Source organism: Hymenobacter endophyticus (genome assembly GCF_032464715.1).
Classification (GTDB): Bacteria; Bacteroidota; Bacteroidia; order Cytophagales; family Hymenobacteraceae; genus Hymenobacter; species Hymenobacter endophyticus.
This window is the reverse complement of the sequence record NZ_JAWDJT010000008.1, coordinates 115,344-171,980: the sequence shown is the minus strand read 5'-3', so window position 1 is coordinate 171,980 and position 56,637 is coordinate 115,344. Positions and strand designations below refer to the sequence as shown.

General features: G+C 58.3%; 53 protein-coding genes and 1 tRNA gene (2 of these 54 running past the window's edge). 19 read left to right on the top strand and 35 right to left on the bottom strand.

The features are described from left to right. From ROI90_RS13180 to mraZ, 3 genes are all read right to left on the bottom strand, one after another. Window positions 1–261, bottom strand: partial view of an FtsL-like putative cell division protein gene (locus tag ROI90_RS13180; RefSeq protein WP_315998815.1) — the 5' end (the start) only. 468 nt of this gene lie to the left of the window's left edge; only the first 261 of its 729 coding nucleotides appear in the window; the start codon lies at window positions 259–261; the stop codon falls past the left edge of the window. Window positions 262–386: 125 nt separating this feature from the next. Then, complete coding sequence (gene rsmH, locus ROI90_RS13175; RefSeq protein ID WP_315998814.1) at window positions 387–1,316, bottom strand: 16S rRNA (cytosine(1402)-N(4))-methyltransferase RsmH; 930 nt, start codon at window positions 1,314–1,316, stop codon at window positions 387–389. A gap of 9 nt (window positions 1,317–1,325) precedes the next feature. After that, a complete protein-coding gene (gene mraZ / locus ROI90_RS13170) occupies window positions 1,326–1,802 on the bottom strand; it encodes a division/cell wall cluster transcriptional repressor MraZ (RefSeq protein ID WP_315998813.1) in 477 nt (158 codons plus the stop codon). 309 nt (window positions 1,803–2,111) lie between these two features. Between mraZ and ROI90_RS13165 the strand changes: the two genes are divergently transcribed. The 3 genes from ROI90_RS13165 (at window position 2,112) to ROI90_RS13155 (ending at window position 5,372) form a co-directional block, all read left to right on the top strand. Then, window positions 2,112–2,561 carry a hypothetical protein gene (locus ROI90_RS13165; protein WP_315998812.1) on the top strand — a complete coding sequence of 150 codons (450 nt, stop codon included), beginning with the start codon at window positions 2,112–2,114 and terminating at the stop codon, window positions 2,559–2,561. A gap of 88 nt (window positions 2,562–2,649) precedes the next feature. Continuing rightward, complete coding sequence (locus ROI90_RS13160; RefSeq protein WP_315998811.1) at window positions 2,650–4,944, top strand: TonB-dependent receptor; 2,295 nt, start codon at window positions 2,650–2,652, stop codon at window positions 4,942–4,944. Between the two features lie 59 nt (window positions 4,945–5,003). After that, on the top strand, window positions 5,004–5,372 hold the full coding sequence (locus ROI90_RS13155) for a heavy-metal-associated domain-containing protein (RefSeq protein ID WP_315998810.1): 369 nt from the start codon (window positions 5,004–5,006) through the stop codon (window positions 5,370–5,372). A 52-nt stretch (window positions 5,373–5,424) separates the two neighbouring features. On the opposite strand, the gene ROI90_RS13150 is transcribed toward ROI90_RS13155, so the two are convergent. Then, a complete protein-coding gene (locus tag ROI90_RS13150; protein WP_315998809.1) occupies window positions 5,425–6,000 on the bottom strand; it encodes a hypothetical protein in 576 nt (191 codons plus the stop codon). A 262-nt stretch (window positions 6,001–6,262) separates the two neighbouring features. Between ROI90_RS13150 and ROI90_RS13145 the strand changes: the two genes are divergently transcribed. Further along, window positions 6,263–7,000: a LytR/AlgR family response regulator transcription factor gene (locus tag ROI90_RS13145; RefSeq protein WP_315998808.1), complete on the top strand. Its 738-nt coding sequence runs from the start codon at window positions 6,263–6,265 to the stop codon at window positions 6,998–7,000. A gap of 46 nt (window positions 7,001–7,046) precedes the next feature. Here ROI90_RS13145 and ROI90_RS13140 read toward each other — a convergent pair whose 3' ends face one another. The 13 genes from ROI90_RS13140 to ROI90_RS13080 all read right to left on the bottom strand — a co-directional run bounded on the left by ROI90_RS13140 (window position 7,047) and on the right by ROI90_RS13080 (window position 20,855). Next, complete coding sequence (locus ROI90_RS13140; protein WP_315998807.1) at window positions 7,047–7,796, bottom strand: fatty acid desaturase; 750 nt, start codon at window positions 7,794–7,796, stop codon at window positions 7,047–7,049. Window positions 7,797–7,812: 16 nt separating this feature from the next. Then, window positions 7,813–8,661, bottom strand: coding sequence for a 4-hydroxy-3-methylbut-2-enyl diphosphate reductase (locus ROI90_RS13135; RefSeq protein ID WP_315998806.1), 849 nt, complete (start codon window positions 8,659–8,661; stop codon window positions 7,813–7,815). Between the two features lie 103 nt (window positions 8,662–8,764). Next, window positions 8,765–9,961, bottom strand: coding sequence for a carboxypeptidase-like regulatory domain-containing protein (locus ROI90_RS13130; RefSeq protein ID WP_315998805.1), 1,197 nt, complete (start codon window positions 9,959–9,961; stop codon window positions 8,765–8,767). Window positions 9,962–10,108: 147 nt separating this feature from the next. Next, window positions 10,109–10,636, bottom strand: coding sequence for a hypothetical protein (locus ROI90_RS13125; protein WP_315998804.1), 528 nt, complete (start codon window positions 10,634–10,636; stop codon window positions 10,109–10,111). A 102-nt stretch (window positions 10,637–10,738) separates the two neighbouring features. Next, the gene (locus ROI90_RS13120) at window positions 10,739–11,581 is read right to left on the bottom strand and encodes a phytoene/squalene synthase family protein (protein ID WP_315998803.1); all 843 of its coding nucleotides are present in this window, start codon (window positions 11,579–11,581) and stop codon (window positions 10,739–10,741) included. Window positions 11,582–11,590: 9 nt separating this feature from the next. After that, complete coding sequence (locus tag ROI90_RS13115) at window positions 11,591–13,075, bottom strand: phytoene desaturase family protein (RefSeq protein WP_315998802.1); 1,485 nt, start codon at window positions 13,073–13,075, stop codon at window positions 11,591–11,593. 190 nt (window positions 13,076–13,265) lie between these two features. Then, on the bottom strand, window positions 13,266–13,781 hold the full coding sequence (locus ROI90_RS13110) for a sigma-70 family RNA polymerase sigma factor (protein ID WP_125422645.1): 516 nt from the start codon (window positions 13,779–13,781) through the stop codon (window positions 13,266–13,268). A gap of 245 nt (window positions 13,782–14,026) precedes the next feature. Next, entirely contained in the window at window positions 14,027–14,956 is a 930-nt protein-coding gene (locus ROI90_RS13105; RefSeq protein ID WP_315998801.1) for a MerR family transcriptional regulator, read from the bottom strand. 4 nt (window positions 14,957–14,960) lie between these two features. Continuing rightward, on the bottom strand, window positions 14,961–15,482 hold the full coding sequence (locus tag ROI90_RS13100) for a sterol desaturase family protein (RefSeq protein WP_315998800.1): 522 nt from the start codon (window positions 15,480–15,482) through the stop codon (window positions 14,961–14,963). A gap of 223 nt (window positions 15,483–15,705) precedes the next feature. Further along, on the bottom strand, window positions 15,706–16,518 hold the full coding sequence (locus tag ROI90_RS13095) for an enoyl-CoA hydratase/isomerase family protein (RefSeq protein ID WP_315998799.1): 813 nt from the start codon (window positions 16,516–16,518) through the stop codon (window positions 15,706–15,708). Between the two features lie 192 nt (window positions 16,519–16,710). Next, complete coding sequence (locus ROI90_RS13090; protein WP_315998798.1) at window positions 16,711–18,948, bottom strand: ComEC/Rec2 family competence protein; 2,238 nt, start codon at window positions 18,946–18,948, stop codon at window positions 16,711–16,713. A gap of 159 nt (window positions 18,949–19,107) precedes the next feature. Continuing rightward, window positions 19,108–19,548, bottom strand: coding sequence for a GNAT family N-acetyltransferase (locus tag ROI90_RS13085; RefSeq protein WP_315998797.1), 441 nt, complete (start codon window positions 19,546–19,548; stop codon window positions 19,108–19,110). Window positions 19,549–19,748: 200 nt separating this feature from the next. Next, a complete protein-coding gene (locus tag ROI90_RS13080) occupies window positions 19,749–20,855 on the bottom strand; it encodes a PhoH family protein (protein WP_315998796.1) in 1,107 nt (368 codons plus the stop codon). Between the two features lie 183 nt (window positions 20,856–21,038). Here ROI90_RS13080 and ROI90_RS13075 point away from each other — a divergent pair, with 183 nt between their 5' ends. The 4 genes from ROI90_RS13075 (at window position 21,039) to ROI90_RS13060 (ending at window position 22,933) form a co-directional block, all read left to right on the top strand. Further along, complete coding sequence (locus ROI90_RS13075; RefSeq protein WP_315998795.1) at window positions 21,039–21,809, top strand: SAM hydrolase/SAM-dependent halogenase family protein; 771 nt, start codon at window positions 21,039–21,041, stop codon at window positions 21,807–21,809. Window positions 21,810–21,932: 123 nt separating this feature from the next. Continuing rightward, the gene (locus ROI90_RS13070) at window positions 21,933–22,247 is read left to right on the top strand and encodes a putative quinol monooxygenase (RefSeq protein ID WP_315998794.1); all 315 of its coding nucleotides are present in this window, start codon (window positions 21,933–21,935) and stop codon (window positions 22,245–22,247) included. 40 nt (window positions 22,248–22,287) lie between these two features. Continuing rightward, a complete protein-coding gene (locus ROI90_RS13065) occupies window positions 22,288–22,827 on the top strand; it encodes an iron-sulfur cluster co-chaperone HscB C-terminal domain-containing protein (RefSeq protein WP_315998793.1) in 540 nt (179 codons plus the stop codon). Window positions 22,828–22,851: 24 nt separating this feature from the next. Continuing rightward, window positions 22,852–22,933 (top strand) — tRNA-Leu (locus ROI90_RS13060). Window positions 22,934–22,990: 57 nt separating this feature from the next. Here the strand turns inward: ROI90_RS13060 and aspA are convergent. Then, window positions 22,991–24,397 (bottom strand): aspartate ammonia-lyase, encoded by a 1,407-nt coding sequence (aspA, locus tag ROI90_RS13055; RefSeq protein WP_315998792.1) that lies wholly within the window; start codon window positions 24,395–24,397, stop codon window positions 22,991–22,993. 572 nt (window positions 24,398–24,969) lie between these two features. Here aspA and ROI90_RS13050 point away from each other — a divergent pair. Then, window positions 24,970–26,211, top strand: a complete 1,242-nt coding sequence (locus tag ROI90_RS13050; protein ID WP_315998791.1) for a carboxypeptidase-like regulatory domain-containing protein — start codon at window positions 24,970–24,972, stop codon at window positions 26,209–26,211. A gap of 288 nt (window positions 26,212–26,499) precedes the next feature. Here ROI90_RS13050 and ROI90_RS13045 read toward each other — a convergent pair whose 3' ends face one another. From ROI90_RS13045 to ROI90_RS13015, 7 genes are all read right to left on the bottom strand, one after another. After that, on the bottom strand, window positions 26,500–26,778 hold the full coding sequence (locus ROI90_RS13045; RefSeq protein ID WP_315998790.1) for a hypothetical protein: 279 nt from the start codon (window positions 26,776–26,778) through the stop codon (window positions 26,500–26,502). 104 nt (window positions 26,779–26,882) lie between these two features. Next, a complete protein-coding gene (locus ROI90_RS13040; RefSeq protein WP_315998789.1) occupies window positions 26,883–27,800 on the bottom strand; it encodes a DUF6929 family protein in 918 nt (305 codons plus the stop codon). Window positions 27,801–27,914: 114 nt separating this feature from the next. Further along, window positions 27,915–29,909: an RICIN domain-containing protein gene (locus tag ROI90_RS13035; RefSeq protein ID WP_315998915.1), complete on the bottom strand. Its 1,995-nt coding sequence runs from the start codon at window positions 29,907–29,909 to the stop codon at window positions 27,915–27,917. Window positions 29,910–30,161: 252 nt separating this feature from the next. Next, entirely contained in the window at window positions 30,162–30,512 is a 351-nt protein-coding gene (locus ROI90_RS13030) for a hypothetical protein (RefSeq protein ID WP_315998788.1), read from the bottom strand. A 287-nt stretch (window positions 30,513–30,799) separates the two neighbouring features. Beyond that, window positions 30,800–31,465: a response regulator transcription factor gene (locus tag ROI90_RS13025; RefSeq protein ID WP_315998787.1), complete on the bottom strand. Its 666-nt coding sequence runs from the start codon at window positions 31,463–31,465 to the stop codon at window positions 30,800–30,802. Between the two features lie 159 nt (window positions 31,466–31,624). Then, window positions 31,625–33,463: a histidine kinase gene (locus ROI90_RS13020; protein WP_315998786.1), complete on the bottom strand. Its 1,839-nt coding sequence runs from the start codon at window positions 33,461–33,463 to the stop codon at window positions 31,625–31,627. Window positions 33,464–33,592: 129 nt separating this feature from the next. Next, the gene (locus ROI90_RS13015) at window positions 33,593–35,170 is read right to left on the bottom strand and encodes an amino acid permease (protein ID WP_315998785.1); all 1,578 of its coding nucleotides are present in this window, start codon (window positions 35,168–35,170) and stop codon (window positions 33,593–33,595) included. A 524-nt stretch (window positions 35,171–35,694) separates the two neighbouring features. On the opposite strand from ROI90_RS13015, the gene ROI90_RS13010 reads away from it, so the two are divergent. From ROI90_RS13010 to sbcD, 3 genes are all read left to right on the top strand, one after another. Next, entirely contained in the window at window positions 35,695–37,077 is a 1,383-nt protein-coding gene (locus tag ROI90_RS13010) for an MBL fold metallo-hydrolase (protein WP_315998784.1), read from the top strand. Window positions 37,078–37,184: 107 nt separating this feature from the next. Then, complete coding sequence (locus ROI90_RS13005; RefSeq protein ID WP_315998783.1) at window positions 37,185–37,550, top strand: DUF6970 domain-containing protein; 366 nt, start codon at window positions 37,185–37,187, stop codon at window positions 37,548–37,550. Window positions 37,551–37,649: 99 nt separating this feature from the next. Continuing rightward, on the top strand, window positions 37,650–38,882 hold the full coding sequence (sbcD, locus tag ROI90_RS13000; RefSeq protein WP_315998782.1) for an exonuclease subunit SbcD: 1,233 nt from the start codon (window positions 37,650–37,652) through the stop codon (window positions 38,880–38,882). 137 nt (window positions 38,883–39,019) lie between these two features. Here sbcD and ROI90_RS12995 read toward each other — a convergent pair whose 3' ends face one another. Then, entirely contained in the window at window positions 39,020–40,294 is a 1,275-nt protein-coding gene (locus tag ROI90_RS12995) for a glycoside hydrolase family 2 TIM barrel-domain containing protein (RefSeq protein WP_315998781.1), read from the bottom strand. A gap of 105 nt (window positions 40,295–40,399) precedes the next feature. Here ROI90_RS12995 and ROI90_RS12990 point away from each other — a divergent pair, with 105 nt between their 5' ends. Then, window positions 40,400–40,636, top strand: coding sequence for a hypothetical protein (locus ROI90_RS12990; protein ID WP_315998780.1), 237 nt, complete (start codon window positions 40,400–40,402; stop codon window positions 40,634–40,636). Between the two features lie 209 nt (window positions 40,637–40,845). On the opposite strand, the gene ROI90_RS12985 is transcribed toward ROI90_RS12990, so the two are convergent. From ROI90_RS12985 to ROI90_RS12960, 6 genes are all read right to left on the bottom strand, one after another. Beyond that, window positions 40,846–41,049: a hypothetical protein gene (locus tag ROI90_RS12985; RefSeq protein WP_315998779.1), complete on the bottom strand. Its 204-nt coding sequence runs from the start codon at window positions 41,047–41,049 to the stop codon at window positions 40,846–40,848. A 33-nt stretch (window positions 41,050–41,082) separates the two neighbouring features. After that, window positions 41,083–41,586, bottom strand: coding sequence for a hypothetical protein (locus ROI90_RS12980; protein WP_315998778.1), 504 nt, complete (start codon window positions 41,584–41,586; stop codon window positions 41,083–41,085). Between the two features lie 55 nt (window positions 41,587–41,641). Further along, complete coding sequence (locus ROI90_RS12975) at window positions 41,642–43,939, bottom strand: GH92 family glycosyl hydrolase (RefSeq protein ID WP_315998777.1); 2,298 nt, start codon at window positions 43,937–43,939, stop codon at window positions 41,642–41,644. Window positions 43,940–44,131: 192 nt separating this feature from the next. Continuing rightward, window positions 44,132–44,506 carry a hypothetical protein gene (locus tag ROI90_RS12970; RefSeq protein ID WP_315998776.1) on the bottom strand — a complete coding sequence of 125 codons (375 nt, stop codon included), beginning with the start codon at window positions 44,504–44,506 and terminating at the stop codon, window positions 44,132–44,134. Between the two features lie 119 nt (window positions 44,507–44,625). Further along, window positions 44,626–45,117: a nuclear transport factor 2 family protein gene (locus ROI90_RS12965; protein ID WP_315998775.1), complete on the bottom strand. Its 492-nt coding sequence runs from the start codon at window positions 45,115–45,117 to the stop codon at window positions 44,626–44,628. A 51-nt stretch (window positions 45,118–45,168) separates the two neighbouring features. Further along, complete coding sequence (locus ROI90_RS12960; RefSeq protein WP_315998774.1) at window positions 45,169–45,531, bottom strand: hypothetical protein; 363 nt, start codon at window positions 45,529–45,531, stop codon at window positions 45,169–45,171. 178 nt (window positions 45,532–45,709) lie between these two features. Here ROI90_RS12960 and ROI90_RS12955 point away from each other — a divergent pair, with 178 nt between their 5' ends. Both ROI90_RS12955 and ROI90_RS12950 read left to right on the top strand, forming a co-directional pair. Next, the gene (locus ROI90_RS12955; protein ID WP_315998773.1) at window positions 45,710–46,294 is read left to right on the top strand and encodes a hypothetical protein; all 585 of its coding nucleotides are present in this window, start codon (window positions 45,710–45,712) and stop codon (window positions 46,292–46,294) included. A gap of 144 nt (window positions 46,295–46,438) precedes the next feature. After that, the gene (locus tag ROI90_RS12950; protein WP_315998772.1) at window positions 46,439–49,873 is read left to right on the top strand and encodes an AAA family ATPase; all 3,435 of its coding nucleotides are present in this window, start codon (window positions 46,439–46,441) and stop codon (window positions 49,871–49,873) included. Window positions 49,874–49,983: 110 nt separating this feature from the next. Here the strand turns inward: ROI90_RS12950 and ROI90_RS12945 are convergent, their stop codons facing one another. Both ROI90_RS12945 and ROI90_RS12940 read right to left on the bottom strand, forming a co-directional pair. Further along, on the bottom strand, window positions 49,984–51,048 hold the full coding sequence (locus ROI90_RS12945) for a DUF6687 family protein (protein ID WP_315998771.1): 1,065 nt from the start codon (window positions 51,046–51,048) through the stop codon (window positions 49,984–49,986). A gap of 57 nt (window positions 51,049–51,105) precedes the next feature. Next, window positions 51,106–51,426: an HNH endonuclease gene (locus ROI90_RS12940; RefSeq protein ID WP_315998770.1), complete on the bottom strand. Its 321-nt coding sequence runs from the start codon at window positions 51,424–51,426 to the stop codon at window positions 51,106–51,108. A 223-nt stretch (window positions 51,427–51,649) separates the two neighbouring features. Between ROI90_RS12940 and ROI90_RS12935 the strand changes: the two genes are divergently transcribed. The 4 genes from ROI90_RS12935 to ROI90_RS12920 all read left to right on the top strand — a co-directional run bounded on the left by ROI90_RS12935 (window position 51,650) and on the right by ROI90_RS12920 (window position 55,881). After that, window positions 51,650–52,090, top strand: a complete 441-nt coding sequence (locus ROI90_RS12935) for a hypothetical protein (RefSeq protein WP_315998769.1) — start codon at window positions 51,650–51,652, stop codon at window positions 52,088–52,090. 162 nt (window positions 52,091–52,252) lie between these two features. After that, entirely contained in the window at window positions 52,253–52,561 is a 309-nt protein-coding gene (gene trxA, locus ROI90_RS12930) for a thioredoxin (protein ID WP_315998768.1), read from the top strand. Between the two features lie 145 nt (window positions 52,562–52,706). Beyond that, window positions 52,707–55,010, top strand: a complete 2,304-nt coding sequence (locus ROI90_RS12925) for a TonB-dependent receptor (RefSeq protein ID WP_315998767.1) — start codon at window positions 52,707–52,709, stop codon at window positions 55,008–55,010. A 10-nt stretch (window positions 55,011–55,020) separates the two neighbouring features. Next, on the top strand, window positions 55,021–55,881 hold the full coding sequence (locus ROI90_RS12920; RefSeq protein WP_315998766.1) for a DUF4249 domain-containing protein: 861 nt from the start codon (window positions 55,021–55,023) through the stop codon (window positions 55,879–55,881). A 191-nt stretch (window positions 55,882–56,072) separates the two neighbouring features. On the opposite strand, the gene ROI90_RS12915 is transcribed toward ROI90_RS12920, so the two are convergent. Then, window positions 56,073–56,637, bottom strand: partial view of a purine-nucleoside phosphorylase gene (locus ROI90_RS12915; RefSeq protein WP_315998765.1) — the 3' portion only. 254 nt of this gene lie beyond the right edge of the window; the window shows 565 of its 819 coding nt (coding positions 255–819); its start codon lies beyond the right edge, outside the window; its stop codon occupies window positions 56,073–56,075.

The following is a 56,637-nucleotide window of genomic DNA, read 5'->3' as shown; positions in this document are numbered from 1 at the left end:
AAACAGCAGCTTGGGCAGGTAGCGCACCGGCAGCCCTTCCCGGAACAGGCCATCCACCCGCGTAACGCGCTCCAGCAGGGTAAATACGCTCCAGGAACTGCCTTTTTCGGCGGCGGGGCGCGGCGGGCGCGGGGGCTTGGGGGCCCGGGGCGCCGGGGCGGGCGCGGGCTGGGGCTCGGCCACTACCACCGGCTCAGGAGCCAGCACGCGGGGCCGGTTGGCGCGGGGCTGTTCAGCAGGACGGATGGTATTGGTGGCCATTTCAGGAATTAAAAATTGAGAATTACGAATTAAAAATTGACCGTTTCAATCGGACTTACCGCCTTGCTTCCCTTCCGGAAAAGCCAAAACACACCTCGTTTCTTTACCGAAAGCCACGCCATTTCTTAATTCTTAATTGCGACGCGCAGCTTTGCACTCCGGGCACGGCTGTTTAGGGCGGTTTCCTCGGGGGAGGCTTCCACGGGCTTGCGGGTGAGCACCTCGAAGGGCAGGTTGGTGCGCCCAAACAAATCCTTCTCCACTTCGCCGTAAAATTTGCCTTTGGCCAAAAAGTTCTTCACCAGCCGGTCTTCCAGGGAGTGGTAGCTCATGACCACCAGCCGGCCGCCGGGGCGCAGTACCTGGGCGGTTTGCTCCAGCATTTCGCGCAGGGCAGCCATTTCGTCGTTGGCCTCAATGCGCAACGCCTGGAACACCTGGGCCAGGTACTTATTTTCCTTGCCCCGGGGCATCACGGGGGCAATGGCCTTTTTCAGGGCCCCGATGGTGGTGAGGCTCTGCCCCCGCCGGGCGGCGGCCACCGTGGCGGCCAGCGTGCGGGCGTTGGTTACCTCCCCATACATCCCGAAAATACGGTGCAGCTCGGCTTCGGAATAGTCGTTGATGATGTCGGCGGCTGAGGTTTCCTCGCCCTCAGAATTCATGCGCATATCCAAAGGCCCTTCGAAACGGGTGCTGAAGCCCCGCTCCGGCGTATCAAACTGGTGCGACGACACGCCCAGATCGGCCAGCAGCCCATCCACGGGCAGGGCCCCGGCCCGTTGCAGCTCCTGGTGCAGGTGGCGGAAGTTGCTGCGGATGAAGGTAAACTCCGGGCGGGCCAGCTTGGCGGCTTCCTGCTCGGCATCCGCATCCTGGTCGAAGCTGTACAGGTGCCCGGTCTTGTCAAGGCGCTCCAGAATCCGGGCCGAGTGCCCGCCGCCCCCGAACGTGACGTCTACGTAACGGCCGCCGGGCTGCAAATCCAGCGCCTCCAGGCACTGTTGCAGCATTACCGGGCGGTGGTAGTCGGTATCGTTCTGGTAGTGGTCCAAGGCAATAGGTTAAGCCGCCAGCGGGTTGGCGGCGGTGGGGTCAAGGGTCAGGAATTTCTGGGCCAGCTTGGAGAAAGTCGGCTGGTCTTTAATGAGGAAGTCGTCGTAGCGCGTGGGGTCCCAGATTTCGCAGCGGTTACCCAGGCCTACTATAATGGCCTCCTTCTCGATACCGGCGTAGCGGCGCATGGTGCCCGGCAGCATAAACCGGCCAATGCTATCCAGCTCTACCTCCGTCATGCCCCGGAAGAAGTTGCGCTGAAACTGCCGGTACTCCTCGTTAAACTCATCCAGCGCCATCACCTTCTCGTGAATTATACGCCAGGCGGCCCGGGGGTACAACACCAGGCAGGGCTCAAACCCGCGCACCAGCACCAGCTGGTTACCCGAGGCCTCGGGCAGGTTGCCCTTCACCTTGGCCGGCAGCACCAGCCGACCTTTGGGGTCGAGCTTGCACTCGTATTCGCCGGAGAGCAGCTGGGTCATGGGGAGGGAAGTGAGCGGGCATAGAAACGGGGTATAGCAAAAGTACGCAACCCATCGGAAAAGCCCACCACTATTTACCATTTTCTACCACCACCAAAAACCCCGCCTACTCGCTTCAAAAGCATTTTTCAACCACTCCCGTAGCCTGCCGCCAACCAACAGTGCCAAGATGACAGCTACCACCAGCACGTCGTATTAGAGTACTAACCAGCCGGCAACGCTTGGGCAAAGGTCCGCAATTTCATACACTGCGTACTCAAATTTAGCAGGCTATACTCTAGGGCTTAGCTTGTATCTTTGCCTTCGAATATGAAACGCCCTTTGCTACACAGGCTCTTTAGCTGCTGGCTGGCTCTGCTGGTCCTCACCTCTTCGGTGGGGCTCACGGTGCAGCAGCATACGTGTAGGCAAAGCGGCCACCGCTCAGCGGCGGTAGTATTCAGCCCGGCGCGCCACGGCTGCCCGCCGGTGCAGGCCCGGCAGCACAACCTGGAGCAGGCAGGCCCGACAAAGCTCACGGCGTCCTGCTGCGAGTTTGGGGCCCATTTTCACAAGCTGGATGCACCTTCAGCGGAGTTAGCCTGGCTGAAAGTACCCGCCCCGGCAATTGTACCGGAGTGGCCCGCCCCGGCTATGTGGGCGGCGGTACCGGCTTTTATCTGGATAGCTGGCCCCCAGGGCTGGCACGCCGCCGACTCCTCGCCCCCACCCCGAGCCGGGCGGCAGCTGCTCACGTTCGTGGGCGTGCTGGTAGTCTAGCGTTTTCTGCGCTTCTCCTCACCGGGAGAGAACAAAGGCCCGTGCCGGTGAGGCATCGGTCATCAGAAACGCTAACTACGTAATTATCATGAGTTTTCTTTCAAGACCCGGCCGGCTGGCTGCCGCTACGGGCTTGGTGCTGGGCAGCACCCTGCCGGTTATAGCCCAAACGCCCGACGCCTCGGTGGCACCCGTGCGCGGGCAGGTGCTGGATGGCACCACCAATACGCCGGTGCCCGGCGCGGTAGTGCGCTGGCTGAGCGCCCCAACTGAGGCGGCCACCACCGATACCCAGGGTTCTTTCTCGCTAGTGCGGCCCGCCAGCCCCGATACTCGCCTGATCATCAACTTTTTGGGGTACCAGGCCGATACCGTACAGGCCAGCGGCGGCTACCTGCGCGTGAGCCTGCGCCGCTCTCAGGAGCTGGGCGAGGTAAAAGTAGAAGGCCGCGCCCCTTCTTACTCGGGCCTCACGCCCACCAACACCCAGGTTATCACCAGCCGCGACCTGACCAAATCGGCCTGCTGTAATCTGGCCGAGAGCTTCGAAACCAACGCCTCGGTGGAAGTTTCGACCACTGATGCCGTGTCGGGGGCTAAGCAGATTCAGCTGCTGGGGCTGGATGGAGCCTATTCCCTGCTCACCATTGATAACCTACCGGCGCTGCGGGGCCTCTCTACTCCTTACCGGCTGGGCTACCTGGCGGGGCCCTGGATTGAGAGCATCGACATCATCAAGGGTATGGGCTCGGTGGTGAATGGCTACGAAAGCATTGCCGGCCAGGTAAACGTGCGCCTCAAAGAACCCGACAAAACCGACCGGCTGCTGTTCAACGCTTATGGCAACGACCTGGGCAAGTTCGACGTGAACCTGAACCTGGCCACCCGCGTGAGCAAGAAGGTAAGTACGGCCCTGCTGCTGCACACCGACCACCTGGGCCGCCGCGTCGACCGTAACAACGACACCTTCCTGGATTTACCGCTGGCCACGCAGTTCAACCTCTTTAACAAGTGGAAGTACATGTCGGGCAAGGGGCTGGTGACGGAAGTGGGCCTGGGGGCTTTGCGCGAAACCCGCCAGGGCGGGCAGCTGGGCTACCGGGAAGGCCAGGCACAGCCGGGCGCGTTCTACGGCACCACCCAGGAAACCGACCGATACACCGGCTACGCCAAAACCAGCTACACCTGGCCCGGCCGGCCCTACCAGAGCCTAGGCCTGCTGCTGAGCGGCACCAGCCACGACTTTACCTCCCGCTACGGCCCGCGCACCTACGACGGCACCCAGACCACGGGCCTGGCCACGCTGCTGTTCCAGAGCATCATTGGTACCACGGCCCACACCTACCGGGCCGGCCTGAGTTTTTTGCACGATGATTTCCGGGAAGTATTCCGCACCGGCTTCACTTACGCCACCGAGACGCCGGCGGAGCGCTATGCCCGGGAGCACCGCAACCGCCTGGAGCAGGTGCCCGGCGCCTTTGCCGAGTACACCTACCAGAACGCCCGCAACCTGACGGTGGTAACTGGCCTGCGCCTGGATTACCACAACCTCTACGGCTGGTTTCTGACGCCCCGCCTCAACGTGAAGTACGACCCGGCCAAGAACACGGTGCTGCGCCTGGCTGCCGGCCGGGGTCAGCGCACGGCCAACCCCATTGCCGAAAACGCCGGCATGCTGGTCAGCTCCCGCGACTTCGTCATCAGCCCCAACCTGCGGCCCGAAACGGCTTGGAACGTGGGCGGCTCGTTCACCCAATACTTCAACGCCTTCGGCCGGCCCGGCACCTTCATCACCGACTACTACCACACCGAGTTCCAGAACCAAGTGGTGGCTGACCCCTACTCCGTAGCCTCTTACCTGCTTATTGGTAACCTAGAGGCCGGAGGACGCAGCTTTTCCCGCAGCTTCCAGACGGAGGTGCAGGTGGAGCCGGTGAAGGGCTTGCAAGCCAAAGCGGCCTACAAATACCTGGATGTGCAGACCACTTACATCGGCGAGCTACTGCCCCGGGTGCTCACGCCCCGGCACCGGTTATTTCTGAATCTGGGGTACGCTACGGCTTTTGATAAATGGCGGGCAGACGTTACGGTACAGGGCTTCGGGCGCCGCCCCCTGGCCCACGCGCCCGGCAGCGGCCACCAGCACGGCGCCGAATCCGGCCTGATGTATGCCCCGCGCTACGCCCTGCTTAATACCCAGCTCACTCGCGCCTTCAAGCGGTTTGAGGTATACGCCGGCGTCGAGAACCTGACCAACTACCGCCAGCCTAACCCCATTGAAGGTGCCTATGCGCCTTTCGGCCCGAATTTTGACGCGGCCATGATCTGGGGGCCGGTATATGGCCGCATGACGTACGCCGGCCTGCGCTTTACGCTTCAATAACTACCTGGGTGCAATTATTTTGCCCGCATTTTCATTACTGAATAACCCTTTTGCTCAACATGAAACTCTTCTCGTCTTTCCTGCTCGCCTGCACGCTCCTGTTTTCTTCCGCCTCCTTTGCCCAGCAAACAACTCCGAAGGCGAAGGGCAACGGCACCGAAACGCTACAGCTAAAAACGTCCGCCGTATGCGACATGTGCAAAGCCCGCCTCGAAAAGTCGTTGGCCTACGAAAAAGGGGTGCAGGCCGCTACCTTGGATGTACCCAGCAAAATTCTCACGGTAACCTACCGCCCCGACAAAACCACCCCGGCCGCCCTACGCACCGCCGTGCAGAAAACCGGCTATGATGCCGGCGACCAAACGGCTGAAGCCCGGGCGTACGACCGGCTACCCGACTGCTGCAAAAAGACCAATAGCACCCACTAACATCACAAAAAAGCCTCCCAACCAGTGGGAGGCTTTTTTGTTGGAAGGTGAGTTAAGCAGCCATGCTACCCAGCATCCGCACCTCAAACTGCAAGTTGGCGGCAAAAGCCAGCGGCCGGTTTAGGCGGCGGCGGTTGGTGCCCGATATTTCCAGCGTAAACCATTCAGAGCGCAAAAACTCCAGCAGGTTAGGCTGGCCTAGCAGTTCCATTTCAATGTGAGTAGGCTGAATGTTGCGTTGACAAAATGTGGCAATCGGGATTTTGCGGCTGTTGGCTGTTAAAAAGCAGCTGCCACTTTCCAGTGCCCCCAGTGTGGGCGTGCCCCGTCCAATACCATGCTCCGGATCAGGAGTCCAGTCTAGGGTGGCGGCCCGTAGTGTAACGGCCGTTACGCCCGGATGCGTGAGTGAAGCCAGGCAGGGCAACGAGCTTGGCAACGTTGTTTCACAGAGAAAAATCAAGTCCATTCCGGGGTCGATGCGCAGGTTTATAGCCCGGGTGCTTAGTCCAAACGCGGAACGCAAGGAGCGCCGAAGGCCCTCATGCGTGGAAATGGTAAGTGAAACGCCCAGAATTACGGGTGCAGTACCCGGAGGGGCACCGATGGTAGGAGAAGCAGGTGTCATAATATAAATAGGTGCGTAAGGTTGAGTAGGCATCAGAACAGGGGCCAGCAACAAGAAACTGCAGCAAGCACAGACAGGGTATCTACGGCAGAAACTACTAGGAACGCTTTGATTATCAGCGGTAAAGTATAGCAAGCAGGCTCAAAAGTAGACCAGAGTCCCATTCTGACCTGTTGAAAATTGTTTTCTTTCAATAATAAATAAGACGATTCGATTTTATATATCTATATTCACCACACACCTACCCAATTAGTGCTTCTACATGAAGATTTCGTGCCTGCTTCTCGATGATGATCCGCTCGTGTTGGACCTACTACAGGCGTACGTGGCCATGACGGATATCCTGGATGTTAAGGCCGCTTTTACTGATCCGCTTAGCGCGCACCGCTACCTACTGGAAAACCCGGTACAAGTGCTTTTTTCGGATGTTACCATGCCCCATCTGAGCGGCATTGACTTGGTTCGGTCTCTACACCAGCCCCCGCTGGTAATCCTGATGACGGCCTATCCGCAGTACGCTATGGAGGGGTTCAACCTGGATGTTATCGACTTCCTGCTAAAGCCCATTTCCCTGGACCGCTTTCTGAAGGCAGTAAACAAAGTAGCTGGTATTCTGCGCGTAAGTACTTCCGCCGCCGATGCTCAGAATGATACGCTCACGGGTTGGGGTTCCTTTTTTATCCGCACTGACGCCCAGTTTGTGCGCCTGCACTACCGGGAGGTGCTCTACATTGAGGCACTGAAGGACTTCACCAAAATCAACACCTCCGACGGCCGTACCCACCTGACGTTGGTAAACCTGAAAAACCTGGAGGAGCAGCTGCCGCCCGGTATGTTCGTGCGCACGCACCGCTCCTACTTAGTCAATGCGGCCCGCATCGATTCAGTAAGCAACTTAGAAGTGAAAGTGAGCGGCCATGCCCTGCCCCTGGGCCAGACGTATCGGGAACGGGTAACGGAGCGCATCGTGAACCGTTCCCTCATTCGGCGCCAACATTAAATTGGTGGCTGTTGGGAGCCAAAACATGAGTTCCGATTTTTCCTACTTAGGCAGCTTCTTTAGCCCGCCAGAGTCGCCACCACGGCAGGTAGGGCTGGTCGTGGTGCTCGTAGTGGTACCCAAAAAAGTAGCAGCTGATGAATGCCCAAACGTGGTGGCGCAGCTGGCTCCGCGACTTGTGCGGGTTTTCGGGGGCGTGCTCACCCCGATGCGGCAGGTAGGTACCGAAATAGAACAGCTGCAGAGTAGCCAGCACGGCCGGTACCATCCAGAAGGCAATGACGTTGGCCGCCGGAAAGAAGTACTTGAGCACGTTGTAGGTCACAGCCATTAGCACTACCTGCACAACGGTTACGTAGTTCCAAGCGAAGCGCGCAAACCAGAACAGAAAGCTGGCATGCTGACCATCATGAAAGTCGGGGTCGTCTTCGGTAGCCACATGGCGGTGGTGCGCGTGGTGCTTGGGCAGCATCCGGGGAAACCAGTTGAAGGCAAACAGCCCGGCCGTAAGCGTACCGATGAGGTTGTTGAGGCGCTTGCGGGAACTTACCACCCCGTGCATGGCATCGTGGGCGGTGATGAACAGCCCCGTGTACAAGTGAGTTTGCACCAGAGCCAGCAGATACGGCCAGGGGCTTCGCCAGTTGGGCTCATAATACCCCAGCAGAAATACCAGCAGCCCAGCCCAGGTAGCTATAATAAGACCAGCGGCTACCACCCCACGCCACCCCAGCGGCCTAGGCTGCACCCGCGTAGGCCGGCTAGCAGTAGCAGTGGTAGGAGCAGCAACTGACATATGACTCGGAATTGGGCTAAAAGGCAAGTAGCATATCGCGCACCTGCTCCATTTGCCACATGGGCGTACTAGTGGCCCCACAAATACCCACCGACTGCCCCGGCTGAAACCACGACGGGCACAGCTCTTCGGCTTTGGAAATAAAGTGCGTGGCGGGGTTCGTATCCCGGCACACCTGGTACAGTACCTTGCCGTTGGAGCTTTTCGTACCCGACACAAATACAACCTGATCAAACTGCGCCGCAAAACGCCGCAGGTCCTTGTCACGGTTGCTTACCTGCCGGCAGATGGTGTCGTTGGCATTTACCTGGTAACCCCGCTCCTCCAGGTTTTCTTTCACCCGATAAAAAGAATCGGTGCTTTTGGTAGTTTGGCTGTAGAGGGTGATGTTTTGGGGCAGCTCGTGTTGTAGCAGCTCCTCCAAGTTCTCAAACACCACGGCTTGCCCACTGGTCTGGCCCAGCAACCCGCGCACTTCGGCGTGCCCATGTTTGCCGTAGATAAATATCTTCTCGCTCCGGTCAAAGCTGCTCTTGATGCGGTTCTGCAGCTTGAGTACTACCGGGCACGAGGCATCTATCAGGGTGAGGTTGTTTTCCAGGGCCATCTGGTAGGTGCTGGGTGGCTCCCCGTGCGCCCGAATCAGGACGGCCTCTTCCCGTAGCTTGGCCAACTGGTCATAATCAATAATGCGAAGTCCTCGCCGCTGCAGGCGCTCCACTTCCTCATCATTATGCACAATGTCGCCGAGGCAATACAAATACCCCTGCTCATCCAGCAGGTCTTCGGCCATTTGAATGGCATAGATAACGCCGAAGCAAAAGCCGGAATTGGGGTCGATACGGACGCTCAGGTGGTACGGCATAGCTAGCGGACTAACAGCGGCGGACCGCATAATGTTGCGCTCATTGGGTGGAAGATAGAACACAAACCGCGAAACTCCGCAGTGGTTTAGTTTTCGCTCCGCCTTAAAACGCCCCGAAGGCTTTCCGCTTTTCCAAGTCCCGGATTACCCGCTCCTCGGCCGGTGATGCCCGCAACACTTCCTGGTTGCGCCAAAAGGCCGGATCATAGGCTTTTTTGCTGGCCTGCTTGAGGTCGTTGTAGCCAACTCCGGTGGTTTTGTAGCCTTTGCCGGCGGGCTGGGCAGTGTAGCGGTAAAAGAACAGGTTCCCGTTGATGGTGGTGGTATCGGTCTGCCCCCGGTAGCGCAATACTACCTGCTGCTCGGCCCTGATGGACTGCAGACGGCTTAGCGAGTCGCGGTGCGGAGCGAAATCCACGGTCAGCTGCATGGTTTGTCCATCCAGGGTAGTGCCTTGCCGCAGCTGCATAGCCATTAGGTGCTCAATCGGAATCTGGGCATCTACCCGGCGGAGCGCGGCCGTATTGAAATCAATGTACAGGGTTCCTTCCGGCACAAACCGGTCTACCCCGGGGCGTTTGCTAAACTCGATGACGGCAGTTTCCTGGCCTTTGTTTTCCAGTACCTCCCGTAGCTGAAACGTAAAAAACTCGGTGCTACCCGGGCTCAACGGCACCGATACCGTACGCCGGCTGGGCTTGGGGTCGAACACGGGAATCAGCCGCAGGGCGGCGGAAAAGTTGCTCATGTCCACGCCCGTATCCTCAGCGGCGGAACCGTAGCGGGCCTGTTGCAGCTGCCAGCCATTGATGCCCTGCCCATCGAACCGAACATCATAAAAGGCATCCAGAAACTCGGTGTAGCGGCCGTTGTGGCGCTGCTTCTGCCGGTAAAAAGCCTGGCCGAACTCCTCTTCTTTCTGGTGCCGGGCCAGTTTGGCGTAGGCCCGCTTCACTAGCTCGGCGGCCAGCTGATCGGGGTTGCGCACTTTCACCTCGGGCAAAGCCACAGTGCTGGCTTTGAGCGTAATCGTAACCGGCGCCCCGGAGGTCACGCTCAGCACTGTGGGGGCATACCCTAAGCTTACTACTGCCAGCTTCTGCGGCAATTTCGTTACGCGCAAACTAAATTCCCCAGCCTCATTGGTAGCGGTGCCAGGCTCGGCGCCCGGTACACCCACGTTGGCGTAGGGGACGGGCTGCCCTTGCTCATCCAGCACTTTGCCTTTCAACTGCGTTTGTTGCGCGGCGGCGGCAAGTGAGCTGGCAAGGGCGGCGGTCAGGAGCAGTAGTTTCTTCATAGAACAGCAAATATGAGAGCGGGCCGGAATACCAATCAGCACACGAATGGCCCGGCCCTACAACGAACAACTACCTGGCCAGGATATACCGAGGCCCCGCTTTTCCGGCTGAAAAGCGGGGCCTTTTACGTGCAGAGCTGGTAAAAATCAGAGGGCCGCCAGCTTTTGGGCCTCTTCCTCCGACACATGGCCCCGTTCTACCATGAAGTTGCGCACCAGCCCGAAGGATTCCGCATCGAGGCCGGATTTGGGGTGTTTCAGCAGGGTGCTCACTAAAAACTGCCGGTCTTCTTCTACGTGCGGGCTCATCCCTAAAAAGGATGGCAGGTTACTTTCCACGCTCAGCCGCAGAAACCGGATTTCGGCATTGTCGTTGTCCAGCTTCACGGCTTGGTCGAATAGCTTGCCGGCTTGCTGCACGTAGGTGAGCTTGTTGAACATGGAAGCATCACGGGCCCGAATGGCCTCGGCCGCGGCTTTGTAGGCTAGTACCACAGCGTCCTGCTTATCGTAGGCAGCCATGAGCTTATGAAATTTCTCGCCGGCCTCTTTACTGGTGGCGGCCTGCTGGTAGTGGCGGCGCAGCTGGTGCACGGCGTAAGGATTTGCTTCGGTTGACACGAGGGTGGTAAACGTCAGGGACAGGAAAAGAAACAGAAATCGGGTCAGCTTCACGCGCAACGGGGTTGGTAGAAGAGCACAAAGTAACGGGGCTATTTGGTAGCACGCCTGATTTCTTCTTCCTACGGCAATTTACTTGCCAATGGCTGATACCAGCTACACCCGCGCCAGCCGGTAGCGGAAGTAAGACCCCAGCAGCAGCAGCAGCTTGGTATTGTTGGGCACGCGCACCCGCTCCCCCAGAATGGTAGCGGCCGGCAGCTGGCGGATTTTATGAAAAAGCTTGAGGTAGTATACGTAAGCCAGGTACACGCCCAACCGGGCCGCTTTGGGTAGCTGCACAATACCAGCATAGCCCGCCTCAAAATCGGCCCGGATATCGGCCTCAATGCTGCGCTTTACCTCATCCGTGAACCGCTCATACTGCACCCCAGGAAAATATACCCGGCCCCGCTCCTCAAAATCAGAACGGACGTCGCGCAGGAAGTTCACCTTCTGAAACGCCGAGCCCAGCCGCCGGGCCGGCTCCCGCAGGTGGTCGAATAAGGCAGTGTCGCCCTCGCAGAAAATCCGCAGGCACATGAGCCCTACCACCTCGGCTGAGCCGTAGATGTACTGCTCGTATAACGACTGGTTGTAGCTTCGGTCGTCCAGGTCCATTTCCATGCTGAACAGGAAGGCGTCGATAAATTCCCGGTCGATGCCGTAGCGGCGCACTACGTCCTGAAACGCGTGCAGCACGGGGTTCAGGCTCAGGCCGATTTCCAGGGCCTCGTAGGTCTGCCGTTTAAAATCAGCAAACAGAGCGGCTTTGTCGTGGTCGTGGAAGGTGTCAACAATTTCGTCGGCCCAGCGCACAAACCCATACACGGAGTACACCGGCAAGTGAAAACGCTGATCCAGCGTGCGGATACCCAGCGTGAAAGACGTGCTGTAGCGCTTGGTTATCAGCTTGGCACAGGCCCGGCTGGTATCAGTAAATAAGGCAACGTGGTCCATTCTGCTGAGTTACTGATTCTCCTTTTCCACTTCGGCCGCCACTACCTGACCCGAAATGAGCGAGGGCGGCACGCCGGGTCCTGGCACGGTAAGCTGGCCCGTAAAATACAGATTCCGCACCTTTTTGCTTTTGAGCGAGGGTTTCAGGATGGCGGTTTGGCGCAGGGTGTTAGCCAGACCGTAGGCATTACCCTTGTAGCTGTGGTAGTCCTGCATGAAATCCTGGTGGGCGTAGCTGCGCTTGTACACCACCGCGTCGCGGATGCTGGTACCGCAGTGCTTTTCCAGCCGGTCCATGAGCAGGTTATAGTAATACTCCCGGGTTTCCTCGGGGTCGGGTAGGTTGGGGGCCACCGGAATCAGCAGGAAAATATTCTCGCAGCCTTCCGGGGCCACACTGGCGTCCGTCTGGCTGGGGGCCGAAACGTAGAACAGCGGCCGGCTGGGCCACCTCGGGTCCTCATAGATTTCCTGAGCGTGCAGGCTGAAATCTTCGTCGAAGAACAGGTTATGGTGGCGCAGGTTGGGCAGGCGCTTGTTCACGCCCAGGTAAAACAGCAACGACGACGGAGCCATCGTGCGTGAGTCCCAGTAATTCTCGTCGTACGTGCGCCACTCGGGGGCCAACAGGTGCTGCTCAGCGTGGTGGTAGTCGGCGCCGGCTACTACTATATCGGCGGGGCGGAAGCCCTGGGCAGTTTGCACGCCGGTGGCGCGGCCGTTTTCCACCACAATTTGCTGCACCTCTTGGTTATACTCCAGCCGTACGCCCTGCTCCTCAGCCAGGCGCACCATGCCTTCCACAATCTTGTGCATGCCCCCCATGGGGTACCAGGTGCCCAGCGCCAGGTCGGCGTAGTTCATGAGCGAGTACAGGGCCGGCGTGTTTTCAGAAGTAGCTCCGAGGAACAGAATCGGGAATTCCACCAGTTCCAGCAGGCGCGAGTCCCGGAAAAACTTGCGCACGTGCTTGTGCATGCTCTGCAACAGATCCAGGCGCACGGCGTCCAGGGCCAGCCGGGGGTCCATGAACTCCAGCAAAGAGCGGCCGGGCATGTGCACGAATTTGCCGATGCCCACCTTGTATTTGTAAGCCGCCTGCCGCAGAAACTCATCCAGCCGGGCACCGCTGCCGGGCTCGTACCGCTCAAACAGCTGGCGCAACTCGCTCATGGCCGCCGGAATATCCACGGCCTCGGGCCCTTTGAAGATTACCTGGTAAGAAGGATCCAGCCGCACCAGCTCGTAGTAGTCAGCCACTTTTTTACCGAAGCGGGCGAAATACTGCTCGAAAATATCGGGCATCCAGTACCAGCTGGGGCCCATATCGAAGGTGAAACCCTGCTCCCGGAACACGCGGGCCCGGCCGCCGGGTCCTTCGTTTTTCTCCAGAACGGTAACGCGGTAGCCCTTCTGGGCCAGGGAGGTAGCGGCCGACAGGCCGGCAAAACCGGACCCGATAACCAGAACGTGTGTAGAGGAAGCAGCAGCCAAGTGGTAAAGGTCAGATGAGGTGGGGTGCAAGCTACAATCCGGCAGGCACATCCAATTGTTTAGCTTCTTAAATGCCCGGGCCTGGCCTGTAGCACAAACAGACGGGCCGCAAACCACGTCACCTGGGATGGTAAACGTCGTCTGCGGCCCGCGATACGCCCGGGGCGGGTCTGTACTCTCTCCCTATTCCCTACACGCCGGGGGCGTATGTCTTCAACGCCTGCTTGAGCTCTTTGCGGGCGATGTGAATACGGTTCTTCACGGTTCCAATTGGAATTTGCAGCTTCTCAGCAATTTCCAGGTACTTGTACCCGATGTAGTACATCATAAACGGAGTCCGGTAATCGGCCGACAGGCCGGCAATGGCTTCGTTGATATCCGTTACTACGAAATCAGAGGTAGCTCCGTTGTGCGTAATGTAGTTTTCGTTGGTGTTGAAGTACTGGAAGTACTCCGTGCTGTCAATATTGCTATTGCGCTTGGTGATTTTGTTGTAATTGTTGATGAAGGTGTTGCGCATGATGGTGTACAACCACGCCTTCAAGTTGGTGCCCGCCTTGAACTTGTCTTTGTTCAGCATGGCTTTGAGCAAGGTTTCCTGCACCAGGTCCTTGGCATCGTCTGCGTCGCGCGTCAGGTTCATTGCCACGGGCTTCAGGGAGTAAGAAATCTTCTGTACTTGGTCGGTGAATTCCAGAGAGGTCATGCTGTTTAGCTTTTCGTGGCAAAAAGTTAAACAAATATACTCGGGTATTTTATAGTTGTACGTACCTACACGGATTTATTTTCTTTAATGCCCGTATTTCGCACGCCCCCTGCTCAGTTTGTAGCTCAACTGCCTGAGGGCAAACTTATTGGCAGCCAGTTACTGCAGCAGGCATACGCACTCAGCCCCGGCCAACTACTTGCTAGCAGTACGGCCGGGGCTGGGCAGAGTTTAGTAGTAACTGGTTACGCTATTGTTAACTCCGGTTGGGCCACGCAGGCTTCGGAGGTCGGCAGACTAGTAGCCAGCAGAATAAAATCGGTGATGAGAGCTAACCGGGAGGCATTGGCTGGCAAATCGAACTCCAGTTGGGCCAGCGGGCCATACAGAAACAGGCGAATATCCGGGCACAACTGGCTCAGCTGCTGCACATAATCCTGCACTTCGTGGCGCTCCGGCACGGCCGTCAGTACGGTTACTGCTGCATACGGTTGATACGTACTGCACACCTTTTCTATTTCTGCTATTGGCAGGTTTTGGCCCAGGTAGAGCACGTGGTGGCCCCGGCTGCGGAGCACGTAGTTCATGAACAACAGGGCCAGCTCGTGCATCTCACGCTCCGGCAGGAACAGTACCCAGCGGCGGGATGAGGCCGGCTGCACGGGCGGCAGCGCATCGGTGGCGGCCATGAGTTTCTGCCGGATCAGGTGCGTTACCAAGTGCTCCTGGGCCGGATTTACGGTACCGGCCTGCCACATCACTCCTATGCGCTGCAGAAACGGATACACCACGCGCAGTACGGCCTGCTCAAAACCATAGTGCTCTACCACCTGGTTCATGATGGCAGTAAGGTGGCACTCGTTCATTTCCAGCATGGCTGCCAGCAAGCCATTCACCTGGTGGCAGTACCGGTCGGCGTGAGCCGCGTCGTCGCAGGAAATAACGGCGCTGCACAACTCCTGCTCCGAGAGTTTAGCTACCTGCGAAATGCGGTAGCCCCGCCCGCACAGAGTAGCCACGTTCAGCAGACGGCGCAGGTCGTCGTCGCAGTAGGTACGGATGTTGGTGGCGGTGCGCACGGGCCGTAGAATACCGTAGCGCTGCTCCCATACTCGAATAGTGTGCGCCTTGATGCCCGAAAGCTGTTCCAAGTCGCTGATAGAAAAGTGTCCCACAATGCTAACCCTGCTTATCCTGCTGATACTCTGGCTGCGTGCTCTTCCCTCGCAGCACCCGCGTAGGAGCCGGCCGCCGCAGCGCCAATTGGTAATACTTCGGCGACACCCACAGCAGGCCAAACTCTTCGCTGCCATCACGGCCAGTGGTTTTATGATGAATTTTGTGAGCCATGTTCAAAGCCCGCAAATACGCATTGCGCGACTTGCGCCAGAACCGCAGCCGGCCATGAATCAGCACATCGTGCACAAAAAAGTACAGGGTACCGTAGCTGGCAATGCCCACTCCCATCCAAAACCGGAAGTCCTTTGCTGCCGAGCCATACATGATCAGCAGCATAGAAAGGGACCCGTAAAACAGGAAGAAGAAGTCGTTGCGCTCAAACGCGTGCGGGTGGCGCACGTGGTGGGAGCGGTGCAGAAACCACAGGGGGCCATGCAGCACAAACCGGTGCATAAACCAGGCTACAAACTCCATTCCCAGAAAAGTAGCCGTGGTTACGGCTACGGCTGCCAGTGTCGTCATAAGAGGCAAACCAGCGCGAAAGTGAGAAGTTTAAAAAACGTGCGTAAGGGAGAAAGGTACGATAATTCACTGCATGCCTGCAACTCACTCCCGTGGAAAGCGAAACAGCGAAACGGCTGCTACTCGCGGCAGAGCATGGAATTCGGGAGCAGTAGTGCTAGCCCCCTGAACTCTACGCCCTGCCGCGAGTAGCAGCCGGAAGCGCCGCGCTAATGACGCAGCGTTAATTTTCCCAGGTTATCTTTTCCTTATTGAGAAAAGCTGTGATACCGCGGCGGCAGTCATCGGAGCCCCTGGCCTCGGCATTCATGCGGGCGGCATAGCGCAGACTGTCCTCCAGAGGCATTTCCGGAATGCGGGCCAGCATTTCCTTGGTAGTTTCCATGCTTTGCCCCGAATTCTCGACACACAGGCGGCGGGCAAAGGCGTACACGTTGGCGGCTAGCTCCGAGCGAGGCACCAGGAAATTTACCAGACCAAAATCCAGGGCTGCCTGGGCCGAAATGGCGTCGCCGGTGAGCAGCAGCTGCTTGGTGCGGGCCTCCCCTATTTTACGCAGCAAAAACACGCTCACAATAGCCGGTAGAAACCCGATTTTCACTTCGGTATACCCGAATTTCGCTTCGGGCACCGCAAAAGCAAAGTCGCAGATGGTAGCTAAGCCGCATCCCCCAGCCAGGGCATGGCCCTGTACCTCCCCGATTACTACCTTTTTGAGGGTATAAATCTGATGGAAGAGCTGCATGAGATGGGTGGAGTCAGCTAAGTTATCAGTGTAGCCAAAACTTTGCAGCTCCTGAATATAGCCCAGGTCGGCGCCGGCGCAAAACACGGCGCCCTCGGCCCGAAGTACAATTACTTTGCAGGCTTCGTCGTCTTCGGCGAATTCAAAAGCCTGCTTCAATTCCGTGACCATTTCAGCGCTTAGGGCATTACGCTTGTCGGGACGGTTGAGGGTGATATAGCCGATAGAGTCTTGGGCTTCATAACGAATGAAACGCAGGTCTTCCAGTTCCTGAGTGGGCATGTCTTCCATGATCAGGGAGTTGCAGTACGGTGGATGAAAACCAGCGGACACCCGGCGCTTATCACCGAAGCATGGATGTGTGCTGATACAGATGGAACGCGCGAAAGCCAAACGTAGCAAAATTGATGCTACGCTGCTAGTCGCAGGATATACTAGTGAAAGGGGGGCTTCGGTTTCGGCTAATTCTGGAAACGGCCTTCCCTACCGCCCCCAGGACACAACGAATGCCCCTTGCAACGTTACATCGTGGGTTCGGAAGCCGGCGGAGCGCAACAAGGAATCCTGGCGCAGCACGTACCAGCTTTTACAGGAAGAATCGAAGACTACGGGCGCGGAGGTACCAAATACGGCAGCCAGCTGCCCGGGCTGCACGCGGGCGTTGCGGCGCAGCACTACCGCCGTGAGGCCGGGCACCGGCGCGGTGGCTGCGCTCAACGGCCCACTCACAAAAGCCAGTTTCCGGTTCTGCCAAGCGGCCAGCGTCAGGCCGGGCTCGGCCACCACGGCTGGTACCGGGCAGGCCTGCCAGCCGGGTCGGTAGCTTACCCGCCGCGCGTCCCGCCGGATGCTGCCGGGCACAATGCGGTAGGTCCGTTCAGTTTCGGTGAGCGGCAAAGAGTCTACCGTTACAATTTCGGCAGCTGCACCCTGCCAGAACCCCACCACTGAGCGGCGCGGAATACTGTAGATAATTAGCTCCTGGGTAGGAGCCAGCTGGTAGGCGGCCCACACCCGGCTACCGGCAAATACCCCCACCAGCGTGCAGGCCAGCGCCAGCCAGGTTAGCTGTTTGCGGGCGAAGAACACCAGCAACAGCAGCAGTACAGTCCCAATCAGCCAGACCTGCAGCGTGGTAACGTGGATGCCGGAAATCAGCGCCCCCGGCATTACGCGGCCAATCCAGAAGATGTACTGGTTAAACCACCGGATTAACATTTCAAACACGTAGGCCACACTCTGGGGGCCGTAATCCAGCACCCGCGCCACGCCCGGCAGAACCACGCCTACCAACGTCACCACGCCTTTCAGCGTCAGCAACCCCAGGCCTACGTACACTGCTATGCTGGAAATAGGCACGGCAATGAGGTTGGAGGCCAGAAAGCTGAGCGGAAACTGGTGAAAATAGTACAGTCCGAGCGGAAACGTGGCTACCTGCGCGGCCAGGGAAAGCGCCGTGGCCGACCACACGTACTGCAGAAATACCCCCAGCCACTGCCAGGATTTCTGCACGGGCTTGGACTGCCAGGGCCGCTGCTTGTTCAGGAACTGGGCTTTCGGATTCCACCAGCTTACAATGCGCGGCTGCAGATACACAATGCTGAGCACCGCCAGGAATGACAGCTGAAAGCCCACGTCGCAAAGCAGGTACGGGTCGTAGCAGAGCAGGCAGAAGGCGGCTACGGCCAGCAGGTTGTACATGGATATTTGCCGACTGGTAGCGCGCCCCACAATGAGGAACGAGAACATCACGGCGGCCCGCAGTACCGAAGCCGACAGCCCCGTCAGGAAGGCGTAGCTCCAGATAACGCCCAGCCCCAGTAAAGCCGTTACCAACCGAAACCAGGGTCCGCGCCGGCCGGGCACCCGCCCCAGCAGCCACGTTACCGCCCCAAACAGCAGCCCCACCTGCAGCCCCGATACGGCCATGATGTGCGTGGTACCCGTGTTGGCATAGGCCTGCTTGGTTTCCTGATCTACTTCATCTTTGATGCCCAACACCAGCGCCGAGGCCAGGGCATATTCCCGCTTAGCGTGCACGTACTGCCGGAAAACGCCATCCAGCACCCGCGCCGCCCGCATGGCCGCCGCCCGCAGCAAACTCGGCGGCCGGGTAGCTACTTGCAGGTATTGGTCAGGGTGAATGAACTGCTGATGATAGACCTGGTGATACTGCAAATAGCGGCGGTAGTCAAACTCGCCGGGATTCAGGGGCGCTTTGCTGGGAGCGGGGGTACCCCGCACTATCCATACGTCGCCGTAGTGCGGGGCCGTCAGCCCTTCCTCACGCGGAATAGACACCCGAATACCGCCCAGCGCCGGCCGCCAGCGCCCCGCCACCCGCACCGCCGACACGCGCACGGTGGTAGCGTAGGTAGCGGGCCGTACCACCGTATAGTCGTCTACCACGGCGCGGTAGTATTCCACGCGGTTGCCAAACTGGTATAAATGATTGGCATTGCGACTCTCAGTGGCCTGCTGGGTGAGTGCAGCGCCGGCTACGCCTAGTGTCAATACAGCCAATAGGCCCGCAGCATCGGTAGCGCCCGGCGTGGGTTGGCGGGCCGCCCACAGCTGCCCTATCAGGTACAAGGCGGCCAGACCCGCCACCCACCAGCGCAGATCGGGCAGCATTTGCCCGGCGTACAGGTAGAGCAGAATACCCAGAATCAGTGGCAGCACCAGCCGAACAGCCGCCGCGGAGGCCCATTTAATCTCCATAATCTCACCTGGAATTAGCAGCTATAGTAACGACGAATAAGCTCGTCCGCAGTCAGGCAGGTAAAATGGAGAAAATGTCCTGAATCACAAAGCCCTGCGCCGGCATCCTGTTGACAGGTTGCCGGCGCAGGGCTTCGGGCTACGGAGTAGTCCGGCCGCTTACCGGGGCCGCTGCCAGATCATCTTGTAGTGCTCAATACCGGCTTCCCAGAACGCCGCCCCGCTTTTCGCGAAGCCGTGGCGTTCATAAAAGCGCACGGCGGCCACCTGGGCATTGAGGTAAACCTCGGCCGTGGGATGGACCGCCTGCACATCCCGCAGCACGGCCGCCAGTAACGCCGCGCCCACCTGCTGGTTGCGGTACTCGGCCAGCACGGCAAAGCGCTCCAGCTTCACGCCGTTTTCGGTGGTGCGCCAGCGGGCGGCTCCGCAGGGCGTACCCTCCCCAGTTACGGCCAGATAATGTGTTGCGTCAGTTTGATCGTGATGGTCGTTTTCCAGCTCAGCAGGCACGTTTTGCCCCAATACAAACACCGTCCGGCGAATAGCCAAGGCCACGAGTAAGTCCTGTTCAGTAGTAATGCGGTGCGCAGTTGTCATGGGTACGTATAAGTGGCGTGTGGGAGGCAATGCCTAAATCGGCCAAAAGGGCAAGGGCGAAAATACAGCAGCGCAGACACACCGCACTGTCAGCAACCCTACAATGCAAAAACGGCTGCCTGCTGGCAGCCGTTTTCTCTGATTTCTACATACAACCAGCGCCAGTGCTTCATGGGCGCGGCTTCAGCTACCTTGCCAGTCTACTGCTCCTGATTCACGGGTAGCGGCTGCGTGCCATCATCCTCGCGGCGGGCATCGGGGTGCTTGCCGGGGTCGTGGTGGGCAATTTCATCCTGGCGACGCTGGTAGCTGGGGCGGTACTCGCGCACGGGGCGGTTGGCCTGGTCCTGCTGCTGCTGCACATCAAACTTGTCGTAGGCCTGCACAATCTGCTTCACCAGGCGGTGGCGCACCACGTCCTCGGCCGTCATTTCCACAAACCCAATACCGCTTACGCCCTGCAGAATATCCAAGGCCTGAATCAGCCCCGATTTCTGCTTGGTGGGCAGGTCAATCTGGCTCCGGTCCCCGTTCACCATCACCTTGGCATTCGGGCCCATGCGGGTCAAAAACATCTTCAGCTGCGAAGGTGTGGTGTTCTGGGCTTCATCCAGGAGCACAAAGGCATTGTTGAGCGTACGGCCCCGCATATAGGCCAGCGGCGCAATTTCGATGGTCTTGTTTTCGAGGTAGAACTTGAATTTCTCGGGCGGCAGCATGTCCTCCAACGCGTCGTAAATCGGGCGCAGGTAGGGGTCTACCTTCTCCTTCATATCACCGGGCAGAAAACCGAGGCTTTCCCCCGCCTCCACTACGGGCCGCGAAATGATGATTTTCTTAACCTCCTTGTTCTTAAGAGCCCGCACGGCCAGGGCCACCGAAATGTAGGTTTTGCCCGTACCGGCCGGCCCCAGCGCAAATACCAAGTCGTGCTTGAGCACCGTATCTACCAGCCGCTGCTGATTTGCCGTTTTGGCTTTGATAACACCGCCCTTGGCCCCGAACAGAATTACGTCCGGCGAGGCCGCCATGCGGGCCTCGTCCAGGTCTTCATCGGCTGATGACAGAAACTGGCTCACTGTTTTGTCGGTAATCTGCCCGTACTGGTGGTAGTGCTCCAGCAGTGCCGACAGGATATCGTTGATGCGGCTGATGACGGCCGTTTGGCCCTGAATCTTGATTTCGTTGCCGCGGGAAATGATTTTGCTACCCGGAAATGCAGCTGCCAGCTGCCGGATATTTTGGTTATCGGGCCCCAGAAATTCAACCAGAGACACGTTTTCCAGAGTGATGATTTTTTCGACCAAACTGAGGGAATTTAAGGGCGGAAGGAAAGTACAAGCGTCCGGGACAGACCCGACGTGACGCTATAAAAACAATAACAATAAAAATCAGCAGTTCGTTTCTGCTGCCGTTTCGCGGCAAAAAGTCTACTTTTGCCGCCCCCAGGAGGGCTTAGCAATAGTACGAATAACTCCCAATTTCCGGTCATGGGCCTGATTACGTTTCTGTCCGATTTTGGCTACCGCGACCATTACGTGGCAGCCGTGAAGGCCCGGATTCTGCAACTTGCCCCCCAGGTACCGGTGCTGGATATAACCCACGGCATCGAGCCCTTCAATATTGCGCACGCCGTGCACGTACTCGGAGCTGTGTACCAGGATTTTTCGGCTGGCACCGTCCACTTAGTGGGGGTGAATGACCTTGGCTCGCCGAAAGCAGCCTGGCACGCGGCCCGTTTCCAGGGGCACTACTTTGTATCCGCCGACAATGGCCTACTGCCTCTGCTCTGCGACGGCACGCCCGACGAGTTGGTGGTGCTGGGCGCGGGGCAAACGGCCACTGCCTCCCCTACTCGCGACTTGCTGGCTCCGGCCGCCGTGCACTTGGCCCAAGGTGGCTCCCTCTCCGACCTGGGCCCTGCTACCACCGAAACCTACCAGCTGCTAAACCGGCAGATGCGCCTGCAAGACAACCGCATCACCGGCCACGTGGTGCACGTCGACCACTACGGCAACCTCGTTACCGACATTAGTCGCACCGCCGTGGAGGTAGTAGGCCGTGACCGGCCCTGCACCATCCATTTCGCCCGCGAAACCGTGCGTGAAATTGTGCCGCACTTTCAGGCTGCCGCGCCCGGGGAGGCCGTGTGCATCTTCAACAGCCAAGACCGGCTCTGCATCGGCATCAACCAAGGCAATGCCTCTGAACTGCTGGGCCTGCACTTTGATTCCCAGGTTGATGTCCGGTTTGTGGGCTGATACTTACTCGATAAGTACAAGGCAAAACCCTATTGAATGTGCTATTAACACAGATTGTTTGTTTATATATTTATTATGTTAAGTAATTAGTGTCACTCTGTCAGTTTTAACTTTTGCTCTTTCATGCTGATCCGTATCGTGCGCATGACGTTTCACCCGGAACGCATACCTGAGTTCTTGGCGCTTTTTCAGCAGTCGGAAAACCAGATTCGTAACATGCCGGGCTGTCGTTTCCTAGAGCTTTGGCAGGATATTCATGAGCCAACTGTGTACTGCACCCATAGCCATTGGGACTCGGAAGATCAACTGAATGCGTACCGAAAGTCGGCCTTGTTTGGGCAGGTGTGGCCTGCTACGAAGGCCTTGTTTGCTGGACCTCCGTTGGCTTTTTCCGTACAGCCCGCTACTCTACCACCTCACTCAGCCCCTGCACTCTAGAATTTACAGCGGTGCATTGGGTTCTGTTTATCACTTCTGTATGCCCACACCCAATTACTTCGAGTTTTACGGTTTGCCGGAATCATTCCGCCCTGATGTGGCGGCCCTAAAGCGCCAGTACTACGCCCTGAGCCGTGAGTACCACCCCGATTTTCATGCTACCGCCACGCCAGAGAAGCAGCAGGAAATACTTCATCTGGCCACGCTCAACACCAATGCCTACCGGATTTTGTCTGATGCCGACCAGCGCATGGCTTATATTTTGGGCCATCATGGCCTATTAGAGGAGGGAAAACAAGAATTGCCTTCAGATTTTTTAATGGAAGTTATGGAGCTCAATGAGCAGCTTATGGAGTTGGAATTTGAGCCTGATTCTGCAGCGGTGGAGCGCCTCAGCGAAGAGGTTAACATTCTGAGTAACACGCTTGAATCCGGCATTGAGCCTGTACTGGCTGGGTACGATGGTTTACCCCATGAAGCCCGTCCCCAAGCCCTAACCCAAGTGCGAACTTATTACCTAAAAAAGCGCTACCTGTTGCGCATTCGCGAATCTCTGGCTAAGTTTGCCACCCGTTCCTGATCTACCGACAGAAACGGTTGACTTGCCCAGATGGCGGAATCGGTAGACGCGTCGGTCTCAAACACCGATATCGAAAGATGTGCCGGTTCGACCCCGGCTCTGGGTACAATAAAAAGGCCCCCTGCTCAACTGAGCAGGGGCCTTTTTATTGTAGCTCATTTCGCTACTGAATAAAGTCCGGGCGGATCAGATTTTCAAAGGTGAAAATTTCGTCCCATTTAGCTTGCGTCAGGAGGTGGCGCTCTGTAACGGCAATGTCATACACGGATTTGCCAGTTTTCAGGGCTTCCTTGGCAATTTCGGCAGAGGCTTCGTAGCCCAGCACTGGGTTGAGTTGGGTGACGATACCGATGCTGTTACGCACCATGTTTTCCGCGTGCTCTTTATTGGCGGTGATGCCTACCACGCACTTCTCGCGCAGGGTCCGGCAGGCGTTGGTCATGTAGCTGATGCTGGTGAACAGGGCGAAGCTGATTACCGGCTCCATCACGTTCAGCTGCAGTTGCCCACCTTCGGCGGCCATAGTCACCGTGAGGTCGGCCCCAATAACGTAGAAAGCCGTTTGATTGACTACTTCGGGCACTACCGGATTTACCTTACCGGGCATAATGCTGGAACCGGGCTGCAAGGGCGGCAGATTAATCTCAAACAAGCCCGTGCGCGGCCCTGAAGACAGGAGGCGCAGGTCATTGCAGATTTTGCTAAGCTTCACGGCCGTGCGCTTTAGCACCCCGGAAAGCTGCACGTAGGCCCCGGTATCGTAGGTGGCCTCAATCAGGTCGCCGGCCAAACTCAGGTCCAGGCCGGTGATGTCGCGCAGGTAGCGGGTCACTAGGTCGGCGTAGCCATGGGGGGCATTTACACCCGTACCAATGGCAGTTGCTCCCATGTTGATTTCGCTGATCAGGCGGCGGCTATCCTCAATCCGCAGCAGTTCCTCGCGCAGATTGGTAGCAAAGGCCCGGAATTCGTCGCCCATGCTCATGGGTACAGCATCCTGGAGCTGCGTACGGCCCATTTTCAGCACGTTCCGGAATTCGCCGCCTTTAGCTGCAAAGGCATCGGCCAACTCACCCAGCACGCCACTGTAGCCTACCAGCTTATTGCTGAGGGCAATCCGGAATGCCGTGGGATAGGCATCATTGGTACTTTGGGAACAGTTGACGTGGTTATTGGGGTGGCAGAACTGATATTCGCCTTTCTGATGGCCCATTATTTCCAGGGCTACATTGGCAATTACCTCGTTGGCATTCATGTTCACGGAAGTGCCTGCCCCGCCCTGAATCATATCGGTGAGGAATTGTCCATCAAACTCGCCGGCTGCTACCCGGTCGCAGGCCTGGGCAATAGCATCGGCAATTTCCGGCTGCAGAACGCCCAAGTCACGGTTAGCCAGGGCTGCGGCTTTCTTTACATAGGCCAGGGCCTGCACAAACAGCGGCTCAACCCGTAGCGGAATACCGGTAATAATGAAATTTTCCAGGGCCCGTAGCGTCTGGATACCATAGTATGCATCGGCGGGAATTTCACGCTCGCCCAGGAAATCGTGCTCAAGTCGGGAGTTAGTCATAGGGAAGGAAACTCGGTGGTGGGTGGTGTGCACAAGCGGCACGAAGGTAAGCACCCGGAAAAGGTGGGGCCGTGTGAGTATGAGTAGATGCGCTGTTGTACTGTGGCAGGGCTGTCGGGGTTGACTACTCTTCCTACTACATGGCATTTGCTTGCGCAGGCTATAATAGCCAAGTTAGAAGAGGGTCGTATCGGCAGGCCGTACAGCCTGGCAAGGCAGGCTGTTCTCCACCCCACCAGCCCGAGGGGTATATCTGTTTCCGAAGAAGACTTCTACCAAGGCCTGAGGGCGGCTGGGCTGGCAATGTTGCGTGCCCATCGTCAGAGGTATAATGCAGCCAGGGCAACTGTTCCCAGCTTCTATTCCAGCCTGATCAACAGGGCCATCATTGCCTTTTTACGAATATTTCGTAGTATTACGAATACATCGTAATTATAAACATTTGGTTTCCCTACATTCTGCTTGCTTACGCAGTAAGTTGGCTACAGCGGGCAGAAATCAGACAATTGCCCATCTATCCACTGCTTTGATGAAACCGCCGACTCGGTTGTTTTCGTCTTTTTTCTGGTTCTATGCTGACACGGCTGTACTTTTTGTTAGGATTATTAGGGCTGCTGGCGGGACCAGCCTGGGGACAAGCCCGCCTGAGTGGTGTGGTACTGGACTCTCTGACGCGGCAACCGCTGCCCTTCGGCACGGTGTTCCTGGCCAGTACCACCCTGGGTGCTACCACCGATGACGCGGGTCGGTTTGCGTTTGCGCGGGTGCCGGCGGGCACGTATGAGGTGGTAGCTTCTTATGTGGGCTACCAGCTGCGGCGGCAGGTAGTAACGGTAGGCACCCAACCCCAGGAGCTAGCATTTCAGCTACCAGCCTCGGCCAATGCGCTGCGCGAGGTGGTAGTACGCCCCCACCCGAACAACCCCAACGACTACCTGAAATTTGCCAGCACTTTCTTGGGCGGCACCTCGTTTTCCCGCCAATGCCGCATCCGCAACCCCGATGCTGTGCGCGTTGATTATGACTTGGACAGTAACGAGCTGACGGCTACTTGTAGCGACTACCTGACGGTGGAAAACCGGGCTTTGGGCTACCGCGTGAAATACTATGGCCTCGATTTCCACTTAAATTTTCGGGAGCAATGGATGTCGTTTTACGGCTCCCCGGTGTTTGAGCCCATGAAGGCGCGCTCCCGGAAGGAGCAGCGCCGCTGGGAGGCCAACCGCCAGCAGGCGTACATTGGCTCACTTACGCACTTCCTGCGCAGTGTGCAGGCCAACGAGGTAGAATCCCAGGGATTTAAGGTACAGCGGCTGCGGCGGGTACCCAACCCGGCCCGCTCCCGGGCCGACAGTTTGCTGGCCTTGCTGCGGGCCCGGGCCGCTACGCTTCGCCCACTCAACCCCCAGCAGTTCGACGACTCACTTTCCCGCCTGGTTAAAGTGCCGGCTCAATTCACCTACCTGTTTACCCAACCCCTACCAGCCACGCAGTTCCGGGAAGTGTTGCCTACTGGCCGTGTTGCCCTGCGGTTTGCTGATTTGCTGCAAGTCACCTTCGACCGGGAACCCGCCGACCCGGCCTACATAGAGTACACGGCCCGTACCTCCGCGCCGGGCAGCACGCTGCCGGCCGGCTTAAGCACACAGGTATCGGTGCTGCACCTGCAACAGCAGCCGCGGGTGGAGCTGCAGATGAATGGGCAGCCTGTGAACCCGCTTGGCCTACTCACGGAAGGCTACTGGGGGTTTGAGAAGATGGGAGAATTTATGCCGGTTGACTATGAGCCCCCGGTTGCTAGGGCCCGGCCCTAGTGTTGTATACTGGCGGCAGATACTCGCTTCGTTGGCTACGCCTAGCACGTGCCTCGTCCCTGCCGCTACACCCTGTACCGGCTGCTATGCTGGCACTTTTCGAAACCCTATAAATACCTGATTATTAAGCTTATTGATAGTGCTGCTAACTCAGCTGCAGGCCATGCACTACATACTGGCTGGCTTTATTCGGAGACGCTACTCCTGACGGACGAGCAGCCAACAAAAATTCCGCGCCCGGCTCTACTGCCCGGCGCGGAATCTGTACGCTATACTCCCGCTGCACTACTACGCGGCCTGCACCATCGGCTGGGCCAGTTGCGCATCCAGGATTTCTACCACAAACCCCTGCTCCGGGGAGTATGACTTGCGGTAGAACACGGTTACCTGACGCCCGCGCACTGACGTAGTGGTGGTGGAGCATACCTCGCCGTAGGCCTTTTCTTTCTCCAGGAAAGGCCGCAGCAACTCAATGGTGGGTAAAAACTCGGCGGGCAAAATTCCGTGCTGCTCCTGCAGCTTCACGGCGCTTACCGGGTACAGAAAACGAGTGTTGAACAGAATCATAGAAGGCTGAATTATCGAGGTGCATTCTGATGAGGAAGTGCCTGAAAAACAGCCTTCACACCCATTTAATTCCCGCTTCGGGCCAGATAGTTCACCAGAAACAGCTAGAGGCTTAACTCCACTACTACGGCCGTGGAGCCCCCGGCGTCATCATCGGTTACCAGCAGTAGCTCCAGCTGTTTGGGGCCCATTTCCCGGTATACAGCCACGCCCTCTACCTTACTGCGGAAGGCCCGGCCATCGGGCCAGCGGAGCGGGGCCAGCTCCAGGGGCAGCACCCGGCGTTTGTCAGGGGGCAGTAGGGCCAGTTCCCCCACGAACGAGCCTAGCACGACCCCATCCTGCACCGCATCTACCGTATCCTCCACCGAGGCCGTTACCAGCAGCCGACCATTCTGCCAGACAGCGCCCGAAAAGCCGGCAGGTTTGCCTTCCACTACGGGCAACTCAAACAATTGCCGGGTTACGGCGGGCAGCTGCGTCGTCTGGTGTTGCAGGTAGGCCCAGGTAGCGCCGAGCGGCAGCCGAAACAGCAAATTACCAGTTCCCACCCCTACCGTCCGCTGAAAAAGCAGCAGTTCCGTGGGGGTAGCCGCTGCCGCTTCCAAGTTGAGGATAATACCGCTGGGCAGTTGCTGGCGCAGCGCGGCATATAAGCCACTTAGGCTGAGCGGGTAAACAGTCCCGGCCATACCTTCGGGCTGCAGAGGCACCCAAAACCCCTGCTCCCGGGCAGGGGTAGCCCCCGAGCCCAGCACGAGTAGCCCGGTTTCCCCGCTTGGTACCGTCAGGGCGGTCAGGCACTCCAGGTCCTGCTTGACGTCTTTGGGAATGCGCCCGGTGCTGAAGTGGGCCGTTTCGAACAAGGTGGTGCGAGCCCCGGCGGCCAGGGTAGCTGCATTCAACTGATACAAAAACGGCGCATCATCCCCGATTACGTAGGCTACCTCCCCAACTATTTCCACGCCTGAGGCCGACGGCAAGTTCGGCAGCACCATTTCCCGACGAATAAGAGCCTGCATACTGTGTTGGTTTAGTAGTACTGGAAGTACTGCGGGTACTTGCTTAAAGTTACCAAAACGCCCCACTGGCAGCTGCTGGTGGGGCGTTAGGTGCACGGTTACGGCGGCAGCCGACTACTTCACAATGGTAAACTCCACCCGGCGGTTGAGCTTGCGAGTTTCTTCCTGCTCATTGGAGGCCCGGGGGCGGCTGCCGCCGTACCCGACGGTGCTGATGCGGTTTTCGGCCACTCCCCGCGTTACCAGGTAGCGTTTCACTTCTGCTACCCGCTCCTCTGAAAGCTTCACATTCAATTCGGCGCGACCCTGGTTATCGGTATGGCCTTCCAGGCGAATGTTGACCGTAGGGTTATCCTGCAGGGTGCGGGCCAGGCGGTTGAGCTCAGTGTAGGAAGCCGGCAGCAGCGTAAATTTGCCCTGGGCGAAAATCAGGGTGGGTAGCTCCAGACTGGAGCCCACAGCGGCCGGCACCAAAGCCAGCTCCAGGGTGCGGGAACCCGTGACGCTGATGGTATCGGTGGCCGTGAGGTAGCCGGCGCGGGCCGCTTGCACCCGGTAGCGGCCGGGCGGCAGCGTGAGTTGGAAGCTACCGGCAGCGGCATCGGTGCGGGCTGTGGCGTTGAAGATAATGTTGGGGTCCAGGCGCACTGCTTTTACCTCGGTAGCCAGTGGCTTGCGGGTTTTTGCATCCAGCGTGCGGCCAGTGAACAAGGCGCGGGCTACCACAGCGGGGGCTGCCGGCGTTACTGGCGCCACCGCAACCGTGGTAGCCGTATCGATTACGGGCACTACCCCGGCAGCCGTCCGAAACAGGTCGGCGGGGCCATTGGCAGTGCTGGAGGAGCAGTAGTACGCTTGCTTACCATCGGCGGTGAGGCTCAGATAAGCGTCAAAGCCGGGGCCGTTCAGGGGGGCACCTAGGTTGCGCGGTTCCGTCCAGCGGGTCCAGGAGTCGTCGAGGCGGGTAGTCACAAAAATATCAGCGCTGCCGTAGCCAGCGTGGCCGTAGGAGCTGAAGTAGAGCGTTTTGCCATCGGCCGCCAGCCAGGGGGCAAACTCAAAACCGGGCGAGTTTACCACGCCGCCCAGGTTAAAGGGCTCTGTCCAAAGTCCGTCGGCAGTGGGGCGACTCACGTATAAATCGTTAGCGCCCTGGGAGTCGCCGCGCTCCAGGCTCAGCAGCAGAATCTGCTGATCGGGGGTCATGTAAAAGGAAGTGGCGGGCCCGGCCGAATAATAGTTGGCTATTTCCAGGGCCTGAGGCTTCACGTTCTTACCGGTGGCGTTGCGGTCTACGCGGCTCACGCCCTCATCCCGAAACAGGCCGTCGCGCTGGTAGTCGCCGCGCACCAGCAGGGTGCGGCCCTCCTGCACCACAGCCATTACGCCGTTGTTTTGGGTAGTGTTCAGGGCGTCAAGGCGGGTGGCGGGGGCCCAGGTACGGCCGTTGTTAGCCGAAGTACTCATCCAAATATCACCCGACTCGGTGATGCCTTCCTTGTTGCCCTGGTAGCGGGTGCGCGCAAAGTAGAGCGTGTTGCCATCGGGCGCCAGCACGGGCTGCAGCTCATTACCGGTGGTTGTGTTCAGGCTCAGTAGGGGCTCGGGGGCACCAAAGCCGGGCTGGGTGGGGTCTACGTTCAGGTGCAGCTTAAACAGCTTCCATTGCTGGGTGGAGCGGTTTTGGGCGCGCTGCCCCACAATGGGCGTACCGTTAAACTTATCGGCGGCGGCCAGGCTGGCGCACTTATCGTTGCCCCGGCTGATAAGCAGAAAACTGCCTACCGGGCCCGAGGGTACTAGTTTCCACTGCTGATAAAAGCTGCCCGTCCAGGGGCGCTGCACCAGGGGCGCGTTGTCGTCGGGCTTCTCCAGGGTGAGGCATTTACCACTGTGGCGGGCTTCAATGCGGTAAAAATCACTGCCTTTAGCGGCCGGCACGAAGCGCCACTGCTGGCTATTGGCATGCGTGAATTCCCATTGCACAGTGGCTGCCCCGGCTTCCGTGGAGGCATTGGTAACATCCAAGGAACGGCCGCTACTGCGCGCCACAACGCCGTACCAGGCTGCTTCGTCGGGCAAGAAGGTAGTTTGGGCCTGCCCTGACACGGTAATCAATACAAAACAAAGCGCTAGCCAAAGCGCCGGGATACGAACCTGCAAATCAATCATGCACGCAAAACGGATGGACCGGCCCGCAAGTTAGCCGAAATGCCGGGCCGGCGGGTTCCGGCAGCAAACAGGCGCTGCCTTTCCCAGAGGAAAAACAGCGCCTGTTTGCCGTATCATACTTGCCACTATGTATTTGCTAAGGACTAGCCGCCAGCCGGTTCCATGCAAAAACCCGGGTGCAAGAATTGGCTAATTGTTGTTGATGTACTTGAACCGCACAAACCGGTCGTTTTCATAGATGGCCGTAAAATGACCACCGCTTTTAGTTTCGGTTTTGCGCTCAGGCGCACGGTGGGTGCTGGTGGCGGTTGGCACAGCGGGATAAGCCCCGGGAGCCATACCGGGTACATGGCAAATAAAGGAGAGGATTTTTGATGGCATGGTCTGCTGTGCGTTAGGCGTTAAATGTTTAGACATGAGCTGCGAAGTCAGAAGAGAGAAACTGTTGAGTTGTAGAGAAATCTGCGGACGAATCAATCGATACAATATAAATATATTATCATTTGATTGAACGATGCTAAGGTATATTTTTTCACCCATACAAGTAAATCAGTAGCAGCCCTGATTTTTACCTCCGTACCAGTACGGATAGACATACGCAAGCCCCGCAACCGCCCTACGGGCGCTTACGGGGTATTATTTTAAATAAAACTTAGCTAATCAGCGAGTTACCTCCGGCGCATATCACCTTACTCTTCCTGTCCCCGCCTGTACGCTCCCGACAGGCCTGCTTTCTCTCTTAGCACGATTCTGGGTTGACTGCACTACTGTAGCTCCACCGTAGCGCAATGTGCGGCGGCATTATACGGCGGATTTTGCCGCTGCTTCTAATCGATTAGCTTATTGCGCATGGCGTATTGAATCAGGCCCACCACCGACTTGGAATTGGTTTTGGTAAATAGGTTACGCCGGTGCGTTTCCACGGTCCGCTCACTGATGAAAAGGGTTTCGGCAATGGCCTGATTGGAAAACTCCCGGGCAATCAGCCGCAGTATTTCCTGCTCCCGCCCCGTCAGTTCCACCGCTTTGGCGGCCTGCAGGCTGGCTGGAATTTGCAGGTTTTGCAGCAGGGTGTGCGCCACATCGTGGCTGAAATAGTTTTGCCCGGCCGCCACCTGCCTGATGGCCTCACTTAGCTCGGCCCGACTGGCTGTTTTGAGCACGTAACCGGAGCCACCGGCCTCCAGCACTTCAGCCACCGTCGCATGGTCATGGAACATACTCAGGATCAGAACCCGCACGGAAGGCCAGGTAGTGCGAATGGCACGGGCTAGCTCCACCCCGCTCATCTCGGGCATGTTCAGATCCAGCACGGCCACCCTCACCTCAGGGTGGCTGGCCAGAAGCCGCAGGGCCTCGCTGCCGCTGTGCGCCTGAATTACCACGTGTAGGTCGGTTTCCGGGCGGAGCATGCTCTTGATGCCTTCCACTATCACCGGATGATCATCGACCAGCAGCACCGGAATAACTTGCGTAGATAGTGTACTTGCCATTCGGTGGGGAAAAGAGGATAAGGAGCGGTGCAGCAATAGAGCCTGGCGGCTGAGTAAGCCGCAATGTATGGTATTGCCCTTACCTTCTACACAATGAATAGAAAAATCAGGATATACCCCACCTCCTACACAACGCCGCGCTACCTAGCCAGGGCAAAACTACACGGAAACCGGCGTTAAGCCCAACTGTAACGGTATTTTCAGGGTTGTGGTAGTGCCCACTCCAACCCGCGACGCAATGGCTAACTGGCCGTGCAGATAGGCTACCCGGCTTTCCACGTTACGCAGCCCAATGCCGGGCACCACTACTTGGTTGGCAGCATCAAAGCCAACGCCATTGTCGATGATGTTGATTTCTAACTGTTCAGGCTGGCAGTTGAAGCGCACTGTCAGTTCTGTGGCCTGGGCATGCTTGATTACGTTATGGATCAGCTCCTGCAAAATGCGGAATATAATATTCTCCTGGGTTGAATCTAGCCGAGGATCTTCTAGCGCACAAGCGTCTAGGGTAACGCGCAGGGAGTTTGGCTCCAGCGCCAAACGGTCTAGCAGAATGCGCAAAGCCGGCACAAGCCCGTGCTGAGTAAAGGTGGTGGGCACCAAGTTGTGCGAGATGCTCCTAACCTCCCGCACAGCTTCGTCCAGCATGTGCAGGGAGCCATTAAACAGCTCCTGCTGACTGGTATCGGAGAGGTGCAACCGCCTCTGTAGTGCTCCAAGTGTTATTTTGGTGGCACTCAGCAGTTGGCCCACGCTGTCGTGCAAATCGGCCCCTATGCGGCGGCGCTCATTCTGCTCAGCAGCCAGAATAGCGCGGGAATGCAGCCGCTCCATGCGCTGGCGTTCCTGCACAAACCCTACTTCGCGCCGCAAATGACGACGGCTGATGAGCAGATACCCGACTAAGGCGGCCGCAATAGCCCCTAACAGAGCCACAGCCAACCCAATTCGCCAGCGGCGGGCGGTAGCCTGGGCTCCTTGCTCAGCTAGCTGCTGCTGGTGCAGCTCTTCGCTGAAGGTAAGGGCCTGCACTTGCCCTACATGATACTGGCTGAACAAACTGTCGCGGAGGGCAGCAGCGGCGCGCAGGTGGCGGTAAGCTTCGGCGGTATTTCCCTCATCAGCATACAAATCAGCCAGGTAATCACTCGCCTCGAATACTCCTTTGGCGTAGCTCCCGGCTTCCCCAACGGCTATAGCCCGCCGGGCATAGCGCAGGGCTTGCCGGGGCTGCTGGTTACGGGCCAAGCGGGCCAGCCCCAAGTAGGCGCGGCTGAGCGCATACGAAACAGGCATACCAGCCGCCCGCCGAATAGCCTGACCGTAGTAGTAGCGGGCCTGATTGCTCTTGCCCTGCCGGGCAGCAATGTCACCCAGGATAGATAAATCCCCGATTTCACTGTGCACATCGGCTTGTTGCAAATCCAATTGATAGCCCTGCCAAGTGTAGTACCAAGCCGAATCGGGGCGGTTCAGCTCCAAGTGAGCTCGTCCAATATTGCCAAGAATGGGCGTCAGCAGCGCTACATCGTGGTGCTGCCGGGCGTTGGCCGCGGCCCGGCGAAAGTACCGCAGCGCCAACAAAGCGCTGCCCTGCTCCAGGTGAGCATAACCAATGGCATTATCGGAGTGAATCAGGCCGCCAGTATAGCCAATGGCCTCGGCTAGTCGCCGGGCGGTTACCTGCGTCTGAACGGCCGTAGCGTAGTTGCCAGTTCGCATAAATGCCCATCCCAGCATCAAGAGCGCACGGCACTCTCCGGAGCGGAACCCCAGGCGGCGGGCCAGCCGCAACCCCTGCTGTCCGTCCTCTACCCCTTTAAGCGGATCAGCATCAGTGCGCGCCCAGGCTAACTGCACAAGCAGGTTGACCCGGTTGGTATCAGGGCGCGAGGCTGCTAGCAGTTGCGCCAGACTATCAGCCCGGGTACTTGGCTGGCCGGCCCAACTCCGGTGCACCGTACTCCAGCACAGGAACGCTAGTAGAAATCGGAGCATAGGCGGCCGGAATGGTTTTACCTCTAAGCTAAAAGGTTTCCGGATGTTGCACAACCAGCCCACCCGCAGACAAGTAAAAAGCCCCGCCGGACTATCCGGCGGGGCTTTTATACTGTAACTCCGGAATACTTAGGAGTTCTTGGAGTCGGGCTCAATAAAGGCTTGCTCCTCCATTTCGGTGGGCACTACCACGATACCTTGCTGCAGTTTGGAGTTGCGCTTACCATAAATGAAGTACACAACAAAGCCTAGCAGCATCCAAACCAGAGCCACCTGCAAGGTGAACGAATCCAGGGCGGCAATCATACCTAGGCACACCACCATACCCAGGATGGGCACCAGCGGGAACGAGGGCGAGGACAACGGGGAGCGGAACGGGCGGGGTTGCGCGGGGTCCGACTTACGCATGATCCAGACGCCGGCCGATACGAGCACGAAAGCCAGCAGGGTGCCGAAAGAGGTCAGGTCGCCGGCCAGGGAGCCGGGCACGAAGGCGGCAAACGCACCCACGAATACCAGCAGAGCCAGGTTCGATTTGTAGGGAGTGCGAAACTTGGGGTGCAAATCGGAGAAAGCCTTGGGCATCAGGCCGTCTTTGGCCATGGAGAAGAACACGCGGCTCTGGCCCATGAGCATTACTAGAATTACCGAGGAGAAACCGGCCAGAATGGCCACCGTCACGGCCGTGCTCAACCAGCCGTAGCCCTTCATCAGGCCAATGGCGTACACCACCGAAGCCTCACCACCTTTGGCTGGATCAGCAAAATCTTTCCAGTTAGCCACGCCCGTCAGTACGTGCCCGAACAGGATGTAGAGAACCGTACACACAGCCAAAGAGCCGAGAATGCCAATAGGCATGTCGCGCTTGGGGTTTTTAGCTTCCTGCGCGGCGGTGCTCACAGCATCAAACCCAATAAAGGCGAAGAAGACAATGGCTGCACCACCCAAAATGCCGCCCATGCCGTGCTTGTTCCAGCCCTCGTAAGTGCGCAGAATTTTGCCAGCCGAGTCTTTTACCACGGCATCCTCCGGGATGAGGTAGGGCGTGTGGTTGGCCGGGTTGATAAACTGCCAGCCTACCGCAATGAAAATCAGCACGATGGCCACTTTCACTACCACAATAATGGAATTAAAAGTAGCCGACTCCTGGGTGCCTTTGATGAGCAGCAGGCTCAACAGGATGATAACCAGCAAAGCGGGCAGGTTGAGGTAGCCCGTATGCAGTACGCCATTGATGGTGGCGCTTTCCAGGGGGGAGTGGCACCACTCGTAGGGTATACTCATCCCGAAGACCTCCAGCAGCTTATTCAGGTACTCACTCCAGGCAATGCTTACGGTGGCGGCCCCCAGGGCATATTCCATAATCAGGGCCCAGCCGATGGTCCAGGCCACAAACTCGCCCATGGTGGTGTAGGCGTAGGTGTAGGCCGAGCCGGCAATAGGAATCATGGCGGCAAACTCGGCGTAGCACAGGCCGGCGAAGGCGCAGCCAATGGCGGCCACAATAAAGGCCAGCGTAACCCCGGGGCCCGAGGCCTGGGCGGCAGCGGCGGCCGTGCGCACAAACAGGCCGGCCCCAATGATGGCCCCAACGCCCAGCGCTACGAGGTTAGCTGCTCCCAACGTACGCTTCAGCGAGCCTTCTCCCGAGGAGTTGGCCTCGCCCAGCAGCTGGGCCAGCGGTTTTTTGGCGAAAATATTTGCCATACAGGTTGATGAGAGAAAAGAGAAAAAGGTGAGACGGGAATTATAAAATCTGCAACAAAAGCCGCCTGCAAGCAGCTACGTGGCCCGAATATAGGCGTTTTGGCTGACTGCCGTGAGAAGTAGGTAAGCAGGCCCCTGGTTTTCACTCCCAATTAAACAGCCGGGCAAATTTCTGCCTGGCCTGCCCAACGTTCACCCACAGACTCCGTCCCGGTGAAAAAGATGCGTATGCCGCTGGCCGCCGCTACCCCGCCGGCTAAAAATCCCACCGTCCGAACGGCTGCCTCGCTCTATCGGGCAAGTGTGGGCTAGGGCCGTATGGCGCAGCGCCCCCCGAACAATGCGCTGGAAACTAGTCTGGAGCCAGACGATAGAACTGTAATATCTGCCGTGGCTTTGGGGGGAGCCGGAAGGTTTTCTGTGGCTGTTGGGCTTGCGGAAGGCGGTTGTTGCCTATATTTGAAACTATGCGCCCGCGCTTTGGTTAGCTGTTGCCGGGAGGCATCCACCACATCCAACACCCCATGAGTCCTCTGCCCAGTAGTACCGGCTCGGTACAAATTCAGCAGTTTTACGACAAAGGCCTGGCTCACGCGAGCTACGCCATCCGCAGCGGCCGCCAAGTGGCCATCATCGACCCGGCCCGCGACCCGCAGCAGTACTACGATTTCGCCGATGAGCACGACGCGCAGATTCTGGCCGTTATCGAAACCCACCCCCACGCCGACTTCGTGAGCAGCCACCTGGAAATTGCCCAGGAAACCGGCGCCACTATTTATGTAAGTAAGCTGGTAAAGGCCAGCTACCCCCACCAGCCCTTCGATGAGGGGCAGCGCATCAGCCTGGGCACCGTGGAGTTGCACGCCCTTAACACGCCCGGCCACTCCCCCGACTCAATCAGCATTCTGCTGTTGGATGAGTTGGGCCAAACCCGGGCCGTATTCACCGGCGACACCCTGTTTGTGGGCGACGTAGGCCGCCCCGACCTGCGCGAGGCCGATATTGTAGGTGGCCACAGCCGCGAAGCCCTGGCTGCACAGCTCTACCAGAGCACCCGCCAGAAACTGATGACGCTGCCCGCTACTACCAAGGTGTACCCGGCCCACGGCCCCGGCTCCCTCTGCGGCAAAACCACTTCCCCCGACCTCGACAGCACCATTGGCAAGGAGGTAAAAACCAATTACGCCCTCCAGCCCATGTCGGAGGATGAGTTTGTGCGGGTGCTGCTGGAAGACCAACCTTTCATGCCGAAGTATTTCGGGCATGATGTGGTGGTGAACAAGCAGGGTGCTTTGCCCTTCGAGGACAGCGTGCGGGCCGTACCCCGCCTGCAGCCCGATGCCCTACTAGCTGCTGGCGCGGTAGTTATTGATACCCGTCCGGCGGCGCAGTTTCGGGCGGGCCACCTGCCCGGCGCCATCAACCTGATGGATGGCGGCAAGTTTGAAACCTGGCTGGGCTCGGTAGTAGGACCCGAGGAGCCATTCTACTTGCTGGCCGACTCGCAGATTGCCCTAGACACGGTGATTCGCAAAACGGCTAAAATCGGGTACGAAGGCAATATTAAAGGAGCCCTGCTCACGCCCCGCGACCTGCCTGCCTCCTCCCCCGAGGTGGACGTGGAGCACGTGCGCCACCAACCCCAGGATTTTACCATTGTGGATATTCGCAACTACGCGGAGGCCCGGCAGCCTATTTTCGACAATGCCCTGGTAATTCCACTCCCCGAGCTACGCGAGCGGGCCCACGAAATTCCGGCCGATAAACCGGTGCTGGTTCACTGTGCGGGCGGTTACCGCTCGGCAGCCGGAGCCAGCATTGTGGGGGCCGCCCTGCCGGCCGGCCTACCGATTTATGATTTGGGTGAGGCCATTTCTACTTTCCAGCCCCAGTCGGCCCACGCTTAATCTTCCCGCTTGCCGTGCAACGTTTTGACGTTGTACTTGCTCTTACCAGGACCAGAGCCGCCAGCGGCTCTGGTCTTTTGCATTCTCTACTTTATCATTTCTGACCTATGAAACAGTTTTTTTACTTTTTATTGCTCGGAGCGGCCAGCGGCCTTCTAGGCGCCTGCGACGAGTTTGACATTGCGAAAGACACCCCCGCCTGCGTCCGGACGCAAACCGAGGAGTTTGCCCGGGGCGCCGCGTCCTGTAAAACCGACCAGCACACCATTGGAGCCAGCGTGAAGGAATACCGGTTTCAGAATCAGACGGTGTATGTGCTGGATATGGGCAACTGCATTGCCGACGGCAGCGCGGAAGTTATTGGGGAGAACTGTCAGCGGCTGGGCTTCCTGGGCGGCTTCGGAGGCAGTACGACCGTCAATGGCGAGTCGTTCACGAAGGCTGAGTACAAGCGCACCATCTGGCAGAACTAGTCTCAGACGCACAAAAGTCCTGACCCCGCTCGGCTCCTAACCAAGCGTCGTCAGGTTTTTGATTTCCGGTTTGCCCCGGTCCGGAGTATCTTCGTAGTCATGCGCGTACTACACACCGCCGACTGGCACTTGGGCCAGCGCTTTATTCAGGGCCACGAGCGTACCGAGGAACACCGCCATTTTCTGGAGTGGCTGGTGCAAACCGTGCGCGAGCAGCAGGTAGAGGTGATGGTAGTGGCCGGCGACGTATTTGATACCGGCTCCCCTTCCAACCAGGCCTTGGAGCTGTACTACAGTTTCCTGCTGAGCCTGCGCCAAACCAGCTGCCGCGACGTGGTGATTGTGGGTGGTAACCACGACTCTCCGGCCACGCTGAACGCCCCCGCCCGGCTGCTGCGCCACCTGCGGGTGCACGTGGTGGGCTGCGTGCCGGAGTGCTTCGAGGAGCAAGTGCTGGTGCTGGATGATGCCCAGGGCAAGCCCGGCCTGGTGGTGTGCGCCGTGCCCTTCCTGCGCGACCGGGACGTGCGCCTCTCAGTGCCCGGTGAAACCGCTGAGCAGCGCGAGGCCCGCATCAAGCAGGGCATTGCCGACCATTACGCCCGCGTGGCCGAGGTAGAAACCGTGTGGCAGCTCAAGGACCTGGGCCTGCCCGTACTGGCTACCGGCCACCTGTACGCTGCCGGGGCTGCCCCCTCCGATTCGGAGCGCACCATTCACGTGGGCAACCTCGGCCAGGTTACCGCCGACCACTTTCCTGCCGTATTCGATTACGTAGCCCTGGGCCATTTGCACCGCCCCCAGCGCGTGGGCGGGCGGGAGCATATCCGCTACAGCGGCTCCCCCATTCCGCTGTCATTTTCCGAAATTGACCACTCCAAGGAAGTACTGCTGCTGGAATTTCAGGCGGGCCGGCTTACGGAGCTCCAAAGCCTGCCGGTGCCGGGGGCGCGGCGCTTAGTCCGCTTCCATGGCACCCTGGATGAGGTAAGTCAGGGCCTTCTGGCCTATGATAATACCGGCTACCCCCTACCCGCCTGGGCCGATGTGCAGGTGCACTCCGAGCTTACCCAGCTGGAAGTAGCCGAGGCCCTGCTGAAAATTATTGGGGAGCTGGACCGCCGCCAGCTAGAAGTACTGGCCCGCCGCCATTTTCGGCTGGTAAAGCTCCGGGCCCTAGCCGACACCGACGAAACCGAGGAAACTTTACTTACCCGCAGCCTCCACGACTTCACGGAGCGGGAGGTATTTGAGCAGCGGCTGGATGCTGAGCCCGAAGCCAGCCGGGCCGAGCTACTGCGCACTTTTGATGAGCTGTTGGAGCGCATGTAGGCTACGTTGGTTCACAGCGTTTCTGCCAATCCCCCCCCGGCGCAGCAGCCCATTGGCACTTTTGCAACCTTGCCTGAGCCACGGCGGCAGCCCCGGTCGGTAGCAATGCCAACGGCCTACTGCGCCAGCCGTAGGGGTTATTTGCCCCGCACGTAAAACGGAATATTGGCCGTAGCCACGTTATCCCGGCCATCGTAGGTGTACACGAACAGGCGGTATGCCCCTTGTTTGGTGGGGGTGGTAAGGGTGGTTTGGGCTTTGGCCCCGGCGGGCACCAAGCCGCTAATGGGCGCGGGGCGGCTTTCCCGGTCACCTCCCGATTTCAGGTCAGTGCTTTCGGGCAGCAGCTCGTAGCGGTAGGTCAGGCGGTCTTTCTCGGGGTCGGTAACGGCGGCCGTTACGGGGTAGCGCTGCCTAGGCTGCAGGTATATTTCGTCAGTGGCCTTTTTACCGTTGAGCAGGAAACTGGTGAGGTGAGGGGCTCGGTTGCTGGGCCATTTACCACTCCACAAATATTGCATTACATCCACCACTTCCGACTCCTTGCCATCCTCGGTGAAGATGCCGTACCAAGTGGGCGTGCGCTCCTGCTTCTGCCCCCACAAAAACACGTAGGTGCCCAGGCACTGGGTAGTATCTTTCTGCACGGAGGCTTCGTAGCGGCTCTGGTACACGGCGGCTTTTTGGCTGCTGGTTTCCTCCACTGAGGCTTTCCAGGGCGTAACCGGGCTTTCCCAATGGCCCGTAGGGCCCCACTCAGCTACCACGTAAGGCCCGGCCCAGCCCGCCGCGCGCACCTGCTGCGGTATGGCCGCCAACCCGGCATAGGTGTTGATGCTGAGGATATCGATGGCCGGGCACCGCTCCTTGATGTAGGCTACCTCCTGGGGGTTGCAGCCGGCCAGCACGGTGCTGGTAGGGTGGTTGGGGTCCACTTCATGAATCATCTGGGCAATTTGCTGCACGGCGTTCCACACCCTGGGGTTGGTGTACTCCAGGTTTAGCTCATTGCCGATGCCCCAAAACAGCACGGCGGGGTCGTTCTTGTACTTGAGCACTTCGGCCCGGATTCTGGCCAGCTGCGCGGCTACGGCCTGGGGGTCGTCGTAGTTGAAGCCGTGCCGCTCCCGGGCTACATCGAGGCCCACCATAACCGTGAGGCCATTTTTGCGGGCATCGGCCAGCACGTTATCTAAGCCACTGGTACTCCACGTGCGGATGGAATTACCACCGTAGGCCCGGATGCGCTCCGGGAACTGGCCACCACCAGCCCCTTTTATAAAGTAAGGTTTACCGGCCCGTAGTAACTCGTAGCGGCCCTGCATTTGCCGAATTTCGACTTTGACGGCGGTTGTTTGAGCGCAAGCAGCGGAGGTGAGAGTCAGCAGCGCCAGCCCGAGGCAAGTTTTCATAGAACAGATTAGTAAGAGTACGCCCCTAAAGGTATCAGCCCGCGCACTGACAACCTCACGCGCAGCACTTGCGTTACACTAGCTCCACCATCTACACTGTCAATCATGAGCATATTTGGTTCTGGCCGTCCTAGCGGCACTGTAGGAGGCCTCCTTTCGGGCCTGTTTGGCGGCCGTAAAGCGGCCGGTTCTTCCTACGACAATTACGGCTCTGCCCCGCGCTCGGGCGGATTCAACAACAAGCTATTGGGTGGCGCCCTGCTGGCCGCTGGCGCGGCCTACCTCTACAACCGCAACAAGAACAGAGGCGTCAGCACCCCCAACTTCACGGGCAACGAATAGTACGTTGAAATGCTAAGCTGCCCGCCCCGCGCCCATTCTGGCGTAGGGCGGGCAGTTTTTTGTGTGTTGGTATGCTTTAGAGTCGCATCAGGGTTTCGAGTTAGCAGGCTCCTGCAGCTCTACCTTGTTCCTATCCGCACCCGACAGTTGATCATGAAGCCTTTAGTAGACGGCGCGAAATAGGCGCTGACGGTCTGAAACGGGCTCCATTACAGCGAGTTTACCTCCTCCGGCTTGTCCACGCTGCGCGATTCAAACGTGGAGCCCCAGTCGTTGACTTCCAGGCCCAGATTATTGGCGTACCACTCCCGCGTTTCCTTTGGATTGTCGGAAAAAAAGAAAATACCACCTATGCCTGTCACTTTGGGGGTGGCAGACGGTTGGTTTGGGGTTTCGTTTTGTGACTTTTCCATTTTTCTATTAATAAATGATTTACGTTTAAAACATTAACGCCATACTGGCTCCCATCTTTCTAAATAAATTCCTTTACTGAATAACTCTTCATTAGTCGCTTTATCAACATATGAAATTTTTATCAACTTCTTATTCCAACCCTTATAGCCTACTACCTTCACCTTTATACTCTTTACCGGAAGCCCTCGCTTATCGAGCACTATCACCCTATTCTGTTCAACTAAATGATTTACTACCCAACTAATAGCCCAATCCCCTTTCCCAGCATCGTTATTATCAAAAGGCACTAAATTTCCTGAAAATGACACAGTATCATTCTTTGATTCACGTACTCTTCGCCTTATCAACTGTGCTACGTGCAACGCATAAGTGGTGTCATCACCATGCTCATGATACATAGACATAAGTGCAGTGGTATCAGTATGAAAAACTGCATTTTTATAACTCAACACTACTATTTTACCAGTAGGTCTGAAGTCAGGTATAATTGTATGAATTTTGAAAAGAGCCAGAAAAAGCGCGAAATAATATGACATACTCTTAGTACTATCAGTCAGTATTCTTAGAATTTAGTATTTCCATTATACAGCCTCACGGCCGGGCAGCCATCGTAAATACCAACTCCCCGCCCTTCACCACATCGGCATACTGCAAAAACGGCCGGGTGAGTTTCTGGCCGTTGAGACGGACTTCCTTCACGTAGACGTTTTTGTCGCTCTGGTTTTTGACGGTGATGCGGAATGTGTTGCCGTTTTCCAGATTGATAGTGGCGCCGTGGATGGCGGGGCTGCCGAGGGCATACTCCGGGGAGCCGGGGGCTACGGGGTAGAAACCTAGGGCCGAGAAGATGTACCAGGCCGACATCTGCCCGCAGTCGTCGTTGCCACCGAGGCCGTCGGGGGTGGGGCGGTACATCTTGGGCAGAATCATCCGCACGCGAGCCTGGGTTTTGTAGGGCTGGCTGGTCCAGTTGTAGAGGTAGGCCACGTGGTGGGCGGGCTCGTTGCCGTGCACGTAGTTGCCGATGATACCGTCGCGGGTGATGTCCTCGGTTTCGGCGAAGAACTTATCCGGCAGGTGCATGGTGAACAGCGAATCCAGGTGCGGCAGAAACTTCTTCTCCCCGCCCATTTTGGCGATAAGCGCGGCCGGGTCCTGGGGCACGTAGAGGCTGTAGTTCCAGGCGTTGCCCTCAATGAAACCCTGGTCGTGGGTGCTCAGCACGTCGAAGCGTGGGCGGAAGCTGCCGTCGGCGAGGCGGGGGCGCATGAAGTTGATGCGCTGGTCGTACACGTTCTGCCAGTTCTGGGCGCGCTTGCTGAACTCCGCTTCGATGTCCGTCTTGCCTAGCTTCTTGGCCAGTTGCGCAATGCACCAGTCGTCATAGGCGTATTCCAGGGTTTTGGATACGGAGGAGCCGCTTTTGTCTTCGGGCACGTAGCCGAGCTGTTCGTAGTAGCTGATGCCGTCGAAGCGTTGCTGATGGGCGGTGGTTACGCAGGCATCGAGGGCGCGCTGGGCCTGGTCGGCGGGCACCACGCCTTTCAGCACGGCATCCACAATTACCGGCACTGAGTGGTAGCCAATCATGCACCAGTTTTCGTTGGCGTAGTGGCTCCAGATGGGCAGCATGTGCATCGTGCTCTGGTCGAAGTGGGCCAGCATGGATTGCACCATGTCGGCGTTGCGCTTAGGTTGCAGCAGGTTGTAGAGCGGGTGCAGGGCGCGGTAGGTGTCCCAGAGCGAAAACGACGTGTAGTTGGTGAAGCCCTCGGCCTTATGGATGTTCTGGTCGAGGCCGCGGTACTGGCCGTCCACGTCCATGTAGGTGGTGGGGCTAAGGGCGGCGTGGTACATGGCCGTGTAGAAGTTCTCTTTATCGGCCCGTTTCGGCGATTCAACAACCACTTTGCTCAGCTCCTGCTGCCACAGCGCCTGCCCGGCCCGCTTCACCGCCTCAAAGTCCCAGCCCGGTACCTCGGCGCGCATGTTGCGCAGCGCCCCCTCGGTGCTCACGCCCGATAAGGCCATTTTCACTTTCACTTTCTCCCCTGCTGTAGTCTTGAAATCAAAGAACAGACGCAGCTGCTCGCCGGCCAGCTCGGGGAAGTTCTTAGTTTGGTCGAAACGGCCCCAGAAGCCGCGATACACCTGTTTCTTGGACAGGTTGCGGCTGCCGTAGCTCACGAACGGCTTCGAGAAGCTCATGGCGAAGTACTCGGTGCGGGTGCGCGCCCAGCCGTGGGTTTGGCGGTAGCCGGTCACGAGCGAGTCGTTTTCCACCCGCACAAAGGTCCAAACGTTCTTATCGGGGTAGTTGTAGATGCCAGCCGTGAGGTCGAGAATGATGTGCGCCTGCTCCGTCTGCGGGAAGGTGTACTGGTGCATGCCCACGCGGTTGGAGGCCGTCAGTTCGGCCAGAATGTTGTGGTCGTCGAGCTTGACGCGGTAATAGGCTGGCTCGGCCACTTCGTTCTGGTGCGAAAACCGGGAGCGGAAGCCGCGCTCGGGCTGGTCGGCGGTGCTGGGGTTGAGCTGAAGCGGGCCGGTGGTGGGCATCACCAGAAAGTCGCCCAAATCGGAGTGGCCGGTGCCGCTGAAGTGGGTGTGCGAAAAGCCCACGATGGTTTTATCGGCGTACTGGTAACCGGCGCAGTACTCGTACACGCGGGGGTTGTACTTGCCGTTCAGCTCGTAGCTCAGCGTGTCGGTATCAGGTGAGAGCTGCACCATGCCGAAGGGCACCGTGGCCCCTGGGTAAGTATGCCCCATCCGGGCCGTGCCCACCAACGGCTTGGCGTACTGGACGAGGTTTTCGGTGGATTTGGCTTTCTGGGCGAGGGTGGGAACAGTGGCGAGGAGCAGCGCGGCAAGCGGCAGTAGTTTCATCAGCTTCGGGGGTGGCGTTGAAGCTGGCAAGGTAGGAAGTACGCCTGCTATTTGCTCATTACAGCGGATTCATGCACAGTGTAGAGACGCGACACTTCGCGTCTTATCGTCGGGCCGATTCAACGATACCGTTCAATGCAGAGACGCGAAGTGTCGCGTCTCTACACTGTGCGTACACTGTTCACGAAACAGCTATAACTTAATAGTAGTAGCGTAACCATATTGAAACCACTCACCTGACTTTAGCACTTCAAGAGACATTTGCAGCTTGTTTCCTATCTGCTTGCAGACAATTTTTGAATCGTGAGTGGCAAGAAATTCTATAATTTCTTGCGCTTCCTGCAAAATCTCCTGTTTTGTTTCATTCATGTAAAATTCAATATGCTCAACCGCACATTCTTTATGATTAATCATAATTGCTATAAATATATATTGGCCGTTCTTTAGCAAATCAACAAGTATTGTATAATTTATTTTAACAATCTTAAACTGATATAAAGCAGCTTTACTTTCGAAAGGAATATTCATTGCTTCCGACAAAACTTGAATGTCCTCTAAATCAATCATAATAAAGGAAAGTAATAGGAAGTATTTAAACCGTTTAGATACAACGCAACAAGCAGAAATACAGCAACGAATGAGCCAATGAAACTAACAAGGCAGGGAATGGACGATGATACTGTTACTCAATGCCCATAACTCACCACACGCGTCACCTGCCACCGCCCGTCACGTAGGCGCCACACCATCATGTTTTTGAAGGTTCCGCAGTCGTCGCGGCCGTTTTCTACATGGCAGAAGCGGTGCTGATAGGTTTCCACGGCGCCGTAGTTGTTGATGGGGTACACCTCCAGGGTGCCGGGCACGAGCTGGCGGTGGAGGCCGGTGGTTTTATTCTGGTCGAACAGATTCCGGAAGCCCTGCATGGTTTGCTGGAAATTGGCCAGGCCGCCCTTGTCGTGGTAGAATTCCAGGTCTTCGGCGAAGAAGGTTTGCAGCGTGGCCACGTCGTGCTGGTTGAAGGCCACGAACATCAGGCTGTCCTGCAAGGCAATGGTGCGGTACAGCTCCGGCGACACCGGTGGCTGGGCCGTACTGGCGGCGGTGGTTGCGGGGCGTACCGGCGCGCAGGCTTCAGTGAGGAGCAGGAGTAGCGCGGCCAGTGGCAGGAGTTTCATCAGCGTCGGTAGTAATAATGAAGGCGGGAATATAAGAATAACGCTACCTGATCAAGGGCGCTGATACGCATACAGGCGCAGATTACCTTCCTCTAGTGCTAGCCGAAACCTTCCTATACTCTCAATTTGCCGTTGTATAGCCTTTACATCCTGTGCCATTTCCCCAGTATTTGTGACACGAGGAAAATCCAGCCATTCTATCTCCTTGTACTCATACCAGCCCCGTGGAGTGCCTGTTACCATGGCTTCCATTGCTGTATCGTAATAATCGAACCTGTAGCTGGTGTTCTCATCGAATACTAGCCTTCTTTCTGCGGCTCCCTGTTCCCAGATTAGCTTTACCCGGCACTCACTTATAAGCGTAGCGTTTTCAACAAGTAGATGCAGCAGTTTCACCCATTTGGTGTTGCTCATCAATGGAACAAATCGGTTTGCTGTAATTAGCTTGTCGAGGGTATTCGAATCTCGCTTCATATTATGGTTGTGCAAGCAGCAATGGAAGCCGCTAGCTGATTCTCCGGCAAGTAGCACCTCATTGTAGGGTGAATTACGTATGCCCAAGCTACCTTTTTGCAACGAGCTTCCACTGCGTATGAAAAAGCTGCTCTCCTCCCTTGCCCTGCTGCTCACGGGCTGCATTACCTGCCAGCCCATAGCGTTGCTATCCGAGGAACGCGCCTGGCTGGGCTCCTACGCCGAAGGGCAGCAGCTTACTTTCCGCAGCAACCGAGGGCACACTGCTACGGCCACGGTGCTGAAGCCCCAGGAGTGGTACACCAACACCGATTGTAACTGGATGGAATCGGGCCGTTACCAGCCCATCTTCTCCCAAATTGTGCTGCGACCCAGCACCGTGTACAACGAGAAGAACCGGGACTTCGTGGTGAACCTGCGCAAGAATACCCCCGAGCGTCCCGCCGATGTGTCGTTTAGCGTGGCCGGCCTGGAGTGCCTCACAGCCTCCAAGGAGGGCCAGATTACATCTAAGCTGCAGCGACAGGCCTGCACTCTCATTACCAGCGGCAAAACCTACCCGGCGGCCTACGTTTTCCGGCAGGGCCAGAACGCTACCATTTATGGGGGCGGGCAGCTGCAGGCGTTTTTCTGGGATAAGCAGGACGGCCTGATCCGGTATGAGCTAACCAGCGGGGAAGTATTTGATCTGATGAGCCGATAAGTGCTGGCGCTGGGTGAACGGTGAATAGTACCGCAGCTGTTTTCAGGGAATTGCGGCAGGGGGTGGTTAACTTTGTAGATGCCCCACCCCTGACTTTTCAGGGCCTGGGCCGTTTCGTTTCCGCTTTGGTGCCCTGGTGTCCGCATGAAAATTCTTCGCGTCCGTTTCCTCAACCTCAATTCCCTGCGCGGGGAGCATGCCGTTGATTTCAGCCAGACTCCCCTCTCCGACGCTGGCCTGTTTGCCATAACCGGCCCCACCGGCGCGGGCAAAACCACCATCCTCGACGCCATTACGCTGGCCCTCTACGGGCAGGTACCCCGCCACGAAAGCAGCGGCCCTGAGCACGTGATGAGCCACGGCACCGGGGAGAGTTGGGCAGAGGTGGAGTTTGAGGTGAACGGGCAGCAGTACCGCAGCAAGTGGGGCCAGTACCGGGCCCGCAAGCAGCCCGGCGGCAAGCTCCAGGACCCTAAAATGGAGCTAAGTGAGCGAAAAACGGCTGAGGATGGCACCGAAACCTGGCCGTTTCTGGAAACCTACAAGTCGAAGGTGCCGCCGCGCATTGCTGAGCTGAGCGGACTGGAGTACAAGCAGTTTCTGCGCAGTGTGCTGCTGGCTCAGGGCGACTTCACCCGCTTCCTGAAAGCCCCGGCCGGGGAGCGGGCCCAGCTGCTGGAAAAGATTACCGACACCCGCAAGTACTCCGATATTTCGCGGGCGGCGTTTGAGCGGGCCAAGCAGGAAAATCTGCTGGTGGAGCAGCTTCGGCAGGGCCTGGAGGGCGTAACGCTTTTGTCGCCGGAGGAGGTGGCGCACCTGGAAGCCGAGCTGCAGGACTTCAACGCGCAGCTTGCCCAAGCCACCGCCACCCAGGAACAGTGGCGCGAGGCCCGGCAGTGGCACCTGCGCCAGCAGGAACTGCGCGAGAAGCTGCGCACCACCCGCCTGCGTCAGCAGGAACTAGCTACGCAGGCCGAAACCCTGGCCCCGCTGCGCCAGCGGCTGGCCCTGCATCAGCAAGCCGCGCCCTTTGCCACCGACCACGCTCTGCTGCTCCAAACCGAGCGGCAGCTAACCCAGCTGCAACAGGAAACGGCCACGCTCCGGACGCAACTGCCGCAGCTGCAGCAAACCGCCGCCACCGCCGAAGCGGCTCACACGGCCGCAGTACAGGCCTACGAAGCTGCCAGCACCACATACAAGGCGCAGGACCCCAAATTGCGCGAGGCGGAGCAGTTGGATTTGCTGATGGCGGAGGGCCGGCGCCAGCTCACGCAGGGTAAAGCCGAATACGAAGAGAAAAACGAGCAGTGCAAGCGCCTGAAGGCAACGGCTGAGCAAGCGGGCCAACGGGCGGGCACCTTACGGGAGCAAGTGAGGGAAGCGGAAAAGTGGCTGCTGCTCAACGCCGTGGTAGGCGAGCTGGCCATCGACTTGTCCGAGCTTTCGGCCAACCTGCAGCAATGGGCCAGTCTCAAAACAACCCTGGGCCAGCTGGGCCAACGCCTGCACGAAGCCCGGCAGCGCCAGCAGCAAGCCGCCACCGAAGCCGCTACCCAACAGCAGGCAGCGGAGGCGGCCCGGCAGCAGTTTCAGGCGCACACTGCCCGTTTTGAGGAAGCCAGCCTGGCCCGCAACGAATGGCTGCAGCGCCTGCGCTACCACGTAAATAGCCTACACCAAGAGCAGGAGCGGGAGCAGCAGCACTGGGACGACCTCCGGCGCAGCCTGCAGATGCAGCAGCTAGTATTGTCACACACTGACACCCGCCAGCTGCTGGAAGCTGGCAAGCCCTGCCCCGTCTGCGGTGCCACTGAGCACCCCTACCTGGCCGGCGTGCTGGGCGTGAGCGAAGACTCGTTTCAGCGTGACTTGCAGCGGGAAGAGGCACTCAGCCAACAAGTTCGGGCGCTGGGCACACGGTTCAACCGGCTAAATACCTACGTGACCATGCTGGAGCAGACGGGCCCGGAGCCTGCCGCTGCCCCCACTGCCACTATTCAACTACTACCTGAAACAGCCGAGAAAAGCGCCGCCGAGGAGGTGAAGCAGTTGGTGTACACGCTACGAGAGCTGCGGGACAACATCACCGCCGCCGACCAGCGCGTACAGAAGGCCCAAACCCGGCACGAAGCCGCCGCTCAACAGCAACTCGCCTATTCTGAGGAAGCCTCCAAGCTAGCCCGAGAGCTGGCCGATGCCGAAGATCAGGTGCTGCCCGTGCGGGCCACCATTCAAAGTCAGGCCCAGTACTTTGGCCTGCCGTTCAGCAACGAAAACGGGCAGGCCCTGATGGAACTGGCCCGTCAGCGCATCACGGAATATGATCAGAAAACCCGCCAGCTCAACACCGCCCAGCTGGAGCTGGGGGGCGTGAGCGTGGAGGCGGCCAAGGCGGAAGCCGACCAACAAGAGCTACATGCCTGGCTGAAAATCCGTAAGCAAGGCTTGGTAAATCAGCACACCACCATTCAGGGGCAGCAGCAGCAGCGCCAGGAGCTGCTCGCGGAACCCAACGTGGCCCAGGCCCGGCAGCAACTGGAAACCGCCCTGCTCCACGCCGACCAGCACCGCCAGCGCCTCGACCAGCAAGTACAGCAGCACCGCACGGCGTTGTCGGTGGCCACCGATAAGTTACAGCAGCGCGAGCAGGCCCTCGCCCAGCAGCAGCAGGAGTTGCAGAAGCGCCTCACTTCTTTGGGGCAGGGCCTCACGGCGGCTGGCCTAAACGCCGACCCCACTACCCTACCGGCCCTACTGCTCCCACACGCGGAGGCCACTGCCGTACAGGCTCAGCTGCAGCGCCATGAGCAAGCCGTAAGCCTGGCCAGCCAAACAGCCGAGGAAACCACCCGGCAACTCACTGCTGAAGAAAACCGCCGCCTCACCTTGGAGCCTCTGGAAGCTGTGAGCCACTACCTTGCGGCGGCCGGTGAGCGGCTGGCCGGCCTGCATCAGCAGGTGGGCCAGCGGCAGGAGCGCCTGAACTCCCATCAGGCCGGGCAGGAGCGCCATGCGGCGCTGGCCACTCAGCTGGAAAAACAGCAGCAGGAGGCCCGCCGCTGGCGGCAGCTGGCCGAAGTCATCGGCTCGGCCGATGGCAAGAAGTTCAGCGAGTTTGCCCAGGGCCTCACCCTGGCCCGCCTCACAGATTTGGCTAACCGCCACCTGCACCGCTTCACCGACCGGTACCGCATCCTGCGTAACCCCGAGCAGCACCTGGACTTGCTGATTCAGGACGAGTACCAGGCGGGGGCCGTACGCACGATGAATTCGTTGTCGGGTGGGGAGAGTTTCCTGGTGAGCCTGGCGCTGGCCCTGGGCCTCTCGGAGCTGGCCGGCCGCCGCACCCAGATTGATACCCTGTTTATTGATGAGGGCTTTGGCACCCTCGACCCCGACACGCTGGACGTGGCCCTTTCGGCCCTGGAGCTACTGCAGGGCACGGGCAAAACCATCGGCATCATTTCCCACGTTGAAGGTCTGAAGGAGCGCATCAGCACCCAGATTAACGTGCAAAAGGGCGCCGGGGGCGTCAGTTCTCTGCAGGTACTCGGGTTCGGGCAAGAGGTGTAACCAGCCGTTTGAAAAAGGACTGTCATTCCGAGGGAAGCGCGGAATCTGGGGTGAACTTACATCAAGCAACCCCGATTCCGCGCTTCGCTCGGAATGACAGTTCAGATGGTTCAAACCTCCCCTTGGCCAGCGGCTCGAATTTCAGCCCAGCTCCAATATCGTTTCGGCTCAATACTGGCGTAGCCAGCCCGGAAAAACGCCACCACTTCCGCTTCCAACTGCTGCGGCATGATGGATGAAGTATAGATGGGCCGTTGGTCGGGGTCGGCGTAGCGCTGAACTTTGCTCAGGCTTTTGCCGCTCAGGCGCAGCAGCGGGCCGGTATCGGTAATGCCATCAAAAGTCCAGCGGCGGGCAGTGGTTTCCAGTGCGTTCAGGCGGGCCGTTAGCGCATCAAGCGGCAGGCGCGGCAGCGTGGGGCGGCTTTCCAGATCAACCCAGGTGGTGTACTTGTACTCGAACTCGTAGCGCTGCTCATCATATAGGCTCAGCACCATATCAGTACCCACCGTGGGCCCGAACAGCGCATAATATGGCAGCGGCTCCGGCGTGCGTACCACCGTGAGCCCGATTTTCGGGTAGCGCTGCACGGTAGTGGCGGTACTGTGCATGATGGCTACGCCCTCCTGCACACGCGTGTATTCCGGCTCCCAGGCAGCCCGCCCGGTTTCCGGATCAGCCAGGACCGGCGCAAACCGGGGTAGAAACCAAGCGAACTTCTCCGCTGAGGCTTCATCTTCGCGGCGCCGCCGGGCCGGTGCTCCAAAGGGCTCGTAAAACCGCACCTTTTCCTCAGCATTCAGCCAGCACACCAGTTGCAGGGCGTGAGTAGCCAACGGGTCCTGCCAATTGATTTCCCGGAAGTCGCCGAGCGTGGCTACCAGGCGCAGCAGATGCTCGTGGCGCAGGGCCAGCTCCGGGTTCAGCAGCGCCCACACGCCCACAAACCCGTCAATATCAAAATGGTTGGCCGTTACAGCTTCGGCCTTCAGCCCCGACGCGGTGGGCTGGTGCAAGGCCCGTAGCACCGAGCCGGCGCTGGTATCGTCGCGCAGCAGATCGGGCGTGGCGGCCCCACGCCAGTGCGCCAGCGTGAGGCTGGCTCCTAATCCGGTGCTATCAACTACAATGGTGGGCTGTTGGCGCAGCTGCTGGAAAGGCACAAAGTATTTCACGGGAGGCAGAGTTGGCTACGGGTGCCCAAAGGTAGCAGCCCAGGCACCCTTGGCGGTTCAGCGCCGGGCCCGGCGGTTGCTGATGCGCTCCACCCGGCTACGGCGCACCCAATGCAGGTATTTCTGCAGCTCCTCTGCTTCGCGTAGGCGCTCTACGGTATTGTAGTGACGGGCCAGCTCTTTGTTATCCAGCAGCAAATGCACGGTACTGTGGCAGGGTTGGCACAGCTCCACAACGGGCCCATAGCGGCCGCCTTCCTCGCGGGGCACCAAGTGGTGACGGGAAGTTTGCTGCACCTGCCGCTCGCATAAGCCGCACTGCCCCACAACCGGACTGGGCGGAGAAGGATCAGAAGGCGTTGCTCGTTTCTTACGCATGATTACAGCCCATCATGTACGGCATACTGCGAAGGTGTGGTTTTGCACCCAACGATGAAAATTCATAAAACCACAACAAAATTTTATTGTAGTTACCGGATAACATTTATATTTGGTTGCGCCTCAGCTGTATGCGCCTATGAATTACGATGAAACAGGAGATACAGCAACTCTCGCGTACGTTTTTCTCATCCTGCATTTTTCACATTCTTACTGTTTTTCTATGCGCGTTTCTACTCCTGCTCTTTCTCTGCGCCGCTTGCTACAAGCTGCTGGCTTAGTGCTGGCCCTGGTAGTGTTTTCGCCCAAGCAGGCCCAGGCCCAAACCTGGCTGGTATCCACTGATGCCTATGTAAAAATTGGGGTAATGGACAAGTTTGGCCAGCTGGGTGGCTACACCGCAAAATTTGTGGTGGTTCACCAAGACACCGGTAAGGAATACACGCTGGTTAAGCAGGTAGCCAAAGGTCAGAACGGCATTGACGTAATCTTCCCTTCGGAAGCCTCGGAGGCTGAATACTTCAAAACGGAACGCGGCGAGTCTGGCAAAGCCACTCCGGGCCGCTACACCTGGGAGTGCCAGGTGGGCGGAAAAAAAGTAGTGGGAGGCCGCTTTGGCTTTTCTGAAGTCGCAAATGATGTTACCTTGGTGGGGAAAAAATAACCCTCCTTTTTCACCCACACTCACCCGCTCACGAAAGCCCAGTGTTGCAGCACTGGGCTTTTCTGCGTTTAAACGGTTCCGGTGGCCGCACCCATCTGTCTGCGGGGCCGTATACCCCCTACCCGGCAGAATGGTACTACCGGGCTATCAACCTGCGCTACAATGCCTAAAAAGTCGTTTTCTGAGTTGATCAGCAGCCCCGGCATGCCGGTATTGGTTGATTTCTATGCCGATTGGTGCGGCCCTTGCAAAACCATGGCTCCTATTCTGGAGCAAGTGGCCAACCAGCACCAGGGCAAGCTCAAGGTCATCAAGATTGACGTGGACAAGAACCAGGCTGTAGCCCAGCAGTTCCGGGTTCAAAGTATTCCTACCCTGATTCTGTTCCACCAGGGACAACCCGTATGGCGGCAGGCCGGCGTAGTGCCGGCCACGCAAATCAGCCAAGTGCTGCAGGGCGTGTTGCGCTAGGCTCGGGTTGCGCGGGCGGCCATGCAACCAGCAGTGCTTGCTTGGGCTCTTTCAGTCGTTTACGCTGGGCGTCCGTACTTTCGGGCTCATGGATAGAGAGGGTCGAATGAGGTTCTGGTTTTTACTTGTTGTTTTTTGCGTGGCTGTGGTAGCCTGTCCCAGCCCTAGTTGGGCCCAGGCACAGTACACGCTTAGTGGTACCATTCGGGCGGCGGGCACCTCCGAGGCGTTGCCTGGAGCTACCGTGGCAGTACCCGCCCTTAACGTGGGCACTACCGCCGACGAGCAGGGAGCTTACTCGCTTACGCTGCCCGCAGGCCGGCACCAGGTAGTAGTGTCCTTTATCGGCTACAATGCCCAGACCCTTACTCTCAACCTGACGCGCAACCAACGCCAGGCATTTCAGCTGACCAGTGCTGGCAATGAGCTGGGCGAGGTAGTGGTGGAAGGCCGGGGCTCTCTGGAGCAGAAGCTGCAGACTACGCAAATGAGCGTAGACCGCCTCACGGCCAAGGAGGCCAAGCTGCTACCGGCCTTGTTTGGGGAAGTAGATATTCTGAAAACCCTGCAGCTGAAGCCGGGCGTTCAGAACGGCGGCGAGGGTACCTCGGGCTTGTTTGTGCGCGGCGGCTCCGCCGACCAGAACCTGGTGCTGGTGGACGATGCTCTGGTATATAATCCCAGCCACTTGTTTGGGCTGTTTTCGGTGTTCAACCCCGATGCGGTGCAGTCAGTGGACCTCTATAAAGGCGGCTTTCCGGCGCAGTACGGGGGGCGGCTTTCCTCGGTGGTGGATGTGAAGCTGCGGCCCGGCAACCCCGAGAAGCTGGGCGTTAGCGGGGGCATTGGCCTGATTTCTTCGCGCCTGACGGTGGAAGGCCCCATCAAAAAGGGCAAAGGTGCTTTTCTGATATCGGGGCGGCGCACATACTTTGATGTGTTTACGCGCCAGATCAATAAGCTCAACGAAGACCAGGACGACTACAACCCCATCCCGGATTACTACTTCTACGACCTCAACGCCAAGGCCAATTACAAGCTGGGCGACAAAGACGAGCTGTTTTTGTCGGGCTACCTGGGTAATGACGTATTCGGTTTCAACTCCCAAAACGGCTTCGATTTCAGCTTCAACTGGGGCAATGCCATCGGGGCGCTGCGCTGGAACCACGTGTTCAGGCCGCGCCTGTTTCTGAATACTACGGCTTCCGTGACGCGCTACGAGTACCAGATCAGCAACCAGCTGGATCAGTTTGCCTTCAATCTGTCGTCCAACATCCGGGACTTTACGCTCCGCTCCGATTTGGACTACCTGCCCAACGACCGGCACGCCCTGAAGTTTGGGGTAACGGCCACTACGCACCGTTTCGGTACCGGCAGCCTGCAGGCCGGCTCCACTGACGGCCGCCTGGCCCTGGGCTCCAGCACCACCTACCCCGGCGCAGAAGCGGCCCTTTACGCCTCCGACACCTACAAGCCCTCCGAGAAATGGCAGCTGGAGTACGGTCTGCGCCTGTCGGGCTTCCAGTCGGGCTCCGATCAGTACGGTGGCCTGGAGCCCCGGGCGGCGGCGCGCTACTCCCTTACCCCCAACGTGTCGTTGAAAAGCAGCTACGCCCTTATGTACCAGTACGTGCATTTGGTTACCAACTCGGGTGCCTCACTGCCCACGGATATCTGGTATCCGTCGCGCAAATCGGTGCAGCCGCAGCGGAGCCAGCAGGTGGCGGCTGGCATCAGCTGGCTGCTGGGTGATGGGCGCTACCTTATCACCAACGAGGTGTACTACAAGTGGGCACAGCGGCAGATTGACTTCAAGGATGGAGCTCAGCTATTCGTGAATCCCGACCTGGACAACGAGTTTCTGTTTGGCAAGGGCTGGGCCTACGGCAACGAAATCTACCTGGAGAAAAAGCAGGGCCGCACCACCGGCTGGATTGGCTACACCCTGGCCTGGACCAAGCGGCGGTTTCCGCCCCAGCGCGGCACCACCGGCATCAACAACGGCAACACCTTCTACCCCACCTACGACCGACGCCATAACCTGACGGCTGTGGTTATTCATAACCTCTCGGAGCGGGTGCAGCTGACGGGCTCCTTCGTGTTTACCTCGGGGCAGGCCACCACGCTGCCGTTGGGCCGCTTTGCCTTCCAGGATATGTACGGGGAGAAAGTATCCGCCGTGCCTATTTACCCCCAGCGCAACACTTTCCGGCTGGCGCCCTACAACCGCCTGGATATTGGGGTGGTATGGAAACTGCGCCCAAACCGCTGGATTCCGGAGTCGGACCTTACGTTTAGCGTGTACAATGCCTACAACCGCCGCAATCCGTACTTCGTGTATTTCGACCAGGTGAAGAATGAGGAAACAGACGAAGTGCTGAACTACCGGGCCCGGCAGGTGTCCCTGTTCCCAGTAATTCCGTCGGTTACGTATAACTTCAAATTCTAAGCTTGAGCTAATGCGTACTTCTCTTATTTCCCGGCTTTCGGCCATAAAATGGCGCTGTGGGCTGCTCATTGGCACTTGGTTACTGGCGGGCTTGCTGGGAGGATGCGGCCTGCAGAAAGATATTGACGTGGAGCTGCCCGCCTACCCGCCGCAGCTGGTAGTGGAGGCCTACCTGGAAAACGGCCAGGTTCCGCGCATAACTGTCTCGGAGTCGGGCCCCTACCTGGCAGCCCCTGAGCTGCAGGTGCCTACCGACGTAAAAGCGTTTGTGGTGTTGCCCGGCGGCCAGCGCCAAGAATTGCTATTTGCTCCGGGGGCCGACCGCCGCACTGGCAAGGCCTACACCCACACCGGCACGCGCCGCCTCACGGCCCAGCCCGGCCAAACGTTTGAGCTAGAAGTAAGCGACTCGAAAGGCCGCCGGGTAACCGGCCAAGCCACCATGCCCGCTACCGTGCCCATTGATACGGTGGAGTGGAAATTCAATGATAAGCAGGGCGAATTCCGCAAAGCTTACGTGCTCACCCGTTTCCGCGACCCCGCCGCCACCACCGACTACTACCGCCTGCAGGTACACAAGAGTAGGCTAGCCACCTCCCCCGAAGTTGACTATACCCCCGATGACCGCCTCAATAATGGGCAGGAGTTCACCTTGGGCACCAGCTACGACTTTGCCGCCGACGATACTATTTTCGTAAGCCTGTACCACCTCGACCAGGCATATTACCGGTTCCTGCAGTCGGTGCAGGATGCGCGCAGTGCCAACGGCAACCCATTTGGGCAGCCTGCCGCCATCAAAAGCACTGTGGAAGGCGGCATTGGGGTATTTACGGTCCTGAATTATCAGCGGCGGCGCATTATCATACAATAGCACGCGGTAGCAAGGAAGCCTCACAAGGGGTGCAAGTGCGAAAAAGTGTGATGTACTACTAAGCCAGAAGAACAATCAAACGGGGGCATTCAGCTCCGGCTCCACCCGTGGACGACTTCAGATAACTGTACACAAAAAGGCTCACTACCACTTAGTAGTGAGCCTTTTTATATGCGTTCCTGCAGACTGGTTTACAGCTTTTCCAGCACCCGCTGCAACAGGGCCGTGAGGCGGGGTTCGGCCACGGCGGCGGTGCGCAGGATGTCGGCAATATCGACCTTCTTGAGTTTGCCGGGGGCGCACAAATCAGTAATGACGGACACGGCCAGCACCGGCAGGCCCATGTGTACGGCGGCAATAACCTCCGGCACGGTGCTCATGCCCACGGCATCGGCCCCAATGGTGCGCAGGTAGCGGTACTCAGCGGGCGTTTCCAGCATGGGGCCGGGCAAGGAGGCGTACACGCCCTGGCGCAGGTACTGGGCAAGGTTGAGCTCCTGGGCGGCTTCCCTGGCTAGTTGCAGCAGCCGGGGGCTGTAGGGCTCCATCATATCGGGGAAGCGCGGGCCCAGCTCGTCCAGATTTCGGCCGATAAGCGGGTTAGTGGGCTGCAGGTTGATGTGGTCATCCAGCAGCATCAGGTCGGAGTAGTTGTAGTCGGGGTTGAGGCCGCCGCTGGCGTTGCTCACAAACAGGTGCTCAATACCCAGTAGCTTCATCACCCGCACCGGAAACACTACTTGCTCCATGGTGTAG

What these genes read in the sequence shown, in the direction of transcription:
- mraZ (WP_315998813.1), bottom strand. Translation starts at nt 1,802, where the DNA reads ATGACCCAGCTGCTCTCCGGCGAATACGAGTGCAAGCTCGACCCCAAA.
- ROI90_RS13165 (WP_315998812.1), top strand. Translation starts at nt 2,112, where the DNA reads ATGAAACGCCCTTTGCTACACAGGCTCTTTAGCTGCTGGCTGGCTCTG.
- ROI90_RS13160 (WP_315998811.1), top strand. Translation starts at nt 2,650, where the DNA reads ATGAGTTTTCTTTCAAGACCCGGCCGGCTGGCTGCCGCTACGGGCTTG.
- ROI90_RS13155 (WP_315998810.1), top strand. Translation starts at nt 5,004, where the DNA reads ATGAAACTCTTCTCGTCTTTCCTGCTCGCCTGCACGCTCCTGTTTTCT.
- ROI90_RS13150 (WP_315998809.1), bottom strand. Translation starts at nt 6,000, where the DNA reads ATGACACCTGCTTCTCCTACCATCGGTGCCCCTCCGGGTACTGCACCC.
- ROI90_RS13145 (WP_315998808.1), top strand. Translation starts at nt 6,263, where the DNA reads ATGAAGATTTCGTGCCTGCTTCTCGATGATGATCCGCTCGTGTTGGAC.
- ROI90_RS13140 (WP_315998807.1), bottom strand. Translation starts at nt 7,796, where the DNA reads ATGTCAGTTGCTGCTCCTACCACTGCTACTGCTAGCCGGCCTACGCGG.
- ROI90_RS13135 (WP_315998806.1), bottom strand. Translation starts at nt 8,661, where the DNA reads ATGCCGTACCACCTGAGCGTCCGTATCGACCCCAATTCCGGCTTTTGC.
- ROI90_RS13130 (WP_315998805.1), bottom strand. Translation starts at nt 9,961, where the DNA reads ATGAAGAAACTACTGCTCCTGACCGCCGCCCTTGCCAGCTCACTTGCC.
- ROI90_RS13120 (WP_315998803.1), bottom strand. Translation starts at nt 11,581, where the DNA reads ATGGACCACGTTGCCTTATTTACTGATACCAGCCGGGCCTGTGCCAAG.
- ROI90_RS13110 (WP_125422645.1), bottom strand. Translation starts at nt 13,781, where the DNA reads ATGACCTCTCTGGAATTCACCGACCAAGTACAGAAGATTTCTTACTCC.
- ROI90_RS13100 (WP_315998800.1), bottom strand. Translation starts at nt 15,482, where the DNA reads ATGACGACACTGGCAGCCGTAGCCGTAACCACGGCTACTTTTCTGGGA.
- ROI90_RS13095 (WP_315998799.1), bottom strand. Translation starts at nt 16,518, where the DNA reads ATGGAAGACATGCCCACTCAGGAACTGGAAGACCTGCGTTTCATTCGT.
- ROI90_RS13090 (WP_315998798.1), bottom strand. Translation starts at nt 18,948, where the DNA reads ATGGAGATTAAATGGGCCTCCGCGGCGGCTGTTCGGCTGGTGCTGCCA.
- ROI90_RS13085 (WP_315998797.1), bottom strand. Translation starts at nt 19,548, where the DNA reads ATGACAACTGCGCACCGCATTACTACTGAACAGGACTTACTCGTGGCC.
- ROI90_RS13075 (WP_315998795.1), top strand. Translation starts at nt 21,039, where the DNA reads ATGGGCCTGATTACGTTTCTGTCCGATTTTGGCTACCGCGACCATTAC.
- ROI90_RS13070 (WP_315998794.1), top strand. Translation starts at nt 21,933, where the DNA reads ATGCTGATCCGTATCGTGCGCATGACGTTTCACCCGGAACGCATACCT.
- ROI90_RS13065 (WP_315998793.1), top strand. Translation starts at nt 22,288, where the DNA reads ATGCCCACACCCAATTACTTCGAGTTTTACGGTTTGCCGGAATCATTC.
- aspA (WP_315998792.1), bottom strand. Translation starts at nt 24,397, where the DNA reads ATGACTAACTCCCGACTTGAGCACGATTTCCTGGGCGAGCGTGAAATT.
- ROI90_RS13050 (WP_315998791.1), top strand. Translation starts at nt 24,970, where the DNA reads ATGCTGACACGGCTGTACTTTTTGTTAGGATTATTAGGGCTGCTGGCG.
- ROI90_RS13045 (WP_315998790.1), bottom strand. Translation starts at nt 26,778, where the DNA reads ATGATTCTGTTCAACACTCGTTTTCTGTACCCGGTAAGCGCCGTGAAG.
- ROI90_RS13040 (WP_315998789.1), bottom strand. Translation starts at nt 27,800, where the DNA reads ATGCAGGCTCTTATTCGTCGGGAAATGGTGCTGCCGAACTTGCCGTCG.
- ROI90_RS13030 (WP_315998788.1), bottom strand. Translation starts at nt 30,512, where the DNA reads ATGGGTGAAAAAATATACCTTAGCATCGTTCAATCAAATGATAATATA.
- ROI90_RS13025 (WP_315998787.1), bottom strand. Translation starts at nt 31,465, where the DNA reads ATGGCAAGTACACTATCTACGCAAGTTATTCCGGTGCTGCTGGTCGAT.
- ROI90_RS13020 (WP_315998786.1), bottom strand. Translation starts at nt 33,463, where the DNA reads ATGCTCCGATTTCTACTAGCGTTCCTGTGCTGGAGTACGGTGCACCGG.
- ROI90_RS13015 (WP_315998785.1), bottom strand. Translation starts at nt 35,170, where the DNA reads ATGGCAAATATTTTCGCCAAAAAACCGCTGGCCCAGCTGCTGGGCGAG.
- ROI90_RS13010 (WP_315998784.1), top strand. Translation starts at nt 35,695, where the DNA reads ATGAGTCCTCTGCCCAGTAGTACCGGCTCGGTACAAATTCAGCAGTTT.
- ROI90_RS13005 (WP_315998783.1), top strand. Translation starts at nt 37,185, where the DNA reads ATGAAACAGTTTTTTTACTTTTTATTGCTCGGAGCGGCCAGCGGCCTT.
- sbcD (WP_315998782.1), top strand. Translation starts at nt 37,650, where the DNA reads ATGCGCGTACTACACACCGCCGACTGGCACTTGGGCCAGCGCTTTATT.
- ROI90_RS12995 (WP_315998781.1), bottom strand. Translation starts at nt 40,294, where the DNA reads ATGAAAACTTGCCTCGGGCTGGCGCTGCTGACTCTCACCTCCGCTGCT.
- ROI90_RS12990 (WP_315998780.1), top strand. Translation starts at nt 40,400, where the DNA reads ATGAGCATATTTGGTTCTGGCCGTCCTAGCGGCACTGTAGGAGGCCTC.
- ROI90_RS12985 (WP_315998779.1), bottom strand. Translation starts at nt 41,049, where the DNA reads ATGGAAAAGTCACAAAACGAAACCCCAAACCAACCGTCTGCCACCCCC.
- ROI90_RS12980 (WP_315998778.1), bottom strand. Translation starts at nt 41,586, where the DNA reads ATGTCATATTATTTCGCGCTTTTTCTGGCTCTTTTCAAAATTCATACA.
- ROI90_RS12975 (WP_315998777.1), bottom strand. Translation starts at nt 43,939, where the DNA reads ATGAAACTACTGCCGCTTGCCGCGCTGCTCCTCGCCACTGTTCCCACC.
- ROI90_RS12970 (WP_315998776.1), bottom strand. Translation starts at nt 44,506, where the DNA reads ATGATTGATTTAGAGGACATTCAAGTTTTGTCGGAAGCAATGAATATT.
- ROI90_RS12965 (WP_315998775.1), bottom strand. Translation starts at nt 45,117, where the DNA reads ATGAAACTCCTGCCACTGGCCGCGCTACTCCTGCTCCTCACTGAAGCC.
- ROI90_RS12960 (WP_315998774.1), bottom strand. Translation starts at nt 45,531, where the DNA reads ATGAGCAACACCAAATGGGTGAAACTGCTGCATCTACTTGTTGAAAAC.
- ROI90_RS12955 (WP_315998773.1), top strand. Translation starts at nt 45,710, where the DNA reads ATGAAAAAGCTGCTCTCCTCCCTTGCCCTGCTGCTCACGGGCTGCATT.
- ROI90_RS12950 (WP_315998772.1), top strand. Translation starts at nt 46,439, where the DNA reads ATGAAAATTCTTCGCGTCCGTTTCCTCAACCTCAATTCCCTGCGCGGG.
- ROI90_RS12940 (WP_315998770.1), bottom strand. Translation starts at nt 51,426, where the DNA reads ATGCGTAAGAAACGAGCAACGCCTTCTGATCCTTCTCCGCCCAGTCCG.
- ROI90_RS12935 (WP_315998769.1), top strand. Translation starts at nt 51,650, where the DNA reads ATGCGCGTTTCTACTCCTGCTCTTTCTCTGCGCCGCTTGCTACAAGCT.
- trxA (WP_315998768.1), top strand. Translation starts at nt 52,253, where the DNA reads ATGCCTAAAAAGTCGTTTTCTGAGTTGATCAGCAGCCCCGGCATGCCG.
- ROI90_RS12920 (WP_315998766.1), top strand. Translation starts at nt 55,021, where the DNA reads ATGCGTACTTCTCTTATTTCCCGGCTTTCGGCCATAAAATGGCGCTGT.